Source organism: Variovorax sp. GW460-12-1-14-LB1 (assembly GCF_059423605.1).
Genome location: NZ_JBWKYF010000020.1, coordinates 54582 through 95175 on the forward strand (window position 1 = coordinate 54582; position 40594 = coordinate 95175).

The 40594-nt window shown below is 69.8% G+C and carries 35 protein-coding genes (1 of these 35 running past the window's edge); 14 read left to right on the forward strand and 21 right to left on the reverse strand.

Going from position 1 to position 40594, the window contains the following annotated elements:
* From AC07Y4_RS12975 to AC07Y4_RS13000, 6 genes are all read left to right on the forward strand, one after another.
* A protein-coding gene (locus tag AC07Y4_RS12975) for an esterase/lipase family protein (protein WP_495274625.1) crosses the window boundary here: on the forward strand, positions 1-625 show its 3' portion. It extends 155 nt beyond the left edge of the window; 625 of the gene's 780 nt are visible here — the last part of the coding sequence; its start codon lies beyond the left edge, outside the window; its stop codon occupies positions 623-625.
* A gap of 40 nt (positions 626-665) precedes the next feature.
* A complete protein-coding gene (locus AC07Y4_RS12980) occupies positions 666-2378 on the forward strand; it encodes a long-chain-fatty-acid--CoA ligase (RefSeq protein WP_495274626.1) in 1713 nt (570 codons plus the stop codon).
* Between the two features lie 52 nt (positions 2379-2430).
* A complete protein-coding gene (locus tag AC07Y4_RS12985) occupies positions 2431-4047 on the forward strand; it encodes a wax ester/triacylglycerol synthase family O-acyltransferase (protein WP_495274627.1) in 1617 nt (538 codons plus the stop codon).
* Positions 4048-4095: 48 nt separating this feature from the next.
* Complete coding sequence (locus AC07Y4_RS12990; protein WP_495274628.1) at positions 4096-5436, forward strand: MFS transporter; 1341 nt, start codon at positions 4096-4098, stop codon at positions 5434-5436.
* 45 nt (positions 5437-5481) lie between these two features.
* Complete coding sequence (gene phaP, locus AC07Y4_RS12995; protein WP_062482377.1) at positions 5482-5931, forward strand: TIGR01841 family phasin; 450 nt, start codon at positions 5482-5484, stop codon at positions 5929-5931.
* Positions 5932-6106: 175 nt separating this feature from the next.
* Entirely contained in the window at positions 6107-6781 is a 675-nt protein-coding gene (locus AC07Y4_RS13000) for a peptidoglycan DD-metalloendopeptidase family protein (protein ID WP_495274629.1), read from the forward strand.
* A 12-nt stretch (positions 6782-6793) separates the two neighbouring features.
* Here the strand turns inward: AC07Y4_RS13000 and AC07Y4_RS13005 are convergent, their stop codons facing one another.
* From AC07Y4_RS13005 to AC07Y4_RS13060, 12 genes are all read right to left on the reverse strand, one after another.
* A complete protein-coding gene (locus tag AC07Y4_RS13005; protein ID WP_495274630.1) occupies positions 6794-8002 on the reverse strand; it encodes a PrsW family intramembrane metalloprotease in 1209 nt (402 codons plus the stop codon).
* Positions 7999-8559 carry a hypothetical protein gene (locus AC07Y4_RS13010; RefSeq protein WP_062482400.1) on the reverse strand — a complete coding sequence of 187 codons (561 nt, stop codon included), beginning with the start codon at positions 8557-8559 and terminating at the stop codon, positions 7999-8001. Before AC07Y4_RS13010 ends, AC07Y4_RS13005 begins: the two co-directional genes overlap by 4 nt.
* A 59-nt stretch (positions 8560-8618) precedes the next feature.
* The gene (locus AC07Y4_RS13015) at positions 8619-9860 is read right to left on the reverse strand and encodes a porin (RefSeq protein ID WP_495274631.1); all 1242 of its coding nucleotides are present in this window, start codon (positions 9858-9860) and stop codon (positions 8619-8621) included.
* A gap of 58 nt (positions 9861-9918) precedes the next feature.
* Positions 9919-10929 carry a YeiH family protein gene (locus tag AC07Y4_RS13020; RefSeq protein WP_495274632.1) on the reverse strand — a complete coding sequence of 337 codons (1011 nt, stop codon included), beginning with the start codon at positions 10927-10929 and terminating at the stop codon, positions 9919-9921.
* A 7-nt stretch (positions 10930-10936) separates the two neighbouring features.
* A complete protein-coding gene (locus tag AC07Y4_RS13025; RefSeq protein ID WP_495274633.1) occupies positions 10937-11908 on the reverse strand; it encodes a quinone oxidoreductase family protein in 972 nt (323 codons plus the stop codon).
* Positions 11909-11950: 42 nt separating this feature from the next.
* Positions 11951-12508, reverse strand: a complete 558-nt coding sequence (locus AC07Y4_RS13030) for an RBBP9/YdeN family alpha/beta hydrolase (protein WP_495274634.1) — start codon at positions 12506-12508, stop codon at positions 11951-11953.
* 14 nt (positions 12509-12522) lie between these two features.
* The gene (locus AC07Y4_RS13035; protein ID WP_062482968.1) at positions 12523-13506 is read right to left on the reverse strand and encodes a tripartite tricarboxylate transporter substrate binding protein; all 984 of its coding nucleotides are present in this window, start codon (positions 13504-13506) and stop codon (positions 12523-12525) included.
* A gap of 42 nt (positions 13507-13548) precedes the next feature.
* Positions 13549-14607: a beta-keto acid cleavage family enzyme gene (locus AC07Y4_RS13040; RefSeq protein WP_062482971.1), complete on the reverse strand. Its 1059-nt coding sequence runs from the start codon at positions 14605-14607 to the stop codon at positions 13549-13551.
* 54 nt (positions 14608-14661) lie between these two features.
* Positions 14662-15570, reverse strand: a complete 909-nt coding sequence (locus AC07Y4_RS13045) for a TauD/TfdA dioxygenase family protein (RefSeq protein ID WP_070062062.1) — start codon at positions 15568-15570, stop codon at positions 14662-14664.
* Between the two features lie 159 nt (positions 15571-15729).
* Positions 15730-18426 carry a winged helix-turn-helix domain-containing protein gene (locus AC07Y4_RS13050; protein ID WP_495274635.1) on the reverse strand — a complete coding sequence of 899 codons (2697 nt, stop codon included), beginning with the start codon at positions 18424-18426 and terminating at the stop codon, positions 15730-15732.
* 46 nt (positions 18427-18472) lie between these two features.
* Positions 18473-19504, reverse strand: coding sequence for an AraC family transcriptional regulator (locus AC07Y4_RS13055; protein ID WP_495274636.1), 1032 nt, complete (start codon positions 19502-19504; stop codon positions 18473-18475).
* Positions 19505-19527: 23 nt separating this feature from the next.
* Positions 19528-20499, reverse strand: a complete 972-nt coding sequence (locus tag AC07Y4_RS13060) for a quinone oxidoreductase family protein (RefSeq protein WP_495274637.1) — start codon at positions 20497-20499, stop codon at positions 19528-19530.
* A gap of 196 nt (positions 20500-20695) precedes the next feature.
* Between AC07Y4_RS13060 and AC07Y4_RS13065 the strand changes: the two genes are divergently transcribed.
* From AC07Y4_RS13065 to AC07Y4_RS13075, 3 genes are read left to right on the forward strand one after another with little or no spacing between them, the layout of a single operon-like run.
* Positions 20696-21667: a Bug family tripartite tricarboxylate transporter substrate binding protein gene (locus AC07Y4_RS13065; protein ID WP_369629940.1), complete on the forward strand. Its 972-nt coding sequence runs from the start codon at positions 20696-20698 to the stop codon at positions 21665-21667.
* A gap of 31 nt (positions 21668-21698) precedes the next feature.
* Positions 21699-22541, forward strand: a complete 843-nt coding sequence (locus tag AC07Y4_RS13070) for a TauD/TfdA dioxygenase family protein (RefSeq protein WP_070062067.1) — start codon at positions 21699-21701, stop codon at positions 22539-22541.
* A 47-nt stretch (positions 22542-22588) separates the two neighbouring features.
* Positions 22589-23647 carry a beta-keto acid cleavage family enzyme gene (locus AC07Y4_RS13075; RefSeq protein WP_070062068.1) on the forward strand — a complete coding sequence of 353 codons (1059 nt, stop codon included), beginning with the start codon at positions 22589-22591 and terminating at the stop codon, positions 23645-23647.
* A gap of 94 nt (positions 23648-23741) precedes the next feature.
* On the opposite strand, the gene AC07Y4_RS13080 is transcribed toward AC07Y4_RS13075, so the two are convergent.
* Positions 23742-24782, reverse strand: coding sequence for an AraC family transcriptional regulator (locus AC07Y4_RS13080; protein WP_307694965.1), 1041 nt, complete (start codon positions 24780-24782; stop codon positions 23742-23744).
* 25 nt (positions 24783-24807) lie between these two features.
* The gene (locus AC07Y4_RS13085; protein WP_495274638.1) at positions 24808-25788 is read right to left on the reverse strand and encodes a Bug family tripartite tricarboxylate transporter substrate binding protein; all 981 of its coding nucleotides are present in this window, start codon (positions 25786-25788) and stop codon (positions 24808-24810) included.
* A gap of 234 nt (positions 25789-26022) precedes the next feature.
* On the opposite strand from AC07Y4_RS13085, the gene AC07Y4_RS13090 reads away from it, so the two are divergent.
* The 4 genes from AC07Y4_RS13090 (at position 26023) to AC07Y4_RS13105 (ending at position 30104) form a co-directional block, all read left to right on the forward strand.
* Positions 26023-27081 carry a beta-keto acid cleavage family enzyme gene (locus AC07Y4_RS13090; protein ID WP_062477244.1) on the forward strand — a complete coding sequence of 353 codons (1059 nt, stop codon included), beginning with the start codon at positions 26023-26025 and terminating at the stop codon, positions 27079-27081.
* A 111-nt stretch (positions 27082-27192) separates the two neighbouring features.
* Positions 27193-28347, forward strand: a complete 1155-nt coding sequence (locus AC07Y4_RS13095) for an aromatic ring-hydroxylating oxygenase subunit alpha (protein ID WP_495274639.1) — start codon at positions 27193-27195, stop codon at positions 28345-28347.
* Positions 28348-28477: 130 nt separating this feature from the next.
* Positions 28478-29083, forward strand: coding sequence for a TetR/AcrR family transcriptional regulator (locus tag AC07Y4_RS13100; RefSeq protein ID WP_495274640.1), 606 nt, complete (start codon positions 28478-28480; stop codon positions 29081-29083).
* Between the two features lie 43 nt (positions 29084-29126).
* On the forward strand, positions 29127-30104 hold the full coding sequence (locus AC07Y4_RS13105; RefSeq protein WP_062477251.1) for an NAD(P)H-dependent flavin oxidoreductase: 978 nt from the start codon (positions 29127-29129) through the stop codon (positions 30102-30104).
* Between the two features lie 4 nt (positions 30105-30108).
* Here AC07Y4_RS13105 and AC07Y4_RS13110 read toward each other — a convergent pair whose 3' ends face one another.
* Genes AC07Y4_RS13110 through AC07Y4_RS13125 form a run of 4 tightly spaced genes read right to left on the reverse strand, consistent with a single transcriptional unit; the run spans position 30109 to position 34271 of the window.
* Entirely contained in the window at positions 30109-30630 is a 522-nt protein-coding gene (locus AC07Y4_RS13110) for a Csu type fimbrial protein (protein ID WP_495274641.1), read from the reverse strand.
* The gene (locus AC07Y4_RS13115) at positions 30600-32921 is read right to left on the reverse strand and encodes a fimbria/pilus outer membrane usher protein (RefSeq protein ID WP_495274642.1); all 2322 of its coding nucleotides are present in this window, start codon (positions 32919-32921) and stop codon (positions 30600-30602) included. The genes AC07Y4_RS13110 and AC07Y4_RS13115 overlap by 31 nt, the downstream gene beginning before the upstream one ends.
* Position 32922: 1 nt before the next feature.
* Positions 32923-33732: a fimbrial biogenesis chaperone gene (locus AC07Y4_RS13120; protein ID WP_495274643.1), complete on the reverse strand. Its 810-nt coding sequence runs from the start codon at positions 33730-33732 to the stop codon at positions 32923-32925.
* 8 nt (positions 33733-33740) lie between these two features.
* On the reverse strand, positions 33741-34271 hold the full coding sequence (locus AC07Y4_RS13125) for a Csu type fimbrial protein (protein WP_495274644.1): 531 nt from the start codon (positions 34269-34271) through the stop codon (positions 33741-33743).
* A gap of 398 nt (positions 34272-34669) precedes the next feature.
* On the opposite strand from AC07Y4_RS13125, the gene AC07Y4_RS13130 reads away from it, so the two are divergent.
* Positions 34670-35359, forward strand: coding sequence for an EAL domain-containing protein (locus AC07Y4_RS13130; protein WP_062477265.1), 690 nt, complete (start codon positions 34670-34672; stop codon positions 35357-35359).
* Positions 35360-35386: 27 nt separating this feature from the next.
* Here the strand turns inward: AC07Y4_RS13130 and AC07Y4_RS13135 are convergent, their stop codons facing one another.
* The 3 genes from AC07Y4_RS13135 to AC07Y4_RS13145 all read right to left on the reverse strand — a co-directional run.
* A complete protein-coding gene (locus AC07Y4_RS13135) occupies positions 35387-37285 on the reverse strand; it encodes a GspE/PulE family protein (protein WP_095746605.1) in 1899 nt (632 codons plus the stop codon).
* A gap of 47 nt (positions 37286-37332) precedes the next feature.
* On the reverse strand, positions 37333-40056 hold the full coding sequence (locus AC07Y4_RS13140) for a sensor domain-containing diguanylate cyclase (RefSeq protein ID WP_095746604.1): 2724 nt from the start codon (positions 40054-40056) through the stop codon (positions 37333-37335).
* A 194-nt stretch (positions 40057-40250) separates the two neighbouring features.
* On the reverse strand, positions 40251-40594 hold a 344-nt coding region (locus AC07Y4_RS13145), incomplete at its 5' end, for an STN domain-containing protein (RefSeq protein ID WP_495274645.1).

Below are 40594 nucleotides of genomic sequence, written 5' to 3' on the forward strand. Positions count from 1 at the left end.
CTCGGCGAGCGATGCTTCGACGCAACCGCTGCGCGCCTTCCTGCGCGACCGCGGCTACCGCGCGCACGGATGGAAGCTCGGCCCCAACTTCGGCCCGCGCCCCGGCGTGGAAGACCAGATGCAGGAGCGCCTGGCCGATCTGCACGAACGCTACCAGCGCAAGGTGAGCATCGTCGGCTGGAGCCTGGGCGGCGTGTTCGCACGCGAGCTGGCGCGGCGCGCGCCCTCGCACGTGCGCAGCGTCATCACGCTGGGCAGCCCGTTCGCGGGCGAGCCGCGCGCGAGCAACGCGTGGCGGCTGTACGAGATGGTGAGCGAGCGCAAGGTCGAGGACTGGCCCGAGCGCGAACGCATGCGCACGCCGCCGCCCGTGCCGGCCAGCGCCATCTACAGCCGCAGCGACGGCATCGTGGCCTGGCAAGGCTGCCGCGAACGCGAGACCGCGACCTCGGAAAACATCGAGGTCGAGGGCAGCCACTGTGGCCTCGGCCACAACCCCGTGGTGCTGTACGCCATTGCCGATCGGCTCGCGCAGCCCGAGGGCCAGTGGAAGCCGTTCCGCCGCGAAGGCCTGCGCCGCCTGCTGTACCTCGATCCGCACCGCGACGTGCGCAAGGCCGCCTGACGCGCCGCATCACCCACCCGTTCACTTCCTGGAGACGCACATGAACAGCAAGCCCTGGCTGGCTTCCTACCCCGAAGGCGTGGCGTGGGACCACGCGATCACGCCCACCTCGGTCCAGCAGATATTGACCGACGCCGTGGCCGGTTTTCCCGACCGGCCGGCCATCGACTTCATGGGCAAGCGGCTGAACTACCGCGAGCTCGGCGCGCTGGTCGATCGCGCCGCCAAGGGACTGCAGGCCCTGGGCGTGCGACCCGGCGTGCACGTGGGCCTGTTCCTGCCCAACACGCCGCACTACCTGGTCGCGCTGTTCGGCGTGCTGCAGGCGGGCGGCACGGTGGTCAACTACTCGCCGCTCGATGCGGCGAAGGTGCTCGAGCACAAGATCGAGGACAGCCAGACCGACTTCCTCATCACGCTCGACCTGGCCGCGCTGTACCCGCAGATGGCCGCCATGCTCGGCAAGACACGGCTGAAGAAACTCATCGTCGGCAACCTCGCCGAGATGACGGGCGCGCCCGATCAGGCGGCCGCGCAGATGAAGGCGAAGAACGAAACGGTCGAGATCTCCGGCGACGAGCACCACCTGCGTTTTTCCGAACTGCTCGACAACGACGGCCGCTACACGCCGCACCCCCTCGGCGATCCGCGCGAAGCGCTGGCCATCCTGCAGTACACGGGCGGCACCACCGGCCTGCCCAAGGGCGCGATGCTCACGCACGCCAACCTGTCGTCGGCCTGCGAGCAGGTGGTGATCACGCAGTCGGGCACGCCGCCCGTGCTGCAGATGGGCACCGAGCGGCTGCTCGCGGTGCTGCCGCCGTTTCACATCTACGCGCTCACGGTCAACCTGCTGCTGGGCGTGCGCCTGGCGGCCGAGATCGTGCAGCACCTGCGCTTCGACCCCAAGGCCGCGCTGCGCGACATCGCCGAGAAGAAGCTCACTACCTTCTGCGGCGTGCCCACCATGTTCACCGCGGTGATCGGCGACCCCGACACGCCGCAGTACGACCTGCACTCGCTCAAGCTGTGCAACTCGGGCGGCGCGCCGCTGCCGATGGAGGTCGGCGAGCGCTTCCGCGCCATCACCGGCACCTGGCTGGCCGAAGGCTGGGGCATGACCGAAACCTCGCCCACCGGCACCTTCTCGCCCGCGCACGGCCAGCGCAAGGCGGGCTCGTGCGGCATTCCGCACCCGGGCGTGGTCATCAAGATGCTCGACCTCGAAGACCCCTCGCGCTACGTGCCGCTGGGCGAGAAGGGCGAGATGTGCATCCAGGGCCCCAACGTGATGAAGGGCTACTGGAACAAGCCCGAGGCCACGGCCGACAGCACCACCTTCGACGGCCTCTTTCGCACCGGCGACGTGGGCTACATGGACGAGGACGGCTTCGTTTTCATCGTCGACCGCTGCAAGGACATGCTGCTGTGCAGCGGCTACAACGTCTATCCGCGCGTGCTCGAAGAGGCCATCTACCAGCACCCGGCCGTGCACGAGGTGGCGGTGATCGGCGTGCCCGACGAATACCGCGGCCAGTCGCCCAAGGCCTTCGTCACGCTCAAACCCGGCGCCGAGGCCTTCGACATCAAGGCCCTGCAAACCTTCCTCAAGGAGCGCGTGGGCAAGCACGAGATGGTGCAGGCCCTGGAGATCCGCGCCGCGCTGCCCAAGACGGCGGTGGGCAAGCTCTCCAAGAAAGACCTCGTGGACGAAGAGCTGCGCAAGCAGGCCGTCGCCGCGGCCACCGCCTGAGCGCACCCCTTCCCGAATTCCCACCGATCCCACCGACGAAAGAGGCCACGCCATGGACCACCTGAGCAGCATGGACGCGTCGTTCCTGCACCTTGAAACCCCCGAGACGCCGATGCACGTCGGCAGCCTCATGCTCCTGGACCTGCCCGAGGGCTACCGGGGCGACTACTACGAAGACGTGAAGGGCATGCTGGGCAAGCGGCTGCACCTGGCGTCGGTGCTCACGCGCAAGCTCGCGCAGATGCCCTTCGAGCTGGCCGAGCCGGTGTGGATCGACGACGACGACATCGACCTCGACTACCACGTGCGCAGCCTCACGCTGCGCCGCCCCGGCACCATGGAGCAGCTGCACCACCTCGTGGCGCGCCTGCATTCCAGCCTGCTCGACCGCAGCCGCCCGCTGTGGGAGATGTACGTCATCGAGGGCCTGGAGAACGGCCAGGTGGCCTTCTACACCAAGGCCCACCACAGCGGCGTCGACGGCAAGGCCGGCACCGAGCTGGCCAAGGTGCTCTACGACACCACGGCGCAGATGCGCGAGGTGCCGCCCGCGCGCCGCAAGCGCGGCAGCGGCAGCCACTACCAGCTCGGCGTGGCCGAGCTGCTGCAGGCGGCGGTGTCGAACTCGGCGCGCCAGTACCGCAAGCTCGCCGAGCTGCTGCCGGCGGCCGCGCGCGCGCTCACGGCGGCCGGCAGCGTGCTCGCGAGCCAGCAGACCGGCAAGGGTGAGCGCCGCCTGAGCCTGGGCATGGCGCCCAAGAGCATGTTCAACGACGCCATCACCAACCAGCGCTCGTACAGCACGATGTCGCTGCCCTTCGACGAACTCAAGGCGCTGGGCAAGCGCGTGGGCGGCACCGTCAACACCATCGTGATGGCGATGTGCAGCGAGGCGCTGGCGCGCTTCCTGAAGGAGCGCAACCTGCTGCCGAAAGAAGCGCTGATCGCCGGCGTGCCCGTGAGCCTGCGCGCGGAGGGCGACGACTCGATGAACAACCAGGTGTCGATGGTGCGCGTCGACCTGGCGACCGACATCGGCGACGCGGCCGAGCGCTTCAAGGCGATCCATGCCTCGTCGGAGGCGGCCAAGGCCGTGGTGCGCGAGCTCAAGCCCGTGCTCGGCGTCGACATGCCGATCACCGGCTCGCCCTGGCTCATGACCAGCCTGGCGTCGCTCTACGGCCGCTCCAACCTGGCGCGCCGCGTGCCGCCCGCGGCCAACGTGCTGATCTCGAACGTGCCGGGGCCGGGCGCCACGCTCTACGTGGCGGGCGCGCGGATGATGCACTTCTATCCGGTGTCGATCCCGTACCACGGCAGCGCGCTGAACATCACGGTGCAGAGCTACGCGGGCTCGCTCGACTTCGGCCTCACGGCCTGCCGCCGCATCCTGTCGCAGGAAGAGTCGTACGAGCTGATCGGCCACCTGCGCGCGGCGCTGCGGCAGATCGAGCGGCTGCCGAGCGTCGAGGCGGCGGCCAAGCCGGCGGTCGCGAAAGAGGCGCCAACCGAGGCCGTGCCCGCCAAGGCTCCGCGCCGCGCGAAGGCGCCGGCCGCCGCCAAGCCGCGTGCGGCTGCCACTGCTGCCGCACCCGCCAGCAAGAAGCCCCGCACGCCGCGCAAGCCGGCTGCTCCCGCCAAGGGCAAGCGCGCCGCCGCCGCTGCCTAGCCTTCCCGCCGATTCCTTCACCGACCGACCCCAAAGGAAAGCAAGACCATGACCCCCACTTCTGCGCAGGCCCCCGCCCGCGCGCCGTACAACGCGGCGGACGAGGCTTTGTTTTCGAAGGTCAGCTGGCATCTGCTGCCGCTGTTGATCCTCTGCTACATCGTCGCCTTCATCGACCGCATCAACATCGGCTTCGCGCAGCTACAGATGAAGCAGACGCTGGACTTCAGCAACGAGGCCTATGCGCTGGGCGCGGGCATCTTCTTCATCGGTTACTTCCTCTTCGAGGTGCCCAGCAACCTCATGCTCGAGAAGATCGGTGCGCGCAAGACGTTGCTGCGCATCATGTTCTGCTGGGGGCTCGTGGCCTCGGCCATGATGTTCGTGGAGACCACCACGCAGTTCTACGTGCTGCGCTTCCTGCTGGGCGCGTTCGAGGCGGGCTTCTTCCCGGGGATCATCCTGTACCTCACCTACTGGTACCCCTCGGCGCGGCGCTGCAAGGTGATCTCGATCTTCATGACGGCCACCGCCATCGGCTACCTGCTGGCCGGCCCGCTGTCGGGCTGGATCATGAAGTACATGAACGGCCTGGGCGGCCACCACGGCTGGCAGTGGCTGTTCGTGGTGCAGGGGCTGCCGGCCTCGGTGCTGGGCATCGTCGCGTTCTTCTACCTCAAGGACAAGCCCGAGCAGGCCGGCTGGCTCACGCCATCCGAGAAGGTCGCGCTGCGCAACCACCTGGACAACGAGCCGCATGCGGTGGAGACCGCCTCGCACGGCTCGTTCTGGGCGCTGCTGCGCGACCCCAAGGTGTTCACGATGGCCTTCGTGTACTTCCTGTTCCTGGGCGCCAACTACACGCTGGTGTTCCTGGTGCCCACGCTCATCAAGAACTGGGGCGTGGGCGACGTGTTCATGGTCGGCCTGCTGTCGGCCATCCCGGCGGTCTTCGGCGCCATCGGCATGGTGTTCGTCGGGCGCAGTTCCGACAAGCACCTGGAGCGGCGCAAGCACTTCTTCTTCTGCGTGGCGCTGGCCTCGGCGGGCCTGCTGGTGGCCGTGTTCAGCGGCGGCAACCTGGTGCTGGCGCTGGCGGGCCTCGCGGTCATGAGCATCGGCCAGTCGGCCAACACGCCGATCTTCTTCGCGGCCATCAGCGAGTACCTGCCGCGCAAGTCGGCGGCCGGCGGCATCGCGCTGATCAGCAGCCTGGGCAACCTCGGGCCCGCCGTGATGCCGGTGATCACCGCGTGGATCACCACCGCCACCGGCAGTTCGGACAACAGCATGTTCCTGGCGATCGGGCTGTGGCTGCTGTCCGGCGTGGTGCTGCTGCGCGTGATGCGGCCCGCCGCCGCGCGCCGCTCGCAGCTCGCGACGGCCTGATTTTTTTGTTACCCGCTATTTCATTCACACAAGGAGATTCGATCCATGGCAACCAGCAAGACCGCAGCCAACGCCAACCCGCTCTTTCCCACGGCGCTGCCGTCGATGGAGGACTTCAGCAAGCTGATCGAGCAGCTCAAGCTGCCCGGCGTGGACGTCGGCGCGCTCGTGGAGTGGCAGCGCAAGGACATGGAGGCCCTGGCCGAGGCCAACCGGCAGGCCTACGAAGGCATCCAGTCGCTGGCGCAGCGGCGCGGCGAGATCCTGCGCGACACGCTGGCCCAGTGGCAGGACGCGCTGAAGGACGCCACCGGCAAGGACGCGATCTCCAAACAGGCCGAGGTCGCGCAGCGCGGCGTGCAGCAGGCCGTCGACAACTTCCGCGAACTGGCGCAGCTGGAAGCGCAGGCGCGCAACAACAGCTGGAAGGTGGTGCAGGACCGCCTGAACGAGAACATGGCCAACCTGCAGCAGCTGCTGCAGCCGAAGAAATAGGGGCGCTCCCGCGGACGCAATGTCCGCGCAACGACTGCTGGTAGCCTTGCCGGATTGTTCAGGCGCGCCTCGCCCCGCGAGGTCGCGCGATCCGGATGAATCAGAAAGGACTCAGCGCGTGGTTGTGACAGGGAGAAGATGGGGCGCGTGCGCCGCGTTGACGGCGGCATTGCTGGTGGGCGCATGCTCCACCACGCCCAGCACGCCGGTGGCGGGCCCCGGCGAGTACGTCGTGCAGACGGGCGACACGCTCTACCGCATCGCGCAGCGGCACGGCCGGACGACGGCCGAGATCGCCCGCTGGAACCAGATCAAGGACCCCGACCAGCTCGAAGCCGGCCAGGTGCTGCGCGTGGTGCCGCCCGGCGGCGCCACGATAGGGGCTGCCACGCCCCCGCCGCGCAGCAGCAGCAGCGGCAGTGCCGAAAAAGCCAAGCCCGCGCCCGCCCCCCGCGAGCGCGACCCCGTGGTGCCGCCCGCGTCGCGGCGCAGCGACTGGGGCTGGCCGACGCAAGGCGCGGTCATCGCCGGCTTCAACGGCAACAGCAACAAGGGCCTGGACATCGGCGGCAGCAGCGGCGAGCCCGTGCACGCGATCGGCGCCGGCTCGGTGGCCGCGACGGAGACGATGCGGGGCTACGGCAGCGTGATCATGGTCGACCACGGCGGCTCCTACATGTCGATCTACACCAACGTGGGCACCGTGGGCGTGAAGCAGGGCCAGCGCGTGCAGCGCGGCCAGAAGCTCGCCGAGATCGGCCCGGCCGAGGGCGGCCGCGCCAAGCTGCACTTCGAGATCCGCTACCGCGGCAAGGCCGTCGATCCGCGCCTGTACCTGCCGGCGAAGTAAGCGCAACGGCCCTCAGCCCTGGGGCCGGGTGAGCAGGTCGAGCTCGGCCCGCAGGCGGCGCACCGCCACTTCATGGCGCCGCGTCTGCGGCCCGCGCCCATGCGTGCCGGCCTTCAGGATGAGCCGCAGCTGCTCGCGCTGCAGCTGTGCCTTCAGGCGCCGGGCGCGTTGTCCGAATTCCTTGCCCATGTCGCGGCGCACGCGGTAGCGCAGCAGCGGCGCGCCCAGGCGCACCCATTCGTCGTCGCGGATCAGCTCGCGCTCGGGCACGAAGTAGGCCGCCAGCGCGTGCAGGTAGGTGCCGTTCTCGCGCGCGGCGGCGCGCCAGACGAAGGCGGCGGCGATCACCACCGGAATGCCCTTGACGATGAGCAGCAGCGCGATGCCGACAAAGCCGTCGTCGAAACGGTCTTCGAGCAGCGGCGAGTTCCAGATGAAGTGCATGGCCCACGCCAGCGCGAAGTAGAAGAGGGCACAGCCGATGCGCGCGGCCAGCGAGCGCTGCGGGTTCAGCAGGAACCACGCCACGCCGAACGAGGCGATCGTCGTGTAGGCCGCGTGGCTCCACAGCCCGCTCAGCAGCCCGCGCATGAGCAGGTGGTAGAGCACCGGGTACACCTGGTTCTCGAGCGGGAAGTTCACGGCGCTGTTCACTGTGTAGCTCAGGTTCTCGATCACCTGGAAGCCCAGCCCGGCCATGGCGCCGACGATCAGCACCGACAGATACGTTTCGAACTGGTTGCGCGCGATCAGCACCAGCAGGATCACGCCCGCGAGCTTCAGGAACTCTTCGGTGATCGGCCCCGCGATGGCCGGCCCCCACGCCGCCACGAACTCCGGCGACACCAGCTTGGCGCACAGGCTCTGGATGGCGATGTTGGCCGGCGCCGCGAAGTACACCGCGCCCAGCCCGCCCCACGCAAAGGCCAGCACGTAGGCCTCGGGCGGGTGCTGCTCCAGCAGGTCGAGCGTGCGGAAAAACAGCACGAAGGCCGCCGTGTAGCCACCCCACACCAGCAGGCCCAGCAGCGCGGTGACGGGCACCACGCGAAAGCCCAGCGAGAACATCGAGACCGTGTAGAACAGGCCGTTGAGGATTAGCGCGGCCAGCAGCCAGAAGGCGGCGCGCTGCGGCTGGAAGAACGAGTCGGTGCCGATGGGCCAGTCGGCGTCTTCCTGGGTCGCAACAGTGGCTTCAGTGGCTTCGGTGGTGGTGCTCACAGCGGTGCCTCCAGGTCCATCGAGTCGAGCATCCTGCGGGCGTCGGCCAGCGCTTCGTTGAAGCCGTCGGTGGGGCCGTACACGTCGATCTGCACCAGCGAGCGGCGCGGCGTGTCGACCACCTGCCAGAAGCGGCCGGCGAGCTTGGCGCCGTAGTAGGCGAAGGTCTTGCCCTGCAGGCCCCAGCCGGTGACGAAGTCGGACACGTCGCCTTCGACGGTCAGGCCCTGGCCGCGCTCCATGAGCCGCTGCTGGCGCACCATGGGGCCGTCGGGCCCGCCCATCCACAGGCGCGTGGTCACGAGGAACTTGTGGCCGCCCTTGAAGAGCATGAGCGACTGGCCGGCCTTGGAGCGCGACACGTCCATCTGCCAGCCCGGCGCGGGCTCGAAGCGTGCGTGGGCGACCGACACCGTCTCGCCCGCGGGCAGCGGCCGGCTGCCGGGCGTGTGGTTGTTCCAGAAGGTCAGGCCGCCGACGTACGCGGCAATGGCCAGGAGGATCGCGAGCGCGCCCGGCCAGGTGCGGTACGGGATGCGGCGGGACGGTTGAAGCATCCGTGGATCGTGCCACACCGAAGCGACGGCGCGGGGGCGCCGCCGCTGTTGTCAGGCGCTCAGAACGCCATGCGAATACCAACGTCGTAGCCCAGCGCGCGGTGCGGCTGCATGCCGTTGGTGGTCGCGTAGGCCGGCTGCGGGAAGATCGCCGGCAGGCTCAGCACCAGCGGCGTCACGCCCATCACGGTCGGGTTGTTGCGGCCGTTGGCGATGTGGATGCGCGCCACCGAGGCATACAGCGCCGTGCGCTTGGAGAGGTTGTGCACGTAGCCCAGCGCCAGCTTGTTGACCGACGAATTGCCGTCGGGCAGGCCCAAGCCGTTGACGAAGCGCACGCGTGCATACGAGGCGCGCACCACGCCCGCGCCCAGCGGCACGTTCACGCCGGCCATGAGGCCGTCGTAGCGGTCGCTCAGATGCAGCGCGCCGTTCGCGAAGGGCGCGGCGCTGTGGCGCACGTCGCGCACGCGCGACCACTCGCCGAACACCTTCACCACGCCGAAGTCGTACGAGGCGCCGAGGTTCAGGCTCTTGATCTTCTCGCTCTGCGCGGCGGCGCTGGCCAGCGTGCTCTCGCCGTAGCCCAGCGCCACGTCGGCCGGGCCACTGGCCCAGCCGATGCGCCCGCCCACGTAGCGCCCGCGCTGCGAGGGGCTGTCGGGCGTGTTGCTGACCTTGGTGTTCTCGTGCAGCGCGTACTGCACCTGGCCGTAGAAGCCGCCCAGGTTCGGCGGCAGGAAGTAGCTGATGGCGTTGCTCGTGCGCAGGTAGCTGTCGGTGCCCGCGGAGAGCCCGCCGTTCAGCAGGCCGCCCGTGGCCAGCGCGCGCGAGGCCGCGATGTTGCTGTTGACCACCGCGATCAGGTTGGTGCCCACGCCGTTGACGCTGAAGGGGTCGAAGACGGCGTCGTTCCAGAACGAGGCCGTGTAGTCGCGGCCCAGGCGCACTTCACCGAAGGGCCCGCTGAGGCTGAGCGTGGAGCGGCGTCCGAAGTTGGTGATGCCGCTGCCCGTGTCGTTGCTCAGCGGCGCCTCCAGCCAGAAGCTCGCGGCCAGCCCGCCGCCCAGGTCCTCGGTGCCGCGAAAGCCGATGCGGCTCGACGCATTGCCCGAGGGCGACAGCACGGTCTGGCTCTGGCGCAGCTCGGCCGGGCGCAGCGGGTTGTACGAACTGCTGGTGGTGCGGTAGTGGCTCACGCCCGCGTCCATCACGCCGAACAGCGTGAGCGAGGACTGGGCGAGGGAGGCGCCTGCAGCGAGGGTCGCGGCCGTGGCGGCGATGAGGGTCTTCTTCTTCATGGTCTTGTCTCCTGGTTGTTGTGTGTGTTGTCGTCTCTGTCGTCGTGGAGGCTGCGTGTCAGGGCGCCCAGCGCAGCAGCGCGAGCACCAGCGCGGCGATGAAGATGGTCTCGCCGACCATCAGCACCACCGGCTTGAGGCCCACGTCGACCAGCTCGCGCAGCTGCGTCTTCATGCCGATGCCGGCCATGGCCGCCACCAGGAACCAGCGCGACAGGTCGCTGCCCGCGGTGCTGAGCGGGGGCGGCAGCCAGCCCGTGCTGTTGAGCGCCACCAGCGCGGCGAAGGCCACCGCGAACCACGGCAGCAGCGGCGGGCGCTGGCCGCCCACGGCCTTGCCGGTGGCGCGCGTGAACATCACGGCGAACAGGATGACGGGCAGCAGCGCCGCCACGCGCATCAGCTTGACCAGCGTGGCCGTGTCGCCCGTGGCCTGCGACATGCCGTAGCCCGCGCCCACCACCTGTGCCACGTCGTGGATGGTGGCGCCCAGGAACACGCCGGCCGTGTGCGCGTCCATGCCCAGGGCGCGCGCGATCAGGGGGTAGGCGATCATCGTGAGCGTCGACAACGCCGACACGCCCACCACCGTGAACAGCGTGGCGCGTTCCTTCAGCGGATGCGGCGGCAGCGCCGCGGCCAGCGCCAGCGCGGCCGAGGCGCCGCAGATCGCGGTGGCGCCGCCGCTGAGCAGGCCGAACAGCACGTTGAAGCCCATCAGCCGCGCCACCACCATCGACACCCCGATGGTCAGCACCAGCGACACCGCCACCAGCAGCACCGGGTGCCAGCCCAGCGCCACCACCTGCGCGGCCGTGATGCGCAGCCCCAGCAGCGCCACGCCCCAGCGCAGCACATGGCGCGCGGTGAACTCGATGCCGGGCTTGCACGGGCCTTCGGCCGAAAGAAAGTTCATCGCCATGCCGAGGATGAGCGCGAACAGCATCACCGGCGCACCGTAGTGCTGCGACAGAAAGGTGGACGCGGCGGCGACCACCGCGCAGGCGAGCACGCCCGGAAAGAGCAGGCGGCCGCGCGCCGGCCATGCGGCGACAGACAAGGCGGTCATGAAAACCTCAGGGCACGAGCACGGTGGCGCCGGTGGTCTTGCGGCCTTCGAGCGCGCGGTGTGCCTCGGCGGCGTCGGCCAGTGCGAAGCTCTGCTGCGGTTCGCTCACGATGCGGCCGGCCAGCACGTGGCCGAACAACTCGTCGGCCATCGACAGCATGTGCGGGCGCGGGTGGATGTAGTGCACCATCGCCGGCCGCGTGAGCCAGATCGAGCCCTTGGCCGCCAGGACCTGCGAATCGACGACCACGGCGCCCGACGAGGTGCCGTTGCTCACCAAAGTGCCGCGCGGCTGCAGGCAATCGAGCGAAGCCTCCAGCGTGTCTTTGCCGACCGAGTCGTACACGACGGGCACGCCCTTGCCCTCGGTGATCTCGCGCACACGTTGGGCGATGTTTTCGTGCGAGGTCACGATGGTGTGCGTGCAGCCGTTGGCTTTGGCGACCGCAGCCTTCTCGTCGGTGCTCACGGTGCCGATCATCGTCACGCCCATGGCGCGCGCCCACTGGCAGGCGATGAGGCCGACACCACCAGCGGCAGCGTGGTACAGGATCGTCTCGCCACCCTGGAGCGGATAGACCTGCCGGAACAGGTACTGCGCCGTCATGCCCTTCATCATCAATGTGGCGGCCGTGCGATCGGAGATGCCATCGGGCAGCGGGATCAACACGTCAGCCGGCATCACACGCACTTGCGAATACGCCCCTTGCGGCCCGATGAGGTAGCCCACGCGATCACCCACGCGGATATCGGTCACGCCCGGCCCCACGGCCTCGACCACGCCCACGGCATCGGAACCGAGGCCGTTGGGCAGTGCGAGCGGATAGCGCCCGGTGCGGAAGTAGATGTCAATGAAGTTGACGGCGATGAGGCTGTGGCGCACGCGCGCCTGGCCCGGGCCGGGTTCACCGACCTCGACGTTTTCGAGCTTGAGCACGTCGGCGCTGCCGGTCTCGTGGAAGCGGATGGCTTGGACCATGGGAATTTCTTTCGGTAGGAAGGGCAGGCGGGCAGAAAGGCTTCAGCCCGCCGAGAGTTCGTCGATGAAGGCCTGCGCGCCCGGCCATTCGCCGTAGCCCGAGGCGGGGTTGAGGTGGCCGACCTCGCCGAGGTCGACCAGGCGGCTGCCCCAGCCCTGCGCCATCTGCACCACGCGATCGAACGGCGCCAGCGGGTCGTTGCGGCTGGCCGCCACGATGCTCGGGAACGGCAGCGGCCCGCTGGGCACGGGCAGCCAGCCGCCGGCGCGCAGGGCCTCGACGCTGGGGTAGCCCTCGGGCATCGGCCGTTCGAAGTCGGGCGGCGTGGCCAGCAGGGCGCCGCGCACCGGCCGGCGCGTGCGCTGCGCCCAGTGCGCCAGCATCACCACGCCGCCGCTGTGCGCCACGACGACCAGCGGCCCCTCGACCGCCTGCGCCTCGCGCTCGATGGCCGCCACGCGCGCGGCGCAGTCGAGGTCGTCGCGGCCCATGGGCGGCACCGCGCGCACGCGCGGCAGGCGTGCGGCGAGCAGGGTCTGCCAGTGGCTGGCGACGGCGTCGCGCAGGCCGGGAACGATGAGGACGGTGGGACCAGTCATGTCGGCCTGCACCCTCACTGGTTGAGCTGGATGTTGTAGGTCTTGACGATCCGCGCGTTGCGCTCGTACTCGTCATGCGTGATCTTCGCGAGCTGCTCGGGGCTCTCGCTGGTCATCGGCACGAAGTTCTGCGCGATGAGCCGCTCCCGCACCTTCGGCGAGGAGGCGGCTTTCGTGAGGACCGCATTGATCCGCTTGACGAGGTCGTCGGGCATCCTGGCCGACACGATGGCGCCGGCCCAGTTCGAGAAGTCGATCTCGTCGAAGCCCTGCTCGGCCATCGTGGGCACGTCCGGCAGCTGGGCCAGCCGGGTCTTGGCCCCGACCCCGAAGACCTTCACCTTGCCGGCCTTGATCAGCGGCAGCGACGTGACGATGCCGTCGAACAGGATGTCGACCTGGCTGCCCATCAGGTTCTGCAGCGCCGGCGGCGAGCCCGGGAACGGCACGTGCTGCAGGTCCAGCCCCGCCTTGCGGGCAAAGATGGCGCCGGCGTAGTGCGAGCTGGTGCCCGCGGAGTACGAGGCGTAGCTGCCCGGGCTGCCCTTGCCGGTCTTCAGGTAGGCGATGAGGCCTTTCAGGTCGTTCGCCGGCACCGACGGCGCACTCACCAGCACCATCGCCGAGCGCGCCACCATGGTCACCGGCTTCACGTCCTTGACCGGGTCGAAGCTGGTCTTCATCACCAGGGGAATCTCGGTCAGGATGTTGCTGACCATGAACATGATGGTCTGGCCGTCGGGCGGTGCGCTGTTGAGCGCCTGCACCCCGATGGCGCCACCGGCGCCCGGCTTGTTGTCGACGATCACCGGTTGCCCGATCTCGGCCGAGATCGCGTCGGACAACACGCGCGCCACGACGTCCATGGTGCCGCCCGCGGGCGCCGGCACCACGATCCGCACCGGCTTGGTGGTCCAGGCATGGGCGAGCAGGGGCGCGGCGGCCAGGGCGGCTGCCCAGGGCTTCAGGCGGCGAAGGATGTTGTGGGTTTTTTTCATCGCGATGTCTCCAGGTGTTCTGGTGCCGGGGGTGTGCGGTGCTCAGGCCGCCTTGCGCAGGAAGCCCTGCTGCGCGCCGTTGCGGTTCGGCGCGAAGCCGTTGGCCGCCAGCGATTCCTCGACGGTGTCGTAGAACACGCCGATCTTGGAAATCTCGCGCGCCTGCTTGGCGGTGGCGATGGGGCGGCCGAACTGGCGCGAGATGGCCACCAGCTGCTCGACCTGCGCCACCGTGCCCATCTTGGCGGAGCGCGACTGGTTCCAGAGGTTGTCCTCGATGCCGCAGCGCACGTGCAGGCCCATGGCGATGCCCATCATGTTCACGGGCAGCACGTTGCGCATGGAGCTTTCCACCGTGAGCACCGCGCCGTCGGGCACGGCGCGCACGAAGTTGGCCAGGCTGTAGATGTTGGGCACGTCCATGCCGCCGCCGATGGCCACCCAGTTCATGACCAGCGGGCCCTTGTAGACGCCGCGGCGCATCAGCCGCTCGACCGAGTCGAAGCTGTTGATGTTGTAGCACTGGAAGGCGCTCTGGATGCCGGCCTTGGTGAGGCGGCGGATGTGCTCCTCGGCCCAGCCCGGCTGCGCGGGCACGGTCATTTCCTTGTAGGCGCGGTAGACCTCGGGGTCTTCCATCGAGGTGCCCCGGGTGTCGGCGTCGTCCCAGTGCTCGACCACGTTCATCTGCGAGGTGTTGATGGTCACCGTCACCTGGTCGGGCGTGGGCTCCAGTTCGGCCAGCATGTGGCGCGTGTCGTCGCTCAGCCACTTGGCGGCGGCGCCTTCGCTCTCGGGGGCGAAGCTGATCGAGCCGCCGACCTGGATGATCATTTCGGGCACGGCCTTGCGCACGCCGGCGATCAGCTCGTTGAACTTCGACAGCCGCTTGCTGCCCTTGCCGTCGAGCTCGCGCACGTGCAGGTGCAGCACGGTGGCGCCGGCGTTGTAGCAATCGACCGCCTTCTGGATCTGCTGCTCCATGGTGACGGGGATGTCTTCCGGAAAGTCGGCAGGCACCCACGACGGTGCGTAGGGCGCGGCGGTGATGACCAGCGGCTGCTGGTTTTCGGGGAACAGATGGCCGTCGAGAAAATTCATGGCGGGAACCTCGGTGAAAAGGAAAGAGAGAAAAGGGGAGGGCGCGGCGCCCGTTCAGAAGACCGCGTCGCCGACGATGCCGGCGCGTTCCATCTTTCGATGGCAGGGCGGGTAGTCCATGACCGCGTAGTGCTGGGTCGAACGGTTGTCCCACATGGCCACGTCGCCCGGCTGCCAGCGCCAGCGCACCTGGTACTCGGGGATCTGCACCTGGCTCACGAGGTAGGCCAGCAGCAGGGCGGCGCCGGGCTGGTAGTCCTGCCCGTAGCGCACGTTGGCCGGCGTGTGGAAGTTGGTGAAGTGGGTCGTGAAGCCGTTGACGAACAAGATCTTCTCGCCCGTGTCGGGGTGCGTGCGCACCACCGGGTGCTCGGCGTCGGGAAACTGGGCCTTCAGCGCCAGGCGCTTCTCGATCGGCATCGCGGCGCCGAAGGTGGCCTCGATGCTGTGGCGCGCGCGCAGCCCGGCAATCTGCTGCTGGATGTGCGCGGGCAGCTTCTCGAAGGCCAGCGCCATGTTGGCCCACATGGTGTCGCCGCCCACCGGCGGGCATTCGACACACCGCAGCACGCAGCCGAAGGGCGGCTTCTCGCGCCAGGTGGCGTCGGTGTGCCAGCTGTTCTCGTAGCGGTCGACCGGCGTCTCGGGGTTCTTGTAGATGCGCACCAGGCCCGGGTGCTCGGGGTCGCTGCCGACCACGGGGTGGTCCTCGAGCTCGCCGAAGTGGCGGGCGAAGGTGACGTGCTCGGCGCGCGTGAGTTCCTGCTGGCGGAAGAACAGCACCTTGTGCTGCACCAGCAGCGCGCGGATCTCGGCCGCCAGGCCGGCGTCGCGCGAGGCCTCGGCCAGCGACACGTGGCGCAGCTCGGCGCCGATGGCGCAGGTCACGGGGTGGACCTGGAGGCCGCGCGTGTGCACGGCGGGGGCCCCGTTCGAGAGGCCTGGCTGGATCGTGGAACCCATGTGTCTTGTCTCCTGTGCCGGTCGGGGGGGGGCGCTGTGCGGCGGTGACCGTGCTGGAAGCAAGAATAGGTCGGGCCCCCTGCGCGCGCCCCCTCCTCGCAGGAGGGGGACCCAGGCCGAAAGGGGAGGGAGAAACCCTCAGTGCCTGGCGGCGAGCCCTCAGTGCCCGGCGGCGAGCAGCCCCAGGATGCGCGCGCGTTGCACCACCTGCGTGCGCGTGCCCGCGTCGAGCTTGGCGAACAGGTTCTTCACGTGCCACTTGACGGTGGTTTCGCCCACCTGCATGGCGCGCCCGATTTCCTTGTTCGACAGGTTGCGCGCCAGCAGCACCAGCACCTCGCCCTCCTTGGGCGTGAGCACGGCGCCGGGCGACGCCGGTGCCGCAGGCGCGGGCGCAGGCGGCACGGCAGGCGCGAGCGGCGCGACCGCGATCTCGGCCTGCGCGCCCTCGGCCGCGAGCGTTCCGACCCAGGCGCCCAGCTCGGGGTGCGCGTCGGAGAACACGCGCTGCAGCCCGTAGGCGCGCGCCAGGTCCATGGCCTCGCGCAGCAGCGCCTGCGCCGGCTGGCCGCAGCGCTCCAGCGCCAGCGCGCGCAGGCCCAGCAGCTCGATGTGCAGGCCGCCCTGCTTGCGCTGGCGCGCCTGTTCGTCGGCACGCGCCAGCTTCGCGAGGGCGTCGGGCCAGTCGCGCGCGGCGATGGCCGCGTGGGCGCGCGCCACGTCGCGCAATGCTTCCACGCTGCGCCGCCACAGCGGGCCCTGCGGCAGCGCGGGGTCGGCCAGTTGCGCGTCGATGCGCTCGCACAGTTCGCGGCAGGTCTGGGCGCGGTGGCGCTGCGCATGCAGGCGCACCTGCTCGGCCAGGCTGGCGATGCGCAACCGCGGCAGGCGCCGCGCGGCGCCGGCCGCGTCCAGCGCGTCCAGCAGTTCCAGCGCGCGGTGCTCGGCGCCTTCGGCCGCCGCGATGCGCGCCGCCGTGCGGTAGGCCTGCAGCAGCGATTCGGGCAGGCCACTGTGCTCCAGCACGTCGAGGCGGTCGGCCAGCAGCGTGGCGGCGTCGCCCGGCAGGTCGCGCTCCCAGGCCACCGACGCGAGCAGCGCGGCCAGGTTGCAGCTGAAGCGGTGGCGCCGACCCATCTCGGCCTCGGCGCCGGCCACGGCGGGGCGCAGCAGCTGCTCGGCCAGCAGCACCTGGCCTTCCCACGCATAGCTCAGGCCGATGACCAGCTCGCTCCAGCGCCGGATGTAGTCGACGCCGTGGCCCGGGTGCCCGCGCAGGGCCTGCTGCTGGCGCAGGCGCGCGAGCGCCGGCTCGCCCTCGAGCAGCGCGCGGTAGGCCATGCGATTGGCATGCGACTGCAGCAGCAGCGGGTCGGTCAGCGGCACGGCCTCGGTCCAGGGTGCATGCAGTTCGACGAAGCGGTCGGGGTCGTCCGCGAACACGGCGGCGCCGCCGAGGATCAGCGCGCATTCGCAGCGCAGCGCATCGCTCACGCCGGGCTGCGCTAGGATGCGCGCCACGAAGCGGCCGGCTTCTTCATGCCGCTCGCTCGATGCGAGCGTCCATGCCGCGGCCAGCAGCAGGCGCGGGCGGCGGTCGAGTTCGTCGGCCGGCATCTGCGCCATCCACTCGAGCACCGTGGCCTGCCGGCCGCGCCGCATGAGCGATTCGTACAGGCTGCGCTCCGCGAGCTCGTAGGCGGTCTGGTGCTGGCCCGCGCTCAGCGCGTGGTGGGCGGCCTCGTCGAGCAGCTCGTGCGCGGCCAGCCACTGCGCGGCGCGCGCATGCGCCGCCACCTGCTCGGCGGCGTCGAGCGCGGCAAAACGCTGGCGCAGCACGTCGCGCGCCAGCGCATGCATGCGCAGCCACTCGCCCCCTTCGGCGGCGGCGAACACCGGCGTGTCGTTGCTCAGCCGCGCCAGCCGCGCCGCGGCGTCGTCGACGCCGGAGACGGCACGGCACAGCTCGGGATGCAGCAGGTCGAGCACGGCGATGCGGGCCAGGAAGTCGCGATCCTGGGGGTCGAGGTTGACCAGCAGCAGCCGCACCAGCTCGCCCTGCAGCTCGCCGGCGGCGGCCGTCATGTCGCCCAGCACCGTGTGCGCGGCGTGCGCGTCGGCCCCGCGCGCGATGATGGTCGTGGCCAGCTGCAGGCCCAGCGGCCAGCCTTCGGTCAGCTCGTGCAGCCGGGCGGCGGTGTTGCGGTCGACGCGCGCGCCGAAGCGCGCCTGCACCAGCTGCAGCGTCTCGTCGAGGCTGAACTTCAGCAGCGCCGGGCCGATCTCCACGCACTGCCCGTAGGCCACGAGGTCCTCGATGTCGAGCCGGCCGTCGGGGCGCGTGGCAATGAGCGTGCGCACGTTGGGCGGCGCGTTGCGCAGCAGGTAGGCCAGCGCCTCGCGCGAGGCCGGCGGCAGACGGTCGGCCTCGTCGATGACCAGCACCACGGTCAAGGCCGCCTGCGCCAGCTCGGCCAGCAGCGCCGTGACGCTGCCGAGCGTGCCGGGCCGGTCGTCCTGGAACAGGCTGCGCCCGAACGCGGGGCGCCCCATGGCGACGCGCAGCGCCAGCGCCAGGCTCTGCACCAGCCGGCCCGGGTCGTCCTGGCTCTGCGCCGAGACCCAGCCGACCGGCACGCCCAGGCCCAGGTACTCCAGCCGCCATTGCGCCAGCAGCGAGGTCTTGCCGAAACCCGAGGGCGCCTGCACCACGCACACCGCGTGGTCGCGCAGCGCGTCGGCGCTCGACAGGAGCCGCGCGCGCGAGACCAGGTGACGCGGGACACGGGGCGGCGTCACCTTGAGCAGCAGGTCGCGCGGGGCGCCGCTCGCATCGGGGGGCGGGAAAGTGGCCAAGGCTCGTTCGTGCTCGTGGAGGGAAGAACGGGCCCGATTCTCCACGTCAATCGCGCGAGGCCGAAGCGCGGCGCGGCGCCCCCCGCCGCGCGCGGCTGGCCTTCGCGCTGCAGCCGTACTGCGCATGGAACCAGCGCGACAGCCCGCTGGGCGCGCAGAAGCCCAGCAGGCCCGCGACCTCGGCCAGCGGGCGGTCGCCCTCCAGCACATGGCGCACGGCGAGCTCCTTGCGCACGTCGTTGACGATGGCCGAGAAGCTCTGGCCGTCGTCCGCCAGCCGGCGCTGGATCGTGCGGCATTCCACGCCCACGTGCGCCGACACCTGCGCGATGCTGCAGCGCCCGCTGGGCAGGAGCAGCAGCACCGCGCGCCGCACGTCGCCCGGCAGCGCGTCGCCGGACGCAGGCGCCGCCGCGTCGAGCAGTTGCCGCGCATAGCGCGCCATGGCCGGGTCGGCCGAGGGGTTGGGCGTGTCCAGGTCGTCGCGCGCACAGACGATGCCGTGGAAGTCCTGGTCGAAGGCGACGGCCGCGCCCAGCACGCGGTGGTGCGTGCGCAGGTCGCGCGGCGCGGGGTGTGCCAGGCACACGCGCCGGGGCTGCCAGTCGGCGCCGAGAAACTGCCGCAGCAGGCGCAGCATCACGCCCAGCGCCAGTTCGATGCGCTGGCGCGTGGCGCGGTGCGCCTTGCCGGGCTGCACTTCCTCGCGGATGACCACCACCTGGCCGAAGGCCTCGACCATCAGCGACAGCGAGCCGTTGAGCAGCGGCTGGTAGCGCATCAGCACGTCGAGCGAATCGCGCAGCGTCGGCTGCTCGCGCACCAGCAGGCCGACGGCCCCGAGGTTCGACAGCCGCCGCCCCTCGGCCATGCACAGCCCGAAGCTGTCGTTGCCCGAACGCTCGGCCGAGGCCTGCAGCAGCGCGGCGACGCGGTCGACCGGAATCATCAGGTCGGGCTCGTCCAGCACGCGGGGGTTCAGGCCGGCGTCCAGGAGCATGCGCACCGGGTCCAGGCCGCTGGCGCGGGCGACCTCGCTGTAGTGGGTGAGGCTTGCCGCGCGGACCAGGGAGGACATCGCAAGTCCGCACGTGGCAGTTCTCAGGGCACGAGCACGGTGGCGCCGGTGGTCTTGCGGCCTTCGAGGGCGCGGTGCGCCTCGGCGGCATCGGCCAGTGCGAAGCTCTGCTGCGGCTCGCTCACGATGCGGCCGGCCAGCACGTGGTCGAAGAGTTCGTCGGCCATGCTGAGCATGTGCGGGCGTGGATGGATGTAATGAACCATCGCGGGCCGCGTGAGCCAGATCGAGCCCTTCGTCGCCAGCAGCTTGGTGTCGAGGACCACGGCGCCAGACGAGGTGCCGTTGCTCACCAGCGTGCCGCGCGGCTGCAGGCAATCGAGCGAGGCCTCGAGCGTGTCCTTGCCCACCGAGTCGTACACGACCGGCACGCCCTTGCCGTCGGTGATCTCGCGCACGCGCTGGGCGATGTTCTCGCGCGGAGTCACGATGGTGTGCGTGCAGCCGTTGGCCTTGGCGACCGCAGCCTTCTCATCGGTGCTCACGGTGCCGATCATCGTCACGCCCATCGCGCGCGCCCATTGGCAGGCGATGAGGCCCACGCCGCCGGCCGCTGCGTGGTACAGGATCGTCTCGCCGCCCTTGAGCGGATAGACCTGGCGAAAGAGGTACTGCGCCGTCATGCCCTTCATCATCAGCGTGGCGGCGGTGCGATCGGAGATGCCATCGGGCAGCGGAATCAACACGTCGGCCGGCATCACGCGCACTTGCGAATACGCCCCTTGCGGCCCGATGAGATAGCCCACGCGGTCACCGACGCGGATGTCGGTCACGCCCGGCCCCACGGCCTCGACCACCCCCACGGCGTCGGAACCGAGCCCGTTGGGCAGTGCGAGCGGATAGCGCCCGGTGCGGAAATAGATGTCGATGAAGTTGACCGCGATGAGGCTGTGGCGCACGCGCGCCTGGCCCGGGCCGGGCTCTCCGACCTCGACGTGTTCGAGTTGGAGCACGTCGGCGCTGCCGGTCTCGTGGAAGCGGATGGCCTGGTTCATGGTGCGTCTCCTGGGGTGTGTGGGGCTGGATGGAACGGATTCTTGCGGCGCGTGGCGGCGGCGGGAAGCGTGGTCTTGGCGATGTCCCAAATTGGCAAATCGATGCCCCAATAAAGCAAGAAATGCGGACGGGGTGCGCCGGATACTGACGGCATCGGCCCACCGAGGCCTGCAAGACAACAACCGGAGACACCCCATGAAACTGCTGCAATTTGGACGCGCCGCCGCCGTGGCGCTGGTCGGATGCTCGATGGCCCTCGGGGCCTGGGCGCTGGGCGACAAGCCCGTCAAGCTCATCGTTCCCGCGCCGCCGGGCGGCACGATGGACATCGTCGCCCGCGTCGTCGGGCAGCAGATGGCGCTGGACATCGGCCGCCCCGTGATCGTCGAGAACCGCCCCGGCGCGGGCGGCTCCATCGGCCTGCAGGCCATGCTGCAGGCGCCGGCCGACGGCAACACCATCGTGATGGCCGCCAGCAACGTGCTGGCCGAGACGCCGCAGGTCGTGAAGATGCCCTTCGATCCGCTGAAGGACGTGGTGCCCATCGGCTCGGTGGCGCGCTCGGGCGTGGTGCTCGTCACGGCCGCGAACTTCCCGGCCAAGGATTTCCAGGGCCTCGTTGCTGAACTGAAGACGCGCAAGGGCAAGGCCAGCTTCGCCAGCTACAGCCCCGGCACCGTGTCGCAGTACGCGGGCCTCATCCTCAGCGACCGCGCCGGGCTCGACCTGCAGCACATCGGCTACCCCGGCTCGCCGCCCGCGCTGCAGGACCTGCTGGGCGGCCAGGTCGACCTGATGTTCGACGGCATGCTCACCTCGATGCCGCTCATCAAGGCCGGCAAGCTGCGCCCCTATGCCTTCACCGGCAAGACCCGCTCGCGCTTCCTGCCCGACCTGCCCACCACCACCGAACTGGGCTACCCCGACCTGCAGTTCCGCGGCTGGGTCGGCTTCATCGGCTCGGCCAAGCTGCCGGCCGACGTGATGGCCAAGCTCCATGCCGCGATCGAGAAGGCCGGCCAGGCGCCCGCCGTGCAGCAAAAGCTGCTCGACGTGGGCCTGGAGCCCGAGCTCAGCGTCGACACGCCCGCGCTCATCGCCGAGACGAAGGCGCTGTCCGAGCGCAACGCGGCCATCGTCAAGAAGTACCGCATCCAGGCGAACTGAGCGGCACGCGCCATTCCATCGGAGACCTCTCATGAAGATCAGACCCCTCACGCCGTCCATCGGCGCCGAAATCTCGGACGTCCACCTGGGCGAGGCCTCGCGCGACCCCGAGTGCTTTGCGTCGATCCGCGCCGCGCTGCTCAAGCACAAGGTGCTTTTCTTCCGCGGCCAGGACATCGAGCGCGCCGAGCACGTCGCCTTCGCACGCTGCTTCGGCGAACTGGAAGACCACCCCGTGGTCGGCAGCGACCCCGAGCACCCGGGCCTCGTGCGCATCTACCGCAGCGACAACAAGCACAGCTACGAGAACACCTACCACTGCGACGGCCTGTGGCGCCAGAGCCCCGCCATGGGCGCGGTGCTGCGCTGCATCGAATGCCCCGAGGTCGGCGGCGACACCATCTGGGTGAACATGGTGCAGGCGCACGACGAGCTGCCCGACGAGATCAAACAGAAGATCGGCAAGCTGCGCGCCAAGGCCAGCATCGAGCATTCGTTCGGCGCCGTGATGCCGATGGAAGCGCGCCTCAAGCTGGGCCAGGACCATCCGCCCGTGGAGCACCCCGTGGTGCGCACGCACCCCGAGACCGGCGAGAAGGTGCTCTACGTGGGCAGCTTCACCACCCACTTCGTGAACTACAGCACCCCCGAGAACGTGCGCCACGGCATCGACAAGACACCGGGCGCGGCGCTGCTGCTGAACTACCTGCTCAGCCGCGCGACCATTCCCGAGTACCAGGTGCGCTGGTCGTGGCAGCCGGGCGACGTGGTCGTCTGGGACAACCGCAGCACGCAGCACTACGCGCTGAACGACTACTGGCCTGCGCCACGAAAGATGGAACGCGCCGGCATCGTCGGCGACGTTCCGTACTGAGCGGCACTACATCCGACTTCCGCATCGCAACCTGACAGACGCACGCCATGAACTTCCTCGACGGCCACCTCTTTCCCGAAAACCAGCAGCCGCTGATCATCACCGCCGCGCCCTATGCACCGGGCTGGCTTCCTTCCGACTTCCCGGGCGAGATCCCGGTCACGATGGAAGAGCAGATCCAGAAGGCGGTCGATTGCTACAACGCCGGCGCCACCGTGCTGCACCTGCACGTGCGCGAACTCGACGGCAAGGGCAGCAAGCGCCTCTCGAAGTTCAACGAACTGATCGCCGGCGTGCGCGCGCGCGTGCCCGAAATGATCATCCAGGTGGGCGGCTCGATCAGCTTCGCACCCGAGAGCGAAGGCGCTGCCGCCAAGTGGCTGAGCGACGACACGCGCCACATGCTGGCCGAGCTGGAGCCCACGCCCGACCAGGTGACGGTGACGGTCAACACCTCGCAGATGAACGTCACCGAGCACGCCGAGCTGGCCGACTTCAAGGGCACCTCGCGCGAGATCCCGGCCATCTTCGAGGCCTACAAGGAGATGACGGTGCCGGCGCAGCCGGGCTGGGTCGAGGAGCACATCCGCCGTCTCACCAAGGCAGGCATCCAGAGCGCCTTCCAGTGCTACAACATCAACAGCTTCGAGTCGGTCGAACGGCTCATGCGGCGCGGTGTCTACAAGGGCCCGCTGGTGATGAACTGGGTGGCGATCAGCGGCGGCATGGACGCGCCGAACATCTACAACCTGGCCAACTTCGTGCGCGCCGTGCCCGACGGCGCGGTGCTCACGGTGGAAAGCTCGGTGCGCAACGTGCTGCCCGTGAACATGATGGGCATCGCCATGGGCCTGCATGTGCGCTGCGGCACCGAGGACGTGCTGTGGAACCAGACGCGCACCGCCAAGATCGGCACCGTGGCGCAGATCGAGCAGCTGGTGGCCATTTCGCGCCAGTTCGGCCGCCCCATCGCCACGGCGCAGCAGGCGCGCGAGATCTCGAAGATCGGCGTGTTCTACGAGACGGCCGAAGAGTCGCTCGCCGCCAACGGTTTCGCGCCGAACCGCAACGGAGGCAACCAGGGCTTCCTGCGCAAGGCGGCCTGAGAAGAAAGACGATGGCGATGACGAGGCGTTTCACGCGCGCCGCCTGGCGCCTGCTGGAGGGCATCGCGCATGCCCTGCGCCACGAAGACCTGGTTCAGAACGCGCGCACCGCACCCTGAGCCACCGCGCCGGCCGTCTGCCGGCTCCACTGCGAGGCGCTGCAGCCGAAGTGGTGGCGGAACCAGTGGCTGAAGCTGCTGGGCCCTGAAAACCCCAGCAGCTCCGCCACCTCGCTCAGCGGCAGGTCGCTGTCGCGCAGGTGGCGCTTCACGAGGTCGGAGCGCACGTCGTCGAGCAGGCGGCTGAAGGTGAGGCCTTCGGCCTCGAGCCGGCGGTGCAGCGTGCGGCGGTCCACGCGCAGGTGCCGCGCCACTTCCTGCGCCGTGCAGCCGCCACCGGGCATCAGCGCCAGGATGAGTTCGCGGCAGGCTTCGCGCGTGCTCTCGCCGCGGTCTTTCAGCGCGGCTTCGAGGTACTCGCGCGCGAAACGCGCCACGCCCTGGTCGCCCGATTCGCGCGGCTTGCGCAGGTCGGCCGCCAGGCACACGAGGCCGTTGAAATCCTGGTTGAACTTGACGTTGCGGCCGAAGAAGGCGCGGTGCGCCGCCATGTCCGCCGGCGGGCGGTGCGTGAAGCACACCTGCTGCGGGCGCCACTGCGGATCGATGAGCTCGCCGAGGATGCGGAACATGATGCCCACGGCCAGCTCCATCGACTGGCGCATCGGCAGCCCGGGGCTGGGCAGCAGGTCTTCCTGGATGATGACCATGTCGCCCGTGTCCTCGAGGCGAAAGCTCAGCGAGGCGTTCACCAGCTTCAGGTAGCGGCCCAGCGTGTCGAGTGCGTCGCGCGGCGTGGGCTCTTCCTTGAGCACGACGCTGATGGGGCCCAGCGCCGAGAGCTTGCGCTGCGCCGCCAGCCGCAGCGCGAAGTCTTCGGTGCGCGTGGCGCGCGCGGTGATCTCGAGCAGCTCGCGCACCGCGTCGCCGGGGATCAGCGTCTCGGGGTGCTCGAGCAGCTGCGCCTTCAGCCCCACGGTGCGCATGAAGGCATGCGGGTCGCGGCCGAGCGACTGCACCAGCTCCACGTAGCCGCTGAGGCTCGCGCTGCGCATCAGTCGACCGAGGTGCTTCATGGTGGCTGTGGGAAGGGCCCCGTGTTCACTCGGGGCTGATCTTGAGTTGCAGTTTCTCGATGATGGCCCGATTGTGGGCGGTCGTGGCGTCCAGTGTCTGGCGCAGCTGCACCAGCGTCGCCTCGCGCGGCGGATCGTAGTTCTGCGCGAGCAGCGCCTCGCGGAACTTCGGCGCCTGCACGGTCCGGGCCACCTCGGCGCGGATTTTCTCCTGCAGCGCCGGCGGCATGCTGCTGAGAACGAACACGCCCACGCTCGCGTCGGGCATCACGAAGTCGGGCAGGCCCAACTCGCCGAAGGTGGGCACGTCGGGCAGGAAGCGCGAGCGCCTGGGCGACGCCACGGCCAGCGCCTTGATCTTGCCGCTGCGGATCAGCGAGGTGACGTTGCTCACCACCTCGAAGGTCAGCTGCACCTGGTTGCCCATGAGGTCGACCAGCGCCGGCGCCGAGCCTTTGTACGGCACCACGAGGATGTCGTTGCCGCTGCGCGCGCGCAGCATCTCGCCCAGCAGGTTGGAGCGCGTGCCCGTGCTCAGGTTGGCCACGCTGACCGAGCGCGGATGCTGTTTGGCATGCGCCAGCAGGTCCTTGACCGTGTTCGGCGGGAAGCCGGCATTGGCCACCAGCACATGGAACATGCCCGTCACCTCGCCGACGTAGGTGAAGGTCTTGAGCGGGTCGAAGGGCGTCTTCACCGTGAGCGGAATGTCGGACAGCACGCTCGACGGCCCGACCATCAGCGTGTAGCCGTCGGCCGGCGCGGCCATCAGCGCGCGCTCGGCGATGACGGCGGAGCCGCCCGGCTTGTTGTCCACCAGCACGGTCTGGCCGAGGTTCGTGCGCAGCTGTTCGGCGAGCAGCCGCGCCGCCGCGTCGGAGATGCCGCCCGGCGGCGCCGGAACGATCAGCCGAATGGGCTTGTCGGGCCAGGCCTGGGCCGAGGCCGTGCCGCAGCACAGCGCGGCCAGGAAGAGAAGGGAGGCTCGCAGCAGATGCAGACACATGGTTCGTCCTCAGGTGGAAGAGACAAAGGCGTGCGGATTCTGCGGCGCCACCTCCTGGGAATGCTTGGCGCCACGCGTCGGCCACTTACCGGATCGCGACAGCGAAACCTGTCTTTGCGTGCGCCGTTTCAATGCCCCAAAAAGACAAAACCACGCCCCCGATGAGCAAGAAGTTTTCGCAGCTGCGCCAGAAACTTTGGCTGCAAGCGCAACCCTTTCACCGGAGACAACCCCATGAATTTCCTCGACGGCCACCTGTATCCCGAGAACCAGCAGCCCCTGATCATCACGGCCGCGCCCTACGCGCCGGGCTGGATTCCCGCCGACTTTCCGGAAGACATTCCGGTCACGATGGAAGAGCAGATCCAGAAGGCGGTCGATTGCTACGAGGCCGGCGCCACCGTGCTGCACCTGCATGTGCGCGAGGCCAACGGCAAGGGCAGCAAGCGCCTGTCGATGTTCAACGAACTGATCGCCGGCGTGCGTGCGCGCGTGCCCGAGATGGTCATCCAGGTGGGCGGCTCCATCAGCTTCGCACCCGAGGACGACGGCGCCGCCGCCAAGTGGCTCAGCGACGACACGCGCCACATGCTGGCCGAGCTCACGCCCCGGCCCGACCAGGTCACGGTGACCGTCAACACCACGCAGATGAACGTGACCGAGCACGCGGGGCTGGACGACTTCAAGGGCCTGTCGCGCGGCGACCCGCGGCTGTATTCGACGTACCGGGACATGATCGTGCCCTCGAACCCCAGCTGGGTGGAAGAGCACATCCGCCGCCTCACGGCCGCGGGCATCCAGAGCGAGTTCCAGTGCTACAACATCAACAGCTTCGAGACCATCGAACGCATGATCCGCCGCGGCGTCTACAAGGGGCCGCTGGTGATGAACTGGGTGGCCATCAGCGGCGGCATGGACCAGGCGAACATCTACAACCTGGCCAACTTTTTGCGCGCCGCACCCGACGGTGCGGTGGTCACGGTCGAGAGCTCGGTGCTCAACGTGCTGCCCGTGAACATGATCGGCATCGCCCTGGGCCTGCACGTGCGCTGCGGCATCGAGGACGTGCTGTGGAACCAGACCCGCACCGGCAAGATGAGCTCGGTCGAGCAGATCAAGCAGCTCGTGCGCATCGCGACCGAGTTCGGCCGCCCCATCGCCACCGCGCAGCAGGCGCGCGAGATCATGAAGATCGGCGTGTTCTACGAGACCACCGAAGAGACGCTGCAGGCCAACGGCTTCGCGCCCAACCGCAATGGGGCGCAGCAGGGCTTCCTGCGCAAGCCGGCCTGATACCGCTTCCACCGCTTCCCGGGGGGCGGTTGACGTACCGACTGGTCAGTCGGTAGACTGAGCCGATCGCGCAGCTCACCGGGCTGCATCGCATCGAACCGAAAGCCTCCGATGAGCGAGAACTTCGCAGCCGAACTCCATCGCCGAGCGACCACGGCCCTGCAGGCCGGGCGCGCCGACGCGCAAGGGGAGGGCGACCGCGTGCCGGTCGGCCAGTACACCGACGAGGCTATCGCACGCGACGAGCGGCGGCTGCTGCAGCGGCATCCGCAGCCGGTGGCCGCCAGCGCCTCGCTCGCTTCGCCGGGCGCGTGGCTGTCGCTCACTCACACCGGCGTGCCGCTGCTGCTGGTGCGCCAGGAGAGCGGGCAGGTGCAGGCCTTTCTCAACGTGTGCCGCCACCGCGGCGCGCGCGTGGTGCCCGAGGGCAGCGGCAGCGAGGCGCGCGCCTTCGTCTGCCCGTACCACGCGTGGACCTACAAGCCCGACGGCGCCTTGCGCGGCGTGCCCGAGTCCTTCGGCTTTCCCTGCCTGAAGCAGGACGAGTCGGGCCTGCGCCGGCTGGCCACCGTCGAGCGCGCGGGCGTGGTCTGGGTCGTGTGCGATCCGTCGCAGGCAGACAGCGACCCCGGCGCGCACCTGGGCGCGCTCATGGACAACCTCGAGTCGCTGGCCGGGCTGCGCGCGCCCGTGGCCTATGCGCCGCGCACGTACGAGGTCGAGGCCAACTGGAAGCTGCTGGTCGACGGTTCCTTCGAGGCCTACCACTTCAAGGTGGCGCACCGCGAGACCATCGCCCACATGTTCCTGCACAACCTGCAGGTGATCGACGAGTTCGACCTGAACCGGCGCCTGTACCTGCTCAAGTCGAAGTTCCAGGAACACCGGCCCGACGCCGCCGGTTTCGATCCGCGCCGCTACGGCAACCTGACCTACTTCTTCTTTCCCAACACGACCATCCTGGTGCAGCCCGACCACGCGCAGCTCAGCATGCTGGAGCCGCTGGGCGCCACGCGCACGCGCGTGCACGAGCTCACGCTGATTCCCGAGGCGCCGGCCTCGGAGAAGGCGACGGCGCACTGGGACGCGAACGTGGCGCTGTACCGGCGCACGCTCGCGGAAGACTACGCGCTGGCCGAGTCGATCCAGGCCGGGCTGGCGTCGGGCGCGAACGACGCGCTCAGCTTCGGCACCTTCGAGTACAGCGCGCCGCGCTTCCATGCGCAGCTCGCGCAGCAGGTGGCGGCCATGCCGGCCGCACGCTGACGCGCGAGGGTGTCGCGCGTGCAACAACCAGACCCCAAGACACAAGAAAGAATGGCGCGCATCGCGTCTGATCGCCGGTCGCGTCTTCGCGGCATGCGCTCTTGCGCGTGACGCATTCCAGAACCGCCCGATGGCCACCCTTGCCCTTTCCCGTAAAGAAACGATCCTCGCGCGTGCGGAGCAGCACTTTGCCGACCACGGCTTCCAGGGCGCATCGCTGTCGGCCATCGCGCGCGATTGCGAGGTCGGCAACCCGGGGCTGCTGCATCACTTCGCGAGCAAGGAGGTGCTGTACCGCGCCGTGCTCGAAAAGCAGGCCGAAGACCTGACGGCGCGCATCTGCAAGCGCGTCGAGGCGGCCCCCGACCTGCCCGCGCGGCTGCAGGCGTTCGTCGCGCTGCAGGTCGAATGGATGCACGCGCGGCCCACGGGCTTCAAGCTCGTCACGCGTGAACTGCTCGACAACGCCGAGCGCATCCAGCATGCGCAGACCCGGCCGCTCGAAGGCTTTCTGCAAGCCAGCCTGGGCCTGGTGGCCGCGGCGCAGGCGGCCGGCCTCGTGCGCGACGATCTGTCGGCCGTGGTGGTGCTCACGCTCATCTTCGGCACGCTCAACTACGCCAAGATGGCACGGCCCACCTTCGCCAAGACCTTCGCAGAGCCCGCGCTGAAGAGCGACACGGCCTGGATGAAGGCGATGGCGCGCGACGTGCTGCGCGTCATCTCGCCGCCCTGATTTTTTCTTTCCCTTCCAGCAACCCCGACCAAAGGACGTTCTCTTGAAAACCCGCATCACCGAACTCTTCGGCATCCGCCACCCCATCATCCAGGGCGGCATGCACTACGTCGGCTTCGCCGAGCTGGCCGCGGCCGTCTCCAACGCCGGCGGCCTGGGCATCATCACGGGCCTCACGCAGAAGACGCCCGAGCTGCTGGCGCGCGAGATCGCGCGCTGCCACGAGATGACCGACAAGCCCTTCGGCGTGAACCTCACCTTCCTGCCGACCTTTGCCTCGCCGCCGTACCCCGAGTACATCGCGGCCATCGTCGAGGGCGGCATCAAGGCCGTGGAAACCGCGGGCCGCAGCCCCGAGGCCTACATGCCGGCGCTGAAGGCCGCGGGCATCAAGGTGATCCACAAGTGCACCTCGGTGCGCCACGCGCTCAAGGCCGAGCGCATCGGCTGCGATGCGGTGAGCGTCGACGGCTTCGAGTGCGGCGGCCACCCCGGCGAGGACGACGTGCCCAACATGATCCTGCTGCCGCGCGCGGCCGAAGAACTGAAGATCCCGTTCGTCGCCTCGGGCGGCATGGCCGACGGCCGCAGCCTCGTGGCCGCGCTCGCGCTGGGCGCCGAGGGCATGAACATGGGCACGCGCTTCATCGCCACCAAGGAAGCGCCGGTGCACGCCAACGTGAAGCAGGCCATCGTCAACGCCTCGGAGCTCGACACGCGCCTGATCATGCGTTCGCTGCGCAACACCGAGCGCGTGATCAACAACGCGGGCGTGGAGCGCCTCATGGAGATCGAGCGCGCCAAGGGCGACGCGCTGAAGATCGACGACATCATGGACCAGGTCGCCGGCATCTACCCGAAGGTGATGACCGAGGGCCACATGGACGCCGGCGCCTGGAGCTGCGGCATGGTGGCCGGGCTGATCCACGACGTGCCCAGCTGCGCGGAGCTCATCGACCGGATCATGGCGCAGGCTGACGAGCTCATCGCCAAGCGGCTGGCGGGCATGCTGAGGGGTTGAGCTGTCAGTACGTCACGGTCACCGTGATGGTGCTGCTGTAGGCGCCCGGCGCCACGTACTGAGCGGCCGGAATGCGGCCGTAGACGGTGTGGGGGCGCAGCGTGGTGACGCCACCGAGGGTCGCCAGCGCGCTGTAGCTGTCGCTGACGCTGTTGAGGCCCCAGACGGTGCTGCGCGCGTTGGTGGTGTAGAGGTTGTAGCCCAGCGGTGTGGCACCGACCGGGCCCACCATCTGCCGGCTGGTGATGTTGCCGGCCGAGCCCGCGTCCAGGCTGATCGTGAACGACAGCGTCACCAGGATGCCCAGGCCCGTGACCGTGCCGGCGACGGTCACGGTCGAGGTGTTGTCCTTGGGCGTCGCGGCGGCCGGGTCGTAGTTGCCGAAGGCCAGCGCTGTCGCGCTGACGGTGGCGCTGCAGCTGAACACGCCCACGCCCGAGCACGCAGCCCGCGACGCGCCCGGGGCCAGCAGCCCCGCCAGCGCCAACGCGGCGGTCAGCGCGGGGACGGCGACACGGGTTCGCATCGGTAAGGTCCCATCGAAGGCAGTGCGCCGGCGGCGCGGTCGGGCTCGCCCAATGTGAAGCGGCAATGCCCGCGCTTCCATCGCGCCTCGAAGCGTTCGTTCGGCTGCGGGTCGTCGACCGACACCAGCCCGTTGAAGCCCGACAGCAGCGAGGTGCCACGCGCCGGGCGCATCACGTCGATGCCCGGCGGCAGCGGGCTGCCGTCGGGCAGCAGCACGGTGACGTTCGCGATCGCGTCGCGCGCGATGTCGAAGCTGGCCTGCGCCACGCCCTTGTAGCGCGGCACCACGCGCAGCACGTCGCTGCGCACCTGCGCCTCGATCGGCAGGTCGCCGTTGTCGATGCTGATGTGGTTGGGCTCGTAGGCGCGCAGGCCCGAGACGACGGCGCGGCCTTCGCTGTCGGTGGTGGTCCAGGGCTGGTTCTCGCGGTAGACCTTCACGCCGGCGGCGCCGGGCACGGTCACGAGCGCGAAGGCGTCGTCCGACTGGCGGGTGGCAAAGCCCACGCCGCCCGCGAATCCCACGGCGCCGCTGGCGCGCAGGCGCACCGCGGTCTGGCCCTGGGCGCGCGCGGCTTCGGCCGTCAGCATGCCGTAGCGACCGCGCCAATCGACCGCAGCTTCGCTGCGCGCGTTCTCGCCATCGGCGGCGCGCAGGCGGTAGCCCCAGCCGGTGTCGTTGGGCGGCTGCTGCACCCACTCGGCCACGGCCGAGTGGCCGCCCGGCTTCTGATGCTGCACCGAGAGCGTGGCGTGCTGGCGCTCGCCGAGCGTGAAGCTGAGGCTCAGGTTCACCGAGGTGATGGAGCGCTTGCCGTCCTGGCGCGTGTGGGCCACCGACGTGCCGAGCCAGGCGTTGCCGCCCAGGCTGATCGACCAGCTGGCGGTGGTCACGCCGATGTGCTCGCCGGTGTTGTAGCGCAGCCGCGTGTGGCTCGCGCCCAGCGTGCCGTAGCGGCCGAGCGAGCGGCCTGCGAAGAGCTGCGTCTGTGCGTCGGTGTGCACGGGGCTGTCGTGCCAGGCGATCTGCGTGAAGCCGCGGCTCGCCACCTGGCGGCTCACGGAGAAGTTCGATTCGTCGCTGGTGCGCGTGTAGGCGGCGCGCCAGAGGCGGCCGCTGTCGCCGTCCTTGCTGCGGCTGGCGGCGCCGTGCAGCGAGAGCTCGCCGAGCGTGCCCCAGACCCAGGTCACGCCCGCGCCCGCGGTCTGGCTGCGCGAGCTGGCTTCGCCGCGCGCCTCGACGGTCACGCCGTCGTTCACGCCGTACCGCCACGTGCCGGCCACGAAGGGCGGGCCGTAGTCGAAGCTGCGCTCGCCGTAGCGCAGGCGCGTCCAGCCGGCTTCGAGCGAGTAGTCGGACAGGCCGGCGCGCAGCAGGTTCGAGCTCACGTAGTAGGGCGTGGTCACGGTGCGCTGCACGCCGAGCGCGTCGGTGACGGCGAAGCGCATCTCGCCCGCGCCGGTGAGCACGGGCACGTCGCTGAGCGCGAAGGGGCCGGCGTCCACACGCCGTTGATAGCGCAGCGTGTCGTTCACATACACCTCCACCGCCGACGGCACGGCCGCGCCGCCGCGCAGGGTCGGCATCGGGTAGCTGATGAAGCCGGGCTGCAAGCCGAAGCGGGTGCCGAACTGCAAGCCGCCGAAGCGAAAGGGCGTGGACCATGCGGCGGCCTGCGTGATCGTGTCGCCCACCGTGAGGCGCGTGAGCCGGGTGGGGTCGTCGCGGCGAAAGTAGCTGTCCAGCCGCGTCGTGCCGCGTCCGCCGAACGCGGACTGGCCGGCGACGAGGCTCGTTCCCACCAGGCCCCAGTCGCCCGAGGCCGCCGCATCGAAGTAGCCCGAGGCGCGCGTGCCTTCGCGGTCGTGCTGCAAGGCCAGGTCGTAGTTGAGAAAGGCCCCGAAGGCCGAGGCCGACAGCGGCGGTCGGTCGCCCGCGTGCGCATGCACGGTGCCCAGCGTGAACGCCTCGGCGGGCACGCTCAGGTCCACGCTTTGCGCGCCTTCGTCGAGCTGCAGCTGCGCGCCCGGCAGCGCGCGCAGGTCGTAGTAGTCGGTGCCGTCGCGCTGCAGCGCCGCGGTGGCGGGCCGCACCAGGCGCCAGGCCGCGAAGTCGGGCGCCGATGCCAGCAGCTGTGCGCCGCGCCGCAGCAGCGGTCGCGGCGCGGGCTGGCTCAGGCCGTTGATGCGCACATCGAGGATCGCGGGCTGCACCTCGCCCGCCATGTCAGCGGGCGACGTCTGTGCGCAGGCCACGCGCAGGCCCAGCCAGCCGCAGCAGACCCACAAGCTAGCGTGGCGTGGCGGGCGCACGGGGCACGCGCACGGTGGCGCTGGACGACGCCTCGGGGGCATCGGTGGCGGCCTCGACCTGCAGCCGGGTGTCGGGCGGCAGGGCGGGCAGTTCGATGTCGATGCCGGCCGACTGCCCGGCCAGCGCGTACTGCGACAGGCTCTTGCGCAGCAGCTCGGTGCCGTCCTCGCGGCGCACCACGAGCTGCGTGACCTGGATGTGCTCGCTGCCCTGGTTGTCGAACACCAGCCGCCAGGCCATGCCTGCCGTGCCGGTGGCGCGCCCCGAAGGCTGCAGCGACCATTGCAGCGCGCGGCGCAGCTGCAGCGGCGGCACGAAGATCGGCACGCCGATGCGCAGCAGCGTCTGCACCTTCGCGCCCTCGGCGCCGTCCGCCGGCAGGGCCTGGTCGCGCGGCAGCTGGCGCAGGAAGACGCGGTAGCTGCGCTCGCCGGCGTCGGCCGGCACCTGCAGCCCGAGGCGCACGATCTGCCGCCCGCCCGGCGGCAGGCGGAAGATGGCCGGGTTGACCAGCACGTCGCGCGTGGGTTCGTAGGCGTCGCGCCCGTCCTGCTGCGACCACGCCACCACCTCGGCCTGCACGGCGACCTCGGTGTCCTCGGCGTTGCCCATGGTGAGCGAAGCGACCGGGCGCTGCGGCGTCAGCACGATGCGCAGCGGCGCCACGCTGAGGCTGGTGGCCGCGGCGGGAGCGGGGGCAAGGGCGGACAGCAGCAGGCCGGCCCCCCATGCGACTGGCAGCAGGGCGCGACGCATGCCGTGGCGGCCTGCGGTGAAGGCGGTCAACGGCGCCCTCAATAGGTCAGCGAGACCGTGATCGTGTCCGAGTAGTCGATGGCCGGCGCCGCGGTGTACTGCCCCGTGGGAATCAGGCCGTAGATCGTCTGCGTCTGGGGCGTCCCGTTGCCGACGTAGCCGGTGCCGGCGACGCTGTTGTCCCAGTTGGTCTGGTGCGCGCTGTCCTTGAAGAGGCCGTAGCCCAGCGTGTTGTTGCCGGCGGCCGCCGTGGGGCTGGTCATCAGGCGGTTCGTGATCGTCGCACCCGAGCCGCCGCCCGCGCTCAGGCCGAGCGAGTAGGGCGTGCCGAAGGTGCAGGTCACGTTGAGGCTGGTGGTGCCGGCCAGCGCGGTGGCTGACGCCGGGTCGTACGGCCCGAACGCCAGCGTGGCCGGCGTGGTCATGAGGCAGGCCTTGAGCACCGTGGCCGTGACCTGGAAGGTCGTGGTCGTCGTGACCGCCTGCGCGGGCAGCAATGTCAACAAGGCACCGACGGGCAGCACGGTACGGGCCAGTGTGCGAAGGAGGGAGCGAGGCTGGTGGCGCATCGGACGGGACCTTTCATCGGTGACTGGAAACCCAGGAACGACAGTGAAAACCCACCCACCGTTTCCAGTAGTGGGCGCCCCCTTTCTAACCAATCTCTCCCCGATGGGACATAGGACGCAGCCCTGTCGTCGACAGCTTGCTACAGATTTTTCCGAGGCTGGGAGAGCTCATGAGTGATTTCGGTCTACAGCCTGGGCCGGGCCTAGGTCGGATGTCTTCATGGGGCGCGACCTCTTGTCGCAGGGGGGTGGTGCGTGCGGTGTATAGAACCGTTTACATTTACGCTCTTGGGAGTCGCCATCCAACGCCATTGCAACCTTGCCCGCGAGGTCCATCCAACGTGATCGCCGAAATACATGCTGATGCCGCGCCTGCTGGCCTCGCCTCGGGGTTCACCATGGCGTTCCAGCCCATCGTGGACCTGGGCCGGCACGAGATCTATGCGCACGAGGCGCTGGTGCGCGGCCTCTCGGGCGAAGGCGCCGCCGAGGTGCTGGGGCGCGTCGATCCGGTCGACCGCTTCGCCTTCCACGAAGCCTGCCGCGTCAAGGCCATCGAGATCGCCTCGCGCCTGGGCATGAAGTCGCGCCTCAGCCTCAACGTCATGCCCAACGACGTCGCGGGGCAGGCCGAGTGCTTCCGCACCGCCATGGCTGCCGCCAAGCGCTGCAAATTCCCCGTGCGCCAGCTGATGTTCGAGATCACCGAGGGCGAGCGCGTGCGCGACCTGCACGGCCTGGCCGACACCTTCCGCGCCTTCAAGCGCCACGGCTTCACCTCGGCCATCGACGACTTCGGCGCCGCCTACGCGGGCTTCGAGCTGCTGGCCGCGTTCCAGCCCGACGTGGTGAAGATCGACCTGAGCCTGATCCGCGGCATCCATGCCGACCCGGTGCGGCTGACCATCGTGCGGGGCTTCGTCGCCACCTGCGACGAGCTGCGCATCCGCGTGATCGCCGAAGGCGTGGAGGCGCCCGAAGAGGTGCGCGCCCTGCGCGAGATCGGCGTGGAGCTGTTCCAGGGCTACCTGTTCGCACGGCCGGCCATTGCCACGCTGCCGGCGGTGGCGTGGGACGCCGCCGCCTGAGCCTGCCCTGACCTCTGACCTTGTGGGTCAGACGTTGCTGGTCGCGCGCACTTCCTCGAGCGTGGTCCGGCCCGCCAGCACCTTCTCGATGCCGTCCTGACGCAGCGTGCGCATGCCCTCGCGCATCGCGGCGTCCTGCAGCTCCTCGGCGCGCGCGCCGCCCTGCACCAGCCGGCGCAGTTCCCTCGACATCACCATGAGTTCGTGGATGCCCACGCGGCCCCGGAAGCCGGTGTCGTTGCAGTGCTTGCAGCCGGTGCTGGTGTAGGTCTGCAGCTGGCCGTCGCGCCCGTGGCGCTGCACCCACTCGGCGCGCACGGCGTCACGCGCGGCCGGCGTGTCCTGCGCGCCGAAGGCGTGCATGTAGTCGGCCAGCAGCTCCTCGACCGCCTCGCGCGTCGCCGGGCGGCTTTGCACGCACTGCGGGCACAGGCAGCGCACCAGCCGCTGCGCCAGCACGGCCAGCAGCGAGTCGGCGAAGTTGAACGGGTCCATGCCCATGTCCAGCAGGCGCGTCACGGTTTCGGGCGCGCTGTTGGTGTGCAGCGTCGACAGCACGAGGTGGCCGGTGAGCGAGGCCTCGATGGCGGTCCTGGCGGTCTCGGCGTCGCGGATCTCGCCGACCATGATCACGTCGGGGTCGGCGCGCACGAAGGCGCGCAGCGCCTTGGCAAAGGTCCAGTCGATGCGCGGGTTGACCTGCACCTGGCGCAGGCCCGGCTGCGTGATCTCGATCGGGTCTTCGGCGGTCCAGATCTTGCGCTCGGGCGTGTTGATGCGCATGAGCGCGGAGTGCAGCGTGGTGGTCTTGCCCGAGCCCGTCGGGCCCACGCACAGCACCATGCCGTAGGGCCGGTCGACCGCCTGCGAGAACTGCGCCAGGTTGCGCTCGGACAGGCCCAGTGCATCGAGCGCGATGGGCTTGGCCGAGGCCAGGATGCGCATCACCACGTCTTCCAGGCCGTTGTTGGTCGGGATGGTGGCCACGCGCAGCTCGATGCGGTGCTGCGGCGAGTACTTCGAGAAGTTGATCTTGCCGTCCTGCGGCTTGCGCTTTTCGCTGATGTCCAGGTCGCACATGATCTTCACGCGCGCCACCACCGCGTTGCGGTAGCTGGGTGGCAGCTCCAGGTAGGTGTAGAGCCGGCCGTCGCGGCGAAAGCGGATGCGCGTCTTTTCCTGCCCCGGGTCGCTCTCGATGTGGATGTCGGAGGCGCCCTCGCGGTGCGCTTCGAGGATCATGCTGTTGATCATGCGCACCAGCGAGTTGTCCGACTGCTCCACGGGCGGCTCGCCGGCGGCGGGCGCGGCGGCCGATTCTTCCTTCTCGAGCGTCTTCAGCAGCGTGCTGGTGCCCGTCATGTCGAACTCGAGCGGACGCATCGGGTCGTTCATGTCGATCACCGGGCGCTCGGCCGCCACCTGGCCGACCTTCTCGTAGGCCTTGTGCAACACGCCGTCCAGGTCCAGGCACTGGCCCAGCACGGGAATGATCTTCGTCTGCGCGATGAACTCCACCTCGTCGATCACCGCGTGCCGGTTGACCGGGTCGTCGAGCGCTACCACCAGGCGCCCGCCGTGCAGCATGAGCGGCATCACCTGCAGGCGCCGCGCGGCCTCGTGGCCCACCTTGCGCAGCGCGTCGGCCGCGGCCGGAAACACATGCAGGTTCACCAGCGGGTAGCCCATCTTGCGCACCAGCGCGGTCTGCAGCTGGCCCCGGCTCACGACGCCCATGCGCACCAGCGTCTCGCCCAGCGGCACCGTGGGCTCGCGCTGCTGCTGCTGGAGCGCCGCGTCGAGTTGCGCCTGCGTGATCATGCCCAGCGACATCAGCGCCTGGCCGATGCGCGCGATCGGCATGCGGCTTTGCAGGTCGAGCTCCTGCACGAGCTGTTCGGGCATGACGACTTCGGTGGCTGCCATGGATGGGTCTCCTGGTGGGGGTGAGGGGCGCGGCGGGTGTGCCGACGCTAACGGTAAAACGCGAAACGGTTGCGGCCCTGCGACTTGGCCGCGTAGAGCGCCGTGTCCGCCCGCGCGAGCAGTTCGCCGGCACCGACGGTGGCATCGACCGTCTCGACGAACACGATGCCGATGCTGGTCGTGACGTCCAGCCGCCGGCCTTCCACGGGGAACGCCGGCGCCGCGATCTGCGAGACGATCTTGTGCGCCACGCCCGCCACCGCGTCCTGCGAGTGCACGTTCTCCAGCACGATCACGAACTCGTCGCCGGCCAGGCGCACCACGGTGTCGGTCTCGCGCACGCTGGCGCGCAGGCGGCGCGCGTACTCGGCCAGCACGCCATCGCCGGTGGAATGGCCGAGCGTGTCGTTGATGGCCTTGAAGTGGTCGATGTCCAGGAACATCAGCGCCATGCCGCCTTCGGCGCGGCGCACGCGCGACATCGCCGCGGGCAGCTGCTCGTTGAAGGCCAGGCGGTTCGGCAGGCCGGTCAGCACGTCCATGCGCGCCAGCTCGATGAGCTTGCGCTCGGCCTCCTTCAGCGCCGTGACGTTGAAGGTCATGAGGTAGAAGCCCGCCGTGTGGCCCGCCAGGTCCTTGTCGGGAATCAGGTTCACCTGAAAGTGCGCCTCCCGGTCATCGATCGGCACCTGCACCGGGTACTGCGTCGCCCTGCCGGCGAGCACCGTGGGCAGGTGGGGCGTGTGCTGCACGTACACCGCCTCGCCCACGGCCGAGCGCAGCGTCACGCCGTCGAGCGGCGCGCGCTCGTCCAGGCCCGCCATGCGCCGCGCGCGGCTGTTGCCGTACAGGCAGTTCTCGTCGCGGTCGAAGTAGGCGACCAGCGCGGGGATGTTGTCGGTCACGTCGCGCAGGCGCTTTTCCTGCTGCGTGAGGGCGCGGCGGATGTTCACTTCGTCGGTGATGTCGAAGGTCATCGCGAACACGCCGTGCACCATGCCCTCGGCGTCCTGGTCGGGGATGTAGTGGGCCTTGAAGGTGCGGTCGCCGATGCCCAGCGCCGCGTCGCCGGCCTTCTCGACGATCACCGTCTCGCCCGCCAGCGCGCGCTCCATGTGGGGCCGCACCACCGCGAAATCGGCCGCGCCCCGCACGGCCGGCATCCACTGGCCGACCAGCGGCTGGCCGTGGTGCAGCGTGCGCACCTTGGCATTGACGAAGGTGTAGTACAGCGCGGCGTCGACGTGCGAGACCAGCGCGGGAATGTTGTCGGCGATGGTGCGGATCTGCGCCTCGCTGTGCGCCAGCTCGAGCTCGATGTGCTTGCGCTGCGTGATGTCGAAGGTCATCGCGTAGTAGCCGCACACCCGCCCCTGCGCGTCGAGCTCGGGGATGAAGTCGGTCTGGAAGAAGTGCTCTTCCTCGTCGCGGTGCGCGGCGCCGCGCCGCTCGAAGGACACGGCCTCGCCGGCCAGCACGCGCCGCAGGTTGTGCTCGAGCGTCGGGTCGTCGTGCAGGCCGCTCATGCTCTGCACGGGCTGGCCCACCAGCTCCTCGGCGCTGTAGCCCAGCTCCTCGCACAGCCGCGCATTCACGAAGGTGTAGCGGCCCTGCGCGTCGGCGTGCGAGATCATGGCCGGCAGGTTGTCGGTGATGTCGCGCAGGAACTTCTCGCTGGCCTGGTGCTGCTGCATGAGCCGGTCGAAGGTGCGCGAGAGGTCGCCGATCTCGTCGTCCGGGTAGGTGCGCGCCACGGCCGCCTGCGCGGGCGCCGCGTGGGCGTCGAGCATGTGGCGGTGCAGCCCGGTGAGCGGGCGCAGCTGCTGGCGCACCACGGCCAGCGCCAGCGCGCCGGCCAGCAGCGCCAGCACGATGGCGCCGATCCACGCGGTGCGCTCGATGGCTTCGATGCGGGCAAAGGCCTCGTGGCGCGGGTACATCGAGCCCATGATCCAGTCGGCCTGGCGGATGCGCTTGAAGGCGTACAGGCCGGGCACGCCCGCATGGTTCACGCCTTCGATGGTGCCTTCGAAGCCGCCGATCGCGCGGTCCAGGTCGGGCGCGTCGTCGGCCATGGCCATGTTGGCCTGCTTGAGCACGCGGTCGGCCAGCGGGTGGTCGATCACGATGCCGTCGGCGGTGGTGATGAACACGTAGCCCGTCTGGCCGAAGCGCACGTCGGCCAGCTCGCCCAGGATGTTGCGGTCCTTCAGGTTGATGGAGCCCGAGATCACGAACAGCACCCGGCCGGCCGCATCGAGCACCGGCTCGGTGATGGCGACCTGCGCCAGGCCGTTGAGCCGGTTGCGGTAAGGCTCGGAGATCACGCCCGTGCGCGCGGCGACCGTGTCCTTGAAGTACGCGCGGTCCTTCACGTTCACCTTGCCGATCTGTCGCGCGCCGTTCAGGTTGGCGACCAGCTCGCCGTCCGTGTCCAGGAAGGCGACGTTGTCGAACGCCGCCCGCAAGGACTGGTGCTTCTCGAGAAAGGCCTGCAGCGGCGCGGCGTTCGTGATGCCGTGCGAGCCCACGCTCTCGGCGATCGTCTTCAGCAGGATGCGCCGGCTGGCGAACTTCTGCTCCACCGCGCTCGCGATGGCCGACAGCCGCGCGAACTCCTCGTTGGCGATCGAGGCCTGCATGCGGCTCTTGACCAGGTGCAGCGCCACCGTGGCGATGATGAAGGTGGTGGCCAGCACGACGGCCGCAACGCCGACGCTGAGGCGCGTGTTCAGGCTGATGCGGCGTTTCGCGGTCGCGAAGAGTTTCATGGGCGTCGTGCAGGCGGTGCAGCGAAGCGGCGGGGACCACCGGCCGGGCCGGCCATGGGGGCACGGCACACACCCTTCGCGCGTTGCGCAGCTAGTGTGTCAGAAAGTGCGAGAAATGCGCGCCATTGCGGTGCATCTCGCGGGGTTCCTGGGGGCCGGAGTGTTGCGCAGGTGCGCGAGGGAAACCAATCGTATTACTCGACGCGCGGCGGCGGCTCCGATCGGGCGGCCGCGGGCGAGCGGGCCGGCGCGATGAGCACCATCGCGCCGTCCTGCCCGCGCCGCACGCGCAGGCGCGTGCCGTCGAGCAGGCGCTCCAGCGCCGCGTCGGCGGCGACCTTTCCCCTGATGCCCCGGGTCGAGAGGTCCTTGACGTCTTCCATCTTGTAGATGAGCTGCACGCCCGACTGCGCGATGTAGGCGTCGAGCGCGGGCCGCAACTCGCCGCCCTTCACGTCGAACTCCCGCGCGTGGGCGAGGGCCAGCCCCGTCGCCAGCAGGCCGGCGGCGGCCACGAGGGCAAGGCGGGGGCGGGTGA

Excerpts from the sequence above, each read along its gene's own strand:
- AC07Y4_RS13065 (WP_369629940.1), top strand. The coding sequence starts at position 20,696 with ATGAAACTGCTGCAATTTGGACGCGCCGCCGCCGTGGCGCTGGTCGGA.
- phaP (WP_062482377.1), top strand. The coding sequence starts at position 5,482 with ATGGCAACCAGCAAGACCGCAGCCAACGCCAACCCGCTCTTTCCCACG.
- AC07Y4_RS12985 (WP_495274627.1), top strand. The coding sequence starts at position 2,431 with ATGGACCACCTGAGCAGCATGGACGCGTCGTTCCTGCACCTTGAAACC.
- AC07Y4_RS13045 (WP_070062062.1), bottom strand. The coding sequence starts at position 15,570 with ATGGGTTCCACGATCCAGCCAGGCCTCTCGAACGGGGCCCCCGCCGTG.
- AC07Y4_RS13070 (WP_070062067.1), top strand. The coding sequence starts at position 21,699 with ATGAAGATCAGACCCCTCACGCCGTCCATCGGCGCCGAAATCTCGGAC.
- AC07Y4_RS13080 (WP_307694965.1), bottom strand. The coding sequence starts at position 24,782 with ATGAAGCACCTCGGTCGACTGATGCGCAGCGCGAGCCTCAGCGGCTAC.
- AC07Y4_RS13040 (WP_062482971.1), bottom strand. The coding sequence starts at position 14,607 with ATGAATTTTCTCGACGGCCATCTGTTCCCCGAAAACCAGCAGCCGCTG.
- AC07Y4_RS13085 (WP_495274638.1), bottom strand. The coding sequence starts at position 25,788 with ATGTGTCTGCATCTGCTGCGAGCCTCCCTTCTCTTCCTGGCCGCGCTG.
- AC07Y4_RS13100 (WP_495274640.1), top strand. The coding sequence starts at position 28,478 with ATGGCCACCCTTGCCCTTTCCCGTAAAGAAACGATCCTCGCGCGTGCG.
- AC07Y4_RS13030 (WP_495274634.1), bottom strand. The coding sequence starts at position 12,508 with ATGACTGGTCCCACCGTCCTCATCGTTCCCGGCCTGCGCGACGCCGTC.
- AC07Y4_RS13125 (WP_495274644.1), bottom strand. The coding sequence starts at position 34,271 with ATGCGCCACCAGCCTCGCTCCCTCCTTCGCACACTGGCCCGTACCGTG.
- AC07Y4_RS13130 (WP_062477265.1), top strand. The coding sequence starts at position 34,670 with ATGGCGTTCCAGCCCATCGTGGACCTGGGCCGGCACGAGATCTATGCG.
- AC07Y4_RS13075 (WP_070062068.1), top strand. The coding sequence starts at position 22,589 with ATGAACTTCCTCGACGGCCACCTCTTTCCCGAAAACCAGCAGCCGCTG.
- AC07Y4_RS13020 (WP_495274632.1), bottom strand. The coding sequence starts at position 10,929 with ATGACCGCCTTGTCTGTCGCCGCATGGCCGGCGCGCGGCCGCCTGCTC.
- AC07Y4_RS13110 (WP_495274641.1), bottom strand. The coding sequence starts at position 30,630 with ATGCGAACCCGTGTCGCCGTCCCCGCGCTGACCGCCGCGTTGGCGCTG.
- AC07Y4_RS13060 (WP_495274637.1), bottom strand. The coding sequence starts at position 20,499 with ATGAACCAGGCCATCCGCTTCCACGAGACCGGCAGCGCCGACGTGCTC.
- AC07Y4_RS13090 (WP_062477244.1), top strand. The coding sequence starts at position 26,023 with ATGAATTTCCTCGACGGCCACCTGTATCCCGAGAACCAGCAGCCCCTG.
- AC07Y4_RS13095 (WP_495274639.1), top strand. The coding sequence starts at position 27,193 with ATGAGCGAGAACTTCGCAGCCGAACTCCATCGCCGAGCGACCACGGCC.
- AC07Y4_RS13010 (WP_062482400.1), bottom strand. The coding sequence starts at position 8,559 with ATGCTTCAACCGTCCCGCCGCATCCCGTACCGCACCTGGCCGGGCGCG.
- AC07Y4_RS12980 (WP_495274626.1), top strand. The coding sequence starts at position 666 with ATGAACAGCAAGCCCTGGCTGGCTTCCTACCCCGAAGGCGTGGCGTGG.
- AC07Y4_RS12990 (WP_495274628.1), top strand. The coding sequence starts at position 4,096 with ATGACCCCCACTTCTGCGCAGGCCCCCGCCCGCGCGCCGTACAACGCG.
- AC07Y4_RS13140 (WP_095746604.1), bottom strand. The coding sequence starts at position 40,056 with ATGAAACTCTTCGCGACCGCGAAACGCCGCATCAGCCTGAACACGCGC.
- AC07Y4_RS13055 (WP_495274636.1), bottom strand. The coding sequence starts at position 19,504 with ATGTCCTCCCTGGTCCGCGCGGCAAGCCTCACCCACTACAGCGAGGTC.
- AC07Y4_RS13025 (WP_495274633.1), bottom strand. The coding sequence starts at position 11,908 with ATGGTCCAAGCCATCCGCTTCCACGAGACCGGCAGCGCCGACGTGCTC.
- AC07Y4_RS13135 (WP_095746605.1), bottom strand. The coding sequence starts at position 37,285 with ATGGCAGCCACCGAAGTCGTCATGCCCGAACAGCTCGTGCAGGAGCTC.
- AC07Y4_RS13015 (WP_495274631.1), bottom strand. The coding sequence starts at position 9,860 with ATGAAGAAGAAGACCCTCATCGCCGCCACGGCCGCGACCCTCGCTGCA.
- AC07Y4_RS13035 (WP_062482968.1), bottom strand. The coding sequence starts at position 13,506 with ATGAAAAAAACCCACAACATCCTTCGCCGCCTGAAGCCCTGGGCAGCC.